General features: G+C 70.9%; 42 protein-coding genes, 1 pseudogene and 1 riboswitch (2 of these 44 only partly in view). Of the genes and pseudogenes, 6 read left to right on the top strand and 37 right to left on the bottom strand.

All coding sequences use genetic code 11. The features are described 5' to 3' along the window. The 9 genes from ribH to GGR71_RS09815 form a co-directional block, all read right to left on the bottom strand. Positions 1-376, bottom strand: the 5' portion of a protein-coding gene (gene ribH, locus GGR71_RS09855) for a 6,7-dimethyl-8-ribityllumazine synthase (protein WP_017917653.1). Its footprint begins 92 nt before the window's first position; only the first 376 of its 468 coding nucleotides appear in the window; the start codon lies at positions 374-376; its stop codon lies off the left edge, out of view. A 90-nt stretch (positions 377-466) separates the two neighbouring features. Further along, a complete protein-coding gene (ribB, locus tag GGR71_RS09850; RefSeq protein ID WP_160957565.1) occupies positions 467-1,594 on the bottom strand; it encodes a 3,4-dihydroxy-2-butanone-4-phosphate synthase in 1,128 nt (375 codons plus the stop codon). A gap of 112 nt (positions 1,595-1,706) precedes the next feature. Further along, entirely contained in the window at positions 1,707-2,306 is a 600-nt protein-coding gene (locus GGR71_RS09845) for a riboflavin synthase (RefSeq protein ID WP_160957469.1), read from the bottom strand. 79 nt (positions 2,307-2,385) lie between these two features. Further along, a riboswitch (FMN riboswitch) is annotated at positions 2,386-2,549 on the bottom strand. Between the two features lie 140 nt (positions 2,550-2,689). After that, a complete protein-coding gene (gene ribD, locus GGR71_RS09840) occupies positions 2,690-3,823 on the bottom strand; it encodes a bifunctional diaminohydroxyphosphoribosylaminopyrimidine deaminase/5-amino-6-(5-phosphoribosylamino)uracil reductase RibD (RefSeq protein WP_160957470.1) in 1,134 nt (377 codons plus the stop codon). Further along, the gene (locus GGR71_RS09835; RefSeq protein ID WP_048490541.1) at positions 3,820-4,296 is read right to left on the bottom strand and encodes a GNAT family N-acetyltransferase; all 477 of its coding nucleotides are present in this window, start codon (positions 4,294-4,296) and stop codon (positions 3,820-3,822) included. The genes ribD and GGR71_RS09835 overlap by 4 nt, the downstream gene beginning before the upstream one ends. 4 nt (positions 4,297-4,300) lie before the next feature. Further along, entirely contained in the window at positions 4,301-4,831 is a 531-nt protein-coding gene (gene nrdR, locus GGR71_RS09830; RefSeq protein WP_010340907.1) for a transcriptional regulator NrdR, read from the bottom strand. A 144-nt stretch (positions 4,832-4,975) separates the two neighbouring features. Continuing rightward, entirely contained in the window at positions 4,976-6,244 is a 1,269-nt protein-coding gene (gene glyA, locus GGR71_RS09825) for a serine hydroxymethyltransferase (RefSeq protein WP_160957471.1), read from the bottom strand. Positions 6,245-6,366: 122 nt separating this feature from the next. Next, a complete protein-coding gene (locus GGR71_RS09820; RefSeq protein WP_160957472.1) occupies positions 6,367-6,852 on the bottom strand; it encodes an RcnB family protein in 486 nt (161 codons plus the stop codon). Positions 6,853-6,962: 110 nt separating this feature from the next. Continuing rightward, positions 6,963-7,886: a helix-turn-helix transcriptional regulator gene (locus GGR71_RS09815; protein WP_160957473.1), complete on the bottom strand. Its 924-nt coding sequence runs from the start codon at positions 7,884-7,886 to the stop codon at positions 6,963-6,965. A gap of 226 nt (positions 7,887-8,112) precedes the next feature. Here GGR71_RS09815 and GGR71_RS09810 point away from each other — a divergent pair, with 226 nt between their 5' ends. Together GGR71_RS09810 and ettA are read left to right on the top strand one after the other, a co-directional pair. After that, positions 8,113-9,558, top strand: coding sequence for an MFS transporter (locus GGR71_RS09810; protein ID WP_160957474.1), 1,446 nt, complete (start codon positions 8,113-8,115; stop codon positions 9,556-9,558). A gap of 138 nt (positions 9,559-9,696) precedes the next feature. Continuing rightward, complete coding sequence (ettA, locus tag GGR71_RS09805; protein ID WP_048492413.1) at positions 9,697-11,358, top strand: energy-dependent translational throttle protein EttA; 1,662 nt, start codon at positions 9,697-9,699, stop codon at positions 11,356-11,358. A gap of 359 nt (positions 11,359-11,717) precedes the next feature. Here ettA and GGR71_RS09800 read toward each other — a convergent pair whose 3' ends face one another. From GGR71_RS09800 to GGR71_RS09740, 13 genes are all read right to left on the bottom strand, one after another. Continuing rightward, entirely contained in the window at positions 11,718-12,233 is a 516-nt protein-coding gene (locus GGR71_RS09800) for a peptide deformylase (protein WP_160957475.1), read from the bottom strand. 454 nt (positions 12,234-12,687) lie between these two features. Further along, entirely contained in the window at positions 12,688-17,172 is a 4,485-nt protein-coding gene (locus GGR71_RS09795) for a cellulose synthase subunit BcsC-related outer membrane protein (RefSeq protein ID WP_160957476.1), read from the bottom strand. After that, the gene (bcsZ, locus tag GGR71_RS09790) at positions 17,160-18,326 is read right to left on the bottom strand and encodes a cellulose synthase complex periplasmic endoglucanase BcsZ (RefSeq protein WP_160957477.1); all 1,167 of its coding nucleotides are present in this window, start codon (positions 18,324-18,326) and stop codon (positions 17,160-17,162) included. Before bcsZ ends, GGR71_RS09795 begins: the two co-directional genes overlap by 13 nt. After that, positions 18,323-20,611, bottom strand: a complete 2,289-nt coding sequence (gene bcsB, locus GGR71_RS09785; protein ID WP_160957478.1) for a cellulose biosynthesis cyclic di-GMP-binding regulatory protein BcsB — start codon at positions 20,609-20,611, stop codon at positions 18,323-18,325. The genes bcsZ and bcsB overlap by 4 nt, the downstream gene beginning before the upstream one ends. A gap of 59 nt (positions 20,612-20,670) precedes the next feature. Beyond that, positions 20,671-22,821, bottom strand: coding sequence for a UDP-forming cellulose synthase catalytic subunit (gene bcsA / locus GGR71_RS09780; RefSeq protein ID WP_160957479.1), 2,151 nt, complete (start codon positions 22,819-22,821; stop codon positions 20,671-20,673). Positions 22,822-22,912: 91 nt separating this feature from the next. Next, positions 22,913-23,311, bottom strand: coding sequence for a hypothetical protein (locus GGR71_RS09775; protein ID WP_160957480.1), 399 nt, complete (start codon positions 23,309-23,311; stop codon positions 22,913-22,915). Between the two features lie 48 nt (positions 23,312-23,359). After that, the gene (gene bcsD / locus GGR71_RS09770; protein ID WP_184451888.1) at positions 23,360-23,818 is read right to left on the bottom strand and encodes a cellulose biosynthesis protein BcsD; all 459 of its coding nucleotides are present in this window, start codon (positions 23,816-23,818) and stop codon (positions 23,360-23,362) included. Positions 23,819-24,041: 223 nt separating this feature from the next. Further along, complete coding sequence (gene pncB / locus GGR71_RS09765) at positions 24,042-25,226, bottom strand: nicotinate phosphoribosyltransferase (protein ID WP_160957481.1); 1,185 nt, start codon at positions 25,224-25,226, stop codon at positions 24,042-24,044. Positions 25,227-25,874: 648 nt separating this feature from the next. Continuing rightward, positions 25,875-26,849 (bottom strand): glycoside hydrolase family 113, encoded by a 975-nt coding sequence (locus GGR71_RS09760; RefSeq protein WP_202404725.1) that lies wholly within the window; start codon positions 26,847-26,849, stop codon positions 25,875-25,877. Continuing rightward, complete coding sequence (locus tag GGR71_RS09755) at positions 26,831-28,345, bottom strand: hypothetical protein (protein WP_160957482.1); 1,515 nt, start codon at positions 28,343-28,345, stop codon at positions 26,831-26,833. Before GGR71_RS09755 ends, GGR71_RS09760 begins: the two co-directional genes overlap by 19 nt. Continuing rightward, positions 28,293-30,224 (bottom strand): glycosyltransferase family 2 protein, encoded by a 1,932-nt coding sequence (locus GGR71_RS09750; protein WP_160957567.1) that lies wholly within the window; start codon positions 30,222-30,224, stop codon positions 28,293-28,295. The genes GGR71_RS09755 and GGR71_RS09750 overlap by 53 nt, the downstream gene beginning before the upstream one ends. A 2-nt stretch (positions 30,225-30,226) precedes the next feature. Next, a complete protein-coding gene (locus tag GGR71_RS09745) occupies positions 30,227-31,177 on the bottom strand; it encodes a hypothetical protein (protein WP_160957483.1) in 951 nt (316 codons plus the stop codon). Positions 31,178-31,327: 150 nt separating this feature from the next. After that, positions 31,328-32,173: a glycosyltransferase family 2 protein gene (locus GGR71_RS09740; RefSeq protein WP_160957484.1), complete on the bottom strand. Its 846-nt coding sequence runs from the start codon at positions 32,171-32,173 to the stop codon at positions 31,328-31,330. Between the two features lie 438 nt (positions 32,174-32,611). Here GGR71_RS09740 and GGR71_RS09735 point away from each other — a divergent pair, with 438 nt between their 5' ends. From GGR71_RS09735 to GGR71_RS09720, 4 genes are all read left to right on the top strand, one after another. Then, positions 32,612-33,775, top strand: coding sequence for a phosphotransferase enzyme family protein (locus tag GGR71_RS09735; RefSeq protein WP_160957485.1), 1,164 nt, complete (start codon positions 32,612-32,614; stop codon positions 33,773-33,775). Positions 33,776-33,879: 104 nt separating this feature from the next. Next, positions 33,880-36,060, top strand: a complete 2,181-nt coding sequence (locus GGR71_RS09730) for a TonB-dependent siderophore receptor (protein WP_160957486.1) — start codon at positions 33,880-33,882, stop codon at positions 36,058-36,060. Between the two features lie 516 nt (positions 36,061-36,576). After that, entirely contained in the window at positions 36,577-37,149 is a 573-nt protein-coding gene (pnuC, locus tag GGR71_RS09725; RefSeq protein ID WP_160957487.1) for a nicotinamide riboside transporter PnuC, read from the top strand. 172 nt (positions 37,150-37,321) lie between these two features. Further along, positions 37,322-38,053: a UTRA domain-containing protein gene (locus tag GGR71_RS09720; protein WP_160957488.1), complete on the top strand. Its 732-nt coding sequence runs from the start codon at positions 37,322-37,324 to the stop codon at positions 38,051-38,053. A gap of 191 nt (positions 38,054-38,244) precedes the next feature. Here GGR71_RS09720 and GGR71_RS09715 read toward each other — a convergent pair whose 3' ends face one another. The 15 genes and pseudogenes from GGR71_RS09715 to GGR71_RS09645 all read right to left on the bottom strand — a co-directional run. Beyond that, complete coding sequence (locus GGR71_RS09715; RefSeq protein WP_160957489.1) at positions 38,245-38,703, bottom strand: hypothetical protein; 459 nt, start codon at positions 38,701-38,703, stop codon at positions 38,245-38,247. After that, a complete protein-coding gene (locus tag GGR71_RS09710; RefSeq protein WP_160957490.1) occupies positions 38,696-39,529 on the bottom strand; it encodes a glycosyltransferase in 834 nt (277 codons plus the stop codon). Before GGR71_RS09710 ends, GGR71_RS09715 begins: the two co-directional genes overlap by 8 nt. 4 nt (positions 39,530-39,533) lie before the next feature. Beyond that, positions 39,534-41,822, bottom strand: coding sequence for a type II secretion system secretin GspD (gspD, locus tag GGR71_RS09705; RefSeq protein WP_160957491.1), 2,289 nt, complete (start codon positions 41,820-41,822; stop codon positions 39,534-39,536). A gap of 11 nt (positions 41,823-41,833) precedes the next feature. Further along, positions 41,834-42,610 carry a type II secretion system protein XpsN gene (xpsN, locus tag GGR71_RS09700; protein ID WP_184451886.1) on the bottom strand — a complete coding sequence of 259 codons (777 nt, stop codon included), beginning with the start codon at positions 42,608-42,610 and terminating at the stop codon, positions 41,834-41,836. Positions 42,611-42,818: 208 nt separating this feature from the next. Continuing rightward, positions 42,819-43,466, bottom strand: a pseudogene (gene gspM, locus GGR71_RS09695) (type II secretion system protein GspM); the annotation flags it as partial. Continuing rightward, positions 43,447-44,571 carry a PilN domain-containing protein gene (locus tag GGR71_RS09690; protein WP_160957493.1) on the bottom strand — a complete coding sequence of 375 codons (1,125 nt, stop codon included), beginning with the start codon at positions 44,569-44,571 and terminating at the stop codon, positions 43,447-43,449. The gene GGR71_RS09690 and the pseudogene gspM, both read right to left, overlap by 20 nt. Further along, complete coding sequence (locus GGR71_RS09685) at positions 44,568-45,425, bottom strand: type II secretion system protein GspK (RefSeq protein WP_160957494.1); 858 nt, start codon at positions 45,423-45,425, stop codon at positions 44,568-44,570. The genes GGR71_RS09690 and GGR71_RS09685 overlap by 4 nt, the downstream gene beginning before the upstream one ends. Beyond that, a complete protein-coding gene (locus GGR71_RS09680; protein WP_048492277.1) occupies positions 45,422-46,075 on the bottom strand; it encodes a type II secretion system protein J in 654 nt (217 codons plus the stop codon). The genes GGR71_RS09685 and GGR71_RS09680 overlap by 4 nt, the downstream gene beginning before the upstream one ends. Then, entirely contained in the window at positions 46,072-46,488 is a 417-nt protein-coding gene (gene xpsI, locus GGR71_RS09675) for a type II secretion system protein XpsI (RefSeq protein WP_160957495.1), read from the bottom strand. The genes GGR71_RS09680 and xpsI overlap by 4 nt, the downstream gene beginning before the upstream one ends. After that, the gene (gene xpsH / locus GGR71_RS09670; protein WP_237474242.1) at positions 46,485-46,934 is read right to left on the bottom strand and encodes a type II secretion system protein XpsH; all 450 of its coding nucleotides are present in this window, start codon (positions 46,932-46,934) and stop codon (positions 46,485-46,487) included. Before xpsH ends, xpsI begins: the two co-directional genes overlap by 4 nt. A gap of 78 nt (positions 46,935-47,012) precedes the next feature. Next, the gene (gene gspG / locus GGR71_RS09665; RefSeq protein ID WP_048492274.1) at positions 47,013-47,450 is read right to left on the bottom strand and encodes a type II secretion system major pseudopilin GspG; all 438 of its coding nucleotides are present in this window, start codon (positions 47,448-47,450) and stop codon (positions 47,013-47,015) included. A 935-nt stretch (positions 47,451-48,385) separates the two neighbouring features. Next, on the bottom strand, positions 48,386-49,600 hold the full coding sequence (xpsF, locus tag GGR71_RS09660; protein ID WP_160957497.1) for a type II secretion system protein XpsF: 1,215 nt from the start codon (positions 49,598-49,600) through the stop codon (positions 48,386-48,388). A gap of 121 nt (positions 49,601-49,721) precedes the next feature. Next, entirely contained in the window at positions 49,722-51,452 is a 1,731-nt protein-coding gene (gene gspE, locus GGR71_RS09655; protein ID WP_160957498.1) for a type II secretion system ATPase GspE, read from the bottom strand. A 279-nt stretch (positions 51,453-51,731) separates the two neighbouring features. Continuing rightward, positions 51,732-53,627 carry a S8 family serine peptidase gene (locus tag GGR71_RS09650; protein ID WP_160957499.1) on the bottom strand — a complete coding sequence of 632 codons (1,896 nt, stop codon included), beginning with the start codon at positions 53,625-53,627 and terminating at the stop codon, positions 51,732-51,734. A gap of 157 nt (positions 53,628-53,784) precedes the next feature. Further along, positions 53,785-57,671, bottom strand: the end of a protein-coding gene (locus tag GGR71_RS09645) for an ESPR-type extended signal peptide-containing protein (protein ID WP_456362606.1). The gene runs 4,336 nt beyond the window's last position; 3,887 of the gene's 8,223 nt are visible here — the last part of the coding sequence; its start codon lies beyond the right edge, outside the window — the gene reads right to left on this strand; its stop codon occupies positions 53,785-53,787.

The following is a 57,671-nucleotide window of genomic DNA, read 5'->3' as shown; positions in this document are numbered from 1 at the left end:
CGGCATCCTCGACCTGCTCCACGGCGAGCACGCCATTGAGCACCGGGATGCGGAAGTCCAGCGACACCCGCAGCAGGCCCTGGGCGCAGCCGTCGGCGACGTGTTCGTAGTGGCGGGTGTCGCCACGGATCACGCAGCCCAGCGCGATGATCGCGGCATGCTTGCCGGCCGCGGCCAGGCGTGCGGCGACCAGCGGCAGTTCCCACGCGCCCGGGACCCGGATCACGTCCACCGCGTCCTCGGCGATGCCGTTGCCGGCCAGGCTCTGCCGCGCGCCGGCGACCAGCACGTCGGTGATGCGGGCGTTCCAGCGGCTGGCGATGATCGCGAAACGCGCCGACTCGGGAGTGCGGAGGTCGCCTTCGTAATGGGACATGGCGGTGGCAGCTTGAGGGGGTGAGAGAGTTTAACAGCCGGGACCCGGGACCCGGGGTCCGGGAGAAGCAAACGAGGTCGCGCGCCGGGATCAGGCTTTTCCGGGCCCCGGGTCCCGGGTCCCGATTCCCGGCTCTACGTGCTCCACCACCTCCAGCCCAAACCCGGCCAGGCCAATCTGCCGGCGCGGGGTGCCGAGCACGCGCAGCTTGCCCAGGCCCAGGTCGGCGAGGATCTGGCTGCCGGCGCCGTTACGCCGCCATTGGCCCACGTCCTTGCCATGCGCCGCCTCCGGCTGCGCGCGCAGCCGCGCCAGCAGCGCCTCGCTGTCGCGCGGCGCCGACAGCACCACCATCACCCCGCGCTCGGCGGCGGCGATCGCGCGCAGCGCATCGCTGGCGGCCACGCCGAAGTCCTCGCGGCGCCAGTGCAGCAGGTCGGCCAGCGGATTCTCCACCTGCACCCGTACCAGGGTCGGGGTGTCCGCATCCGGGGTGCCACGAACCAGCGCGAAGTGCAGGTCGTGGGCGATACGGTCGCGGTAGGTGACCAGGGTGAAACCGCCGAACTCGGTGTCGATGGGTCGCTCGTCGATGCGCTCGACGGTGTGTTCGGTGGCCAGGCGGTAGGCGATCAGGTCGGCGATCGACCCCATCTTCAGGCCATGGGTGCGGGCGAACTCCTCCAGTTGCGGACGCCGCGCCATGCTGCCGTCGGGATTGAGCACTTCCACCAGCACGCCGGCCGGCTCCAGCCCCGCCAGCATCGGCAGGTCGCCGGCGGCCTCGGTGTGGCCGGCGCGGGTCAGCACCCCGCCCGGCTGGGCGATCAGCGGGAAGATGTGGCCCGGCTGGCTGAGGTCGTGCGGCTTGGCATCCGGCTTGACCGCGGTGCGCACGGTGTGTGCCCGGTCGTAGGCGGAGATGCCGGTGGTGACACCTTCGGCGGCCTCGATGCTGACGGTGAAGTTGGTATGGAACTGCGCGGTGTTGCGCTGGACCATCGGCGCCAGGCCCAGCTGCGTGCAGCGCTCGCGGGTCAGCGACAGGCACACCAGGCCGCGCGCATGGGTGACCATGAAGTTGATGTCCGAGGGCTTGACCAGTTCGGCGGCCATGATCAGGTCGCCCTCGTTCTCGCGGTCCTCGTCGTCGACGATGACCACCATGCGGCCGGCGCGCAGTTCTTCCAGCAGCTCGGGGACGGAGGCGAAATTCAGGCTCGGGGTGACGGAAGGCGACATTGTGGGACTCGCGGAAAGACGGAAGGTGCCGCGCGCGCCGCAGGCAGCGGCGCAGCGTGGCGGACAGGCGAAACGGACGCGGCCAGGATCAGTCCTGGCGGCCCTGCAGCAGGCGTTCGACGTAGCGCGCGACCAGGTCGATCTCCAGGTTCACCGCCGCGCCGACGGCGGTCTGCGCGAACGCGGTGTGCGCCACGGTGTGCGGGATCAGCGCGACCTCGAAGCCTTCGGCATCGACCGCGTTGACGGTGAGGCTGACCCCGTCCACGCAGATCGAGCCCTTCTTGGCGATGTAGCGCAGCAGCGCCGCCGGCGCGGCGAAACGCCAGCGCTGCGCGCGCGCGTCGTCGTGGATCGACAGCACCTCACCGAGTCCATCGACGTGGCCGCTGACCAGGTGCCCGCCGAGGCGGTCGCTGGGGCGCATCGCCCGCTCCAGGTTCAGCACCGCGCCCTCGGCCAGGCGGCCGAGCGTGGTCAGCGCCAGGGTCTCGGTGGAGGCGTCGGCCTGGAACGAGGCGGCGTCGAAGGCGATCACGGTCAGGCACACGCCGTTGACCGCGATGCTCTCGCCCAGGCGCACGTCGGCGAACGGCAGGCTGCCGGTGGCGAAGGTGAAACGGATATCGCCGCCCTGCGGCTGGCGTGCGGCGAGATGGCCGACGCCTTCGATGATTCCGGTGAACATAGCTACGTTTCTCGCAATGGGGTGAGCGAAAAACGCCACAAGGCAAACAGGCGCGCGCACAGCCGCAAGGCTGCGCGAAGGCCGTCTTCTTTCATCCGGACTATACCGTCGGCTCCGGCATCGCACCGGATCTGCTGACCTTCCCGATTCGGCGGGTCGCGCCTGCGCCGGGAAGCGCTCGCGGGCTCGTGCGCGAACGCACCTACCGCCGGTGGGGAATCGCACCCCGCCCTGAAGACGTTTGTGGTCGCCGGCGAACCGGCCTGGGCATTCTAGCAGGCGCGGCCGTGGCGGCCGCCCGGTACAGCGCGCCACCGGTGGGACAAAGCGTCGCGAGGCACACGGCAACCTTGCGCGCGGCGGCGCGCATCACCGGCGATCGCTCAGGGCGAGGCCGCATCCGCGCTGGCGCCGGCTGCCGGCCGTAGCAGCAGGCGCAGGTCCTCGCCGAGCTGGCGCACGTTCTGCAACTGCAGCGGTACGCGCTGCGCCATGGTCTCGATGCCCAGCCCGGCCAGCAGCGGGCGGGCGGTATCGCCCAGCAGCAGCGGCGCCATGTACACCAGCACCTCGTCGACCAGGCCGGCGCGCAGCAGGGCGCCGCTCAGCGTCGCGCCGGCCTCGACCTGCACCTCGTTGATGCCGTGTTCGGCGAGCAGGCGCAGCGCCGCGTGCAGGTCGCTGCGGCCGTCGTGCAGCGGCACCGCGGCGAACGCGGCGTGCTCCAGCGCCGGCGGCACGCAGTCCGGCGCGTGCAGGTAGAGGGTCGGCGCGCTGCCGTCGCGGACCTTGGCCTGGGCCAGGCTGCGCAGTTGCGCATCCAGCACCACGCGCAACGGCGGCATCACTTCGGTCGCCGCGTCCAGGCGCACGGTCAACGCGGGATCGTCGGCCAGCACGGTGCCGGCGCCGGTCAGGATGGCGCCGGCGCGGGCGCGCCAGTGCTGCACGTCCTGCCGCGCGGCAGGACCGGTGATCCACTTCGATTCGCCGCTGGCCAGCGCGGTGCGCCCGTCCAGGCTGGCGCCGAGCTTGATCCGCAACCACGGCCGGCCACGCTCCACCCGCGACAGGAAACCGCGGTTGAGTGCGCGCGCCTGCGCTTCCATCAGGCCCGCCTGCACCGCGATGCCGGCGTCGCGCAGCAGCGCGAAGCCGCCGCCATTGACCTGCGGGAACGGATCGGCCATCGCCGCCACCACCCGCGTCACCCCGGCCTCGATCAGCGCCAGCGCGCACGGCGGGGTGCGGCCGTAGTGCGCGCACGGCTCCAGGGTCACGTAGGCGGTGGCGCCGCGGGCGCGTTCGCCGGCGGCGCGCAGCGCGAAGACCTCGGCGTGCGGTCCGCCGGCGCGCTGGTGGAAGCCCTCGCCGACCACCGCACCATCGCGCACGATCACGCAGCCGACCATCGGGTTCGGCCGCGTGGTGTAGGCGCCACGCTCGGCCAGGCGCAGGGCCTGCGCCATCCAGCGATGATCGTCGGCGGAAAAGTTGGAGACGACGTCGGTGCTCATGCGGCAGCAGTGCCGACGTCGCGACGCATCACCACGATCTGCAGCAGCCCTAGCGGCAGGTCGGCGTGACGCTGCCAGCCCAGGCGCTCGTAGAACGGCACCAGCACCGGCTCGCAGTACAGGTACAACCACTGCACACCGAAGCGCGCGGCAGCCTGCGCGCAGTGCGCGACCAAAGCAGCGCCGACGCCGGCACCGCGTGCCTGCGGCCGCACGTACAGCGTGGCCAGCCATGGCGAGAACTGGCGAATGCGCGCATCGTCGTTCTGCAGCAGACTCACCGACCCCAGCCAATCCTCGCCGTCCAGGGCGATCCAGCTGGTGGGGATGCGACGGTCGTCGCGATGACTGCGCAGGTCGGCCTCGGCCTCCACCACGTTCCACTCCGGCAGCAGCGGACCGAACGCCTGCAGATGTTCCTGTGCCAGCGCCGGGATGTGCTGCGCGGCCTCGGCCAGACAGACGATGCGCATGCGCTCAGCGCTTGCCGGTCTTGTCGCCCGGCTTGGCCGCGCGCACCAGGTCCAGCAGCGGCAACTGCTCGCTGCCGACAGGCAACTCGCGCTCGAGCTTCTCGATCTCCTCGCGGAAATCGGCCACGTCCTGGAAGCTGCGGTACACCGAAGCGAACCGCACATAGCCGACGTGGTCGAGCTTGCGCAGCTCGGCCATCACGTACTCGCCGACCCGGATCGAGGGCAGTTCGCGTTCGCCGGACATGCGCAACTGATGCACCACCGCGCGCACCGCCGCCTCGATCTGCTCCTCGGCCACCGGCCGCTTCTGCAGCGCGCGGTCGAAGCTGGTGCGCAGCTTGCGCGCATCGAACGCCTCGCGGCCGCCGTCGCTCTTGATCACCGTCGGCAGCTTGAGCTCGATCGTCTCCAACGTGCTGAAGCGCTCACCGCAGGCCTCGCACTCGCGACGCCGGCGGATCGTCGCGCCGTCCTCGGACACGCGCGAATCGATCACCCGGGTATCGGTGTGCTGGCAGAAAGGGCAGTGCATCAGGAGAGCCGGGACTCGGGACCCGGGACCGGGGACCCGGGGAAAAGCGAAAAGCGCCCGCCACCTGGCCGCAAGGCCAGGCGCACGACCACCGGGACCGCCGCTCTCGCGGGTCCCGGGTTCCGGGTCCCGGGTCCCGGCGTCTTACCCATACACCGGATACTTGCGGCACTGCGCGGTCACCGCGTCGCGCACGCGCGCAAGCACGGTGTCGTCGGCCGGGGCGTCGAGCACGTCGGCGATCCAGTTGGCCAGGTCGACGCAATCCTGTTCCTGGTAGCCGCGGGTGGTGATCGCCGGGGTGCCCAGGCGCAGGCCCGAGGTCACGAACGGCGAGCGCGGGTCGTTGGGCACCGAGTTCTTGTTGACGGTGATGTGGGCCTTGCCCAGCGCGGCCTCGGCGTCCTTGCCGGACACCTCGCGGCCGATCATGTCCACCAGCATCAGGTGGTTCTCGGTGCCACCGGAAACGATCTTGTAGCCGCGCGCGATCAGGGTCTTGGCCATGGCCTGCGCGTTCTTCACCACCTGCTGCTGGTAGCTGGTGAACTCCGGCTCAAGCGCTTCCTTGAACGCCACCGCCTTGGCCGCGATCACGTGCATCAGCGGGCCGCCCTGGATGCCCGGGAACACGATCGACTGCAGCTTCTTGGACAGGTCCTCGAGCTTGTCGCCGGCGCCGGCAGCACTGGCCACGATGATGCCGCCACGCGGGCCGCGCAGGGTCTTGTGGGTGGTGGAAGTGACCACGTGCGCGTGCGGCAGCGGGGTCGGGTACACGCCGGCGGCGACCAGGCCGGCCACGTGCGCCATGTCCACGAAGAAGTAGGCACCGACCTTGTCGGCGATGGCGCGGAAGCGCGCCCAGTCGATCACCTGCGAGTAGGCGGAGAAGCCCGCCACCACCATCTTCGGCTTGTGCTCCACGGCCAGGCGCTCGACTTCGTCGTAGTCGATCAGGCCCTGGTCGTTGACGCCGTACTGCACGGCGTTGAACAACTTGCCGGAGGCGTTGACTTTGGCACCGTGGGTCAGGTGGCCGCCATGCGCCAGCGACATGCCGAGGATGGTGTCGCCCGGCTGCAGCAGCGCGAAGTACACCGCTTGGTTGGCCTGCGAGCCGCTGTGCGGCTGCACGTTGGCGTAGTCGGCGCCGAACAGTTGCTTGACCCGGTCGATGGCCAGCTGCTCGGCGACGTCGACGAATTCGCAACCGCCGTAGTAGCGCTTGCCCGGATAGCCTTCGGCGTACTTGTTGGTCAGCTGGCTGCCTTGCGCTTCCATGACCAGCGGGCTGCAGTAATTCTCGCTGGCGATCAGCTCGACGTGGTCTTCCTGGCGGCCGGCTTCGGCGGCGATGGCGCGGGCCAGGTCGGGATCGTAGGTTTCGATGCGGGCGTCGCGCGGGAACATCGGGTCTCCGGGGGCATGGACAGAAGGCAGACCGCTAGTTTAAGCCCCGCGCAGCGCCCAGGGCGAACCAAAACGCAGACGGCCTCCCGAAGGAGGCCGTCTGGTGGTGCTGCAGCAGGGGTTCAGCGGCCGCTGAGCACCAGGTCGGCGATGATGCCGCTGGCGATGGCGACCAGCAGCAGGTTGCCGGTGTCGTCGCGCACCCAGCGGTAGCCGTGGGGCGGGCGCCGGACCTGGTAGCGGTCGTAGTCGTAGACCACGTAGTTCGGGCCGTAGTAGCGCTGGCCGCGCGCCCAGCGCGGCGGGCCCGGGCGGTAGTAGACGACGTCGGGGCCGTTGCGATAGCCGTCGCGGTAGCCGCGGTCGTAGGCGTGGCGGGCGTCACGGCGGTCGCGCTCGCGGTCGCGCCAGTAGCGCTCGCGATCGGCATCGCGGTAGCCGCGGTCGTACCAGCCATGGTCGCGCGGCCCCGGTCCCGGCGGCGGGGGCGGCGGCCCCGGGGGACCCGGCGGGCCCCAGCCCGGGCCCCAGGCGAATGCGGATGGCGCCATGAAACCCAGCGCCAGCGCGGACGAGAGGGCAATTGTGGCAATGCGTTTCATGTTCATGGCAACTCCGTCACGTTGTGTGGCGGTTGCATTTAGACCCTTGCCGTCTGAACCGCCTCCTGCTGGAATCGGTTACGTATTCAGCTTTGCGGATCGGACTAGGAAAGCGTTCATCCATCGGTACTTGCGGCCTGTGCGTGCAGGCGCAACAGCGCCGCCTGCGCCGTGTCATCGGCTGGCAAATAGACCACCAGGCGGTTGCCGTTGCGCGGCGCCGACCACCAGTTGACCTGCTGCAGGCGCAGCTCGCCTTCCTGCGGATGGCGGAAGCGCTTGAGCTGGTTCTCCACGCCGCGCACCTCGCGCCGCTGCCGCCACAGCGCATCGAACTCGGGCGAGGCAGCACGGTAGCGCGCCAGCAACGCCTCCCATTCCGGCTCGCCCAAGTGCTCGGCCATCGCCGCGCGCAGCAATGCCACCATGTGCTGCAGCACGTCCTGCCGATCGAGCAGTGCGTCACGCCAGCGCGGATTGGTGAAAGCCTGATAGACGCAGTTGCGGTCCGCGTCCGCCAGGTCGGCCAGGGTCACGCCCATCAGCCGCTCGAAAGCCGGGTTGGCGCCGAGGATGTCGAAGCGCGGAGTCTGCAGCATCGCCGGCCACGGCCCGAGCTGGTCCAGCAGCATGCGCGCGGTGCCGGTCAGCCGTTCGCACGGCGGCGCCGCCAGAGCGGTCGTGCCGCCCACACCTGCCAGTGCCAGCACGTGCGCGGTTTCGACCTCCGAACACTGCAGAGCGCGGGCGATGGCGGTCAGCACGCGCGCCGAGGCGCGGACCGGGCGCCCCTGTTCCAGCCACGTGTACCAGGTCACGCCGACATCGGCGAGCAAGGCCACTTCCTCGCGGCGTAGGCCGGGGGTGCGACGCCTGCCGCCGCGCGGCAGCGCCAGGCGCGCCGGGTCCAGGCTCTCGCGGCGGGCACGCAGGAAGGCGCCCAGCGCCCGGGCGCGCTCGCTGGCCAGGGCCGGGCCCGACGCGGCGGGCGCGGCCACGCGCTCCGGTTTGGAGGTGGAAGGGGCGAGGTCCAGTTGCATCGTCTTCTCCGCTTCGCTGTTCGCCAGTGCCGAACGATGCCGTGCGCGTGCACGGCGCTCGCTGCGCCGTCGTGTCCCATCACGCCGCGGGGGATGTCGCCCCGCAACGCGCCGGCCCGAGACGCCAGGGAGGCACCATCAGTACCAGGATAAATGAGTCCTTGTACCAGTTTATCGGCTCACCATACTGCGCGCCATGACCACGCCCGCCTCCCCCGCTTCCGCCATGTCCGCCACCGTCCCCACCCTGAGCCGCCGCGGCCTGGGCATCCTGCTGATCGGGCAGATGCTGCCGCTGATCGATTTCTCCATCCTCAATGTCGCGCTCAGCTCGATCGCGCACACGCTGCATGCGTCGGCGACCCAGTTGGAGCTGATCGTGGCGGTCTACGGCGTCGCCTTCGCGGTGGGCCTGGCGGCGGGCGGCCGGCTCGGCGACAACGTCGGCCGGCGTCGCATGTTCGGCGCCGGCGTGCTGCTGTTCGGCCTGGCCTCGTTGCTGTGCGGGGTGGCCGGTTCGGTCCCGGCCCTGCTGGCCGGCCGCATCCTGCAGGGACTGGGCGCGGCGCTGGCGGTGCCGCAGATCCTCGCCACCATCCACGTCAGCCTGCACGGCAAGGCGCACGCCCGGGCGCTGGCGCTGTACGGCTCGCTGGGCGGCATCGCCTTCGTCATCGGCCAGGTGCTGGGCGGATCGCTGGTCAGCGCCAACATCGCCGGCTCCGGCTGGCGCAGCGTGTTCCTGATCAACCTGCCGTTCTGCCTGCTGGCGATGGCCTGCCTGCGCACCGTGCCGGAGACCCGCGCGGCGCGGCGGATGCCGCCCGACCTGGCCGGCGCCGGGCTGCTGGGGCTGTTCCTGGCCTGCCTGCTGCTGCCGTTGGCGCTGGGCCCTTCCCTGCACTGGCCACCGGCATGCCTGGCGGTGCTGGCCGCGTGCCTGCCGTTGCTGGCGGCACTGACCCGGGTCGAACTGTGGCAGGAACGCCGCGGGCGCACGCCGCTGCTGCCGCCGGCCTTGCTGCGGCTGCCCAGCGTGCGCTTCGCGCTGCTGGTGGGTGGGGTGTTCTTCACCTGCTGGAGCGGCTTCATGTTCGTGCTGGCGCTGACCCTGCAGACCGGCGCCGGCCTGTCGCCGCTGCACTCCGGCAATGCCTTCCTTGTGATGGGCGTGGCCTACTTCGCTTCCGCGCTGGTCAGCGCCCGCGTGGCGGTGCGCTGTGGCCCGGTACCGACGCTGCTGCTGGGCTGCCTGGTGCAGATGCTGGGCCTGCTGGCGCTGGGCTGGACCCTGCACGCGGTGTGGCCGCATCCCGGCGCACTCAACCTGGCCCCGGCGACGGCGCTGATCGGCGCCGGCCAGGCCTGGATCGTGGCCAGCTTCTACCGCATCGGCCTGTCGCAGGTGCCCACCGACCATGCCGGCGCCGGCAGCGCCATGCTCTCCACCATCCTGCAGGCGGCCATGGGCCTGGGCCCGGCGGCACTGGGCGCGATCTATGCCCACGCCCGCGACGGCGGCAGCCTGGCCGCGATGCAGGCGGCGCTGACCAGCGAGTGGCTGGCGATGCTGGTGTTGGTGCTCTGCGCACTGCTCTATCTGCGCCGGCAGGGTCGTGCCGGCGCATCGGCAACGGTACCGAGCGCAGCGCTGCCGCCGATCGCCGAGTAGGCCGCGCGGCAACGCCCACGCCTCTGCTGCCGCCACCGCGCGGCAACGAATGCCGGCGGCCGTCCGGCTATAATCCGCCATCCCTTTCGACGCCCTCCGGCCGCCGGCCGGCGGGCGCCCTGCGCCTTTGGAGCCGCCATGTCGCAATACATCTACACCATGAACCGGGTCAGCAAGACCGTGCCGCCCAAGCGCCAGATCATCAAGGACATCTCGCTGTCGTTCTTCCCCGGCGCCAAGATCGGCCTGCTCGGCCTCAACGGCGCCGGCAAGTCCACCGTGCTGAAGATCATGGCCGGCGTGGACACCGATTTCGAAGGCGAGGCGCGTCCGCAGCCCGGCACCAAGGTCGGCTACCTGGCGCAGGAGCCGGAGCTGGACCCGAACAAGACCGTGCGCGAGTCGGTCGAGGAAGGCGTGGGCGAAGTGCTGCAGGCGCAGGCCGCGCTGGAAGCGGTGTACGCCGCCTATGCCGAGGAAGGCGCCGACTTCGACGCGCTGGCCAAGGAACAGGAGCGCCTGGAGGCCATCCTGGCCGCCGGTGATGCGCACACCCTGGAGAACCAGCTCGACGTGGCCGCCGACGCGCTGCGGCTGCCGCCGTGGGACGCCAAGATCGCCAACCTGTCCGGCGGCGAGAAGCGCCGCGTGGCGCTGTGCCGGCTGCTGCTGCAGAAGCCGGACATGCTGCTGCTCGACGAACCGACCAACCACCTCGACGCCGAGTCGGTGGAGTGGCTGGAGCAGTTCCTGGCGCGCTACACCGGCACCGTGGTGGCGGTCACCCACGATCGCTACTTCCTCGACAACGCCGCCGAGTGGATCCTGGAACTGGACCGCGGCCGCGGCATTCCGTGGAAGGGCAACTACACCGAGTGGCTGATGCAGAAGGACGAGCGCCTGAAGCAGGAAGAGAACCAGGAAAAGGCGCGGCAGAAGGCGATCCAGAAGGAACTGGAGTGGGCCCGGCAGAACGCCAAGGGCGGCCGCTCCAAGGGCAAGGCGCGTCTGGCGCGCCTGGACGAACTGCAGTCGGTGGACTACCAGAAGCGCAACGAGACCAACGAAATCTTCATCCCGCCGGGCGAGCGCCTGGGCAACTCGGTGATGGAGTTCAAGAACGTCTCCAAGAAGTTCGGCGACCGCCTGCTGATCGACAACCTGTCGATGATCATCCCGCCGGGCGCCATCGTCGGCATCATCGGTCCCAACGGCGCCGGCAAGTCGACCCTGTTCAAGATGATCACCGGGCAGGAGAAGCCGGATTCGGGCGAGATCGTGGTCGGCCCGACCGTGCAGCTGTCGTACGTGGACCAGAGCCGCGACAAGCTGGAAGGCAACCACAACGTCTTCCAGGAAATCGCCGGCGGCCTGGACATCCTCAACATCAACGGCATCGAGATCCAGTCGCGCGCCTACATCGGCCGCTTCAACTTCAAGGGCCAGGACCAGCAGAAGATGGTCGGTTCGCTGTCCGGTGGTGAGCGCGGCCGCCTGCACATGGCCAAGACCCTGCTGCAGGGCGGCAACGTGCTGCTGCTCGACGAACCGTCCAACGACCTGGACATCGAAACCCTGCGCGCGCTGGAAGACGCGCTGCTGGAGTTCCCGGGCAACACCTTCGTGATCTCGCACGATCGCTGGTTCCTGGACCGCATCGCCACCCACATCCTCGCCTTCGAGGGCGACTCGCACGTGGAGTTCTTCCAGGGCAACTACCGCGAGTACGAGGAAGACAAGAAGCGTCGCCTGGGCGACGACGCCGGCCCCAAGCGCCTGCGTTTCAAGGCGCTGAAGTAAGCCGCGGTACGTTTTTCTGCAGCACCCGCCACGGCCCGCCTCGCGCGGGCCGTGTGCATTTTGGGTGCCTGCCGGGTAGGAACGCGCTCGGGCTCTGGAAGATCTGTGGGAGCCGACTGTCGTGCAGCGGCGATGCGCGAAGCGGCGCGCTTTCCGATGGCGCCATGCGTCGGGACTGAAGTCCCTCCCACAATGCACCCGGCGAGCTCGCCGCAAGCCCCTGTGGGAGCGACTTCAATCGCGACGGGCTTTACCGGCAGAGCCCGTCGCGACCGAAGTGGCTCCCACAAAGCGCGCTGCATCGCATGCATGCGGCGCGGACGGCCACGCTTGCGTCGGCCACGCCGCGCATCCCCGCGCTACAACTCGTACGACAGCACGTCCTCGAAGCCGAACTTGTCGAAGTCGCGGATGCGCGAGGGATACAGCCGGCCGATCAGGTGGTCGTGCTCGTGCTGGACCACGCGGGCGTGGAAGCCCTCGGCCTCGCGCTGCAGCGGGGTGCCGTCGGGCAGCACGCCGCGGTAGCGGATGTGCCGGTAGCGCGGAATCACCGCGCGCAGCCCGGGAATGGACAGGCAGCCTTCCCAGCCGTCTTCCAGCTCGTCGGACAGCGGTTCGATCACCATGTTGGCCAGGGCGGTGCGCGGCACCGGCGGTGCCTCCGGATAGCGCGCGCTGCGCTCGAAGCCGAACACCATCAACTGCAGATCCACCGCGATCTGCGGCGCGGCCAGGCCGACACCGCGCGCGGCGTCCATGGTCTCGAACATGTCGGCCACCAGCGCGTGCAGTTGCGCGCTGTCGAAGTCGGTGACCGGCGGCGCCTGACGCAGCAGGCGCGGGTCGCCCATGCGGATGATGTCGCGGATCATGGCGGACTCCTGGCAGCGGGGATGGCCGCGATTATCCGCCGTGGCGACGGCGCGTGCAGCGAGGGCGGCGTCCCTGCCCCAACTGCGGTGCAATCCCCGTGTTGCAGCAAAGCTGCTGGCGAAATTCTGCAGGAGCGAACTGTCATGCAGCCGCGACGCGCGACGTGGCGCGCTTCCCCATGGCGCAATGCGTCGGGACTGAAGTCCCTCCCACAGTGCACCCAGCCAGCGTATCGCGCGTTCCGTCACGCGTGGTTCCGCATCGCCGTGGGCCATCAGCCGAGACGGATTCCACACGTGACCCCGCCTGACGTCACTCCCACAGGGACGGGCTGGGCATCCTTGTGAGAGGGACTTCAGTCCCGACGACGGAGGGCGTCAGTCGGCTTTCGGCGTCGCTTGTCGCGGCCGCATGACCGTTGCCTCCTACGCCGGTGTTCGTGCGGCGCGCGCCCTACTCCGGCACGTACGGCGACGCCAGCACCTGCGGGCGGCGGCCGAGGCCGGCGCCGAGCCGGTCGAGCACGAAGCGCACGTAGAGGTTGGTGCTGAACTGGGTGTAGTCGCGGGCGTTGTTGAACAGCAGGCGGCCGCCCAGGAACAGCTGCGGGGCGATCTGCCATTCGGCCGCACCGGCGATGTTGTAGGACATGCCGGTTTTGCTCTGCCCGGCGTAGACCGGCGCGACGTAGCGGTCGGTCAGCCCCAACAGCGCGGCCAACGAGGCGGCGTCGTAGGCGGCCTGCTGCATCTGCGCGCTGGTCGGGAAGTACGGGCTATCGTCGCTGCGGAAGTGCTGCACGCCGACGCTGGCGTCCACGCTCCAGTTGACCGTGCGCCCGGACGTGCGCCCGCTCCAGTGCACCGGGAAGCCCAGGTCCACGTAGTCCTGCGGGCTGAAGTAGCCGCCCTGGCCGTAGGTGTAGCCGCCCAGGTTCTTGTCGTACTGCATCGCGGTCAGGTTGAGGCCGGCGGTCAGCGACTGGTTCTCGGTGTCCAGCGCGTGCACGTACACGCCCAGGTCGACCTGGCGGTGGTCGTTGCTGGCCACGTTGCGGCCGACCAGGCGGTCGGCGCCGACGCTGGCGTAGCCGCCGAGCAAGCCGTTGTCCAGGGTGGCCGACAGGCGCAGGCCGTTGCTGGTCACGCCGCCCCAGCCGAGTCCGGCGCGGCCGTCGTCGACGCCGCCGAAGGACAGCAGGCTGTCGCTGACCGCGCGGCGGAACACCTGGCCGGAATAGGTGAGGTTGTCGCCGGCCTGGCCGCGGTAGCCGACGCCACCGACGATGCGGCGCTCGGGGAAGCCGACCGGGGTGCTGCCCAGGTCGGCGCTGAAGCCGCCGTTCTTGTAGGTCACCGCCATGCCGACGCCGCGCGCGTCCTGGTCCATGCGCCGCGCGCCGTTGCCGTTGGCCGCCATGGTGTACAGCGCCTGGCTGAAGCCGGCCGGGGTCAGCGTCGCGGCAGTGGGGTTGGCGGCGAGGTTGCGGAAGCGGGCGATGTCGGCGGCGCTGAGGTCGGCGCTGCGCGAGGCATCGCCGAGGATGGCGCTGGCCAGCGTGCCGATCGCGGTGTCGGCGGCGGTGTTGCCGAGCAGGAACGCCGACAGCGGCTCGGCGTACAGCGCCTGCAGCGCCGCCGCCTCGCGCTGTGCGTTGGTCAGCGCCGGGTCGGTGTCGTTGAACAGCTTGTTGTACAGCCCGGTGTTGACCGCGTAAGTGCGCAGCGCGTTGCGGGTGGCGTTGCTGTTGCCCTCGGTGAGCAGCAGTTGGTACAGGTCGCTGCCGACCAGGCTGTCGATCGGGGTGCGGTCGGCGGCCAGGGCATCGCCCATCGCCGCGGCCGGGCCGGCGCCGAAACGGCTAGCGGTGGCGTAGCCGGTGCCGAGCGTGCCGGCGTCGAGCAGGGTCGGGGTGACATCGACCTGCAGCTTGCCCTCGCCCACCGCGAACTCGCCATGCAGCGGCACTTCCAGATCGCGCAGCCGGCCCAGGCCGGCTTCGCCGTCGCGGGCGCGATAGCTGGCGCCGGTGGCGAGGCTGTCGCTGTTCTCGGCCTGCACTTCGCGCAGTTCCTCGAGCACGCTGGAACCGCTGGTGGACGCGGCCGGTGCAGCCGGCTGGCGCAGGGACGCGCGCGGCGCGGCGGTCAGCAAGCCATCGTCGGACAGGTCGCGCGGCGCGGTGCGGGTGGTGGTGCTGCGCTGGCCCGGCACCGGCAACGCGGCCAGGGCCACGCCCACGGCGCTGGCGCTGGCCGGCGGCTGCAGGTCGTCGCCGGCGGTCATGGCCGGTGTAGATGCCGGCAACGCAGACGCCGCATAGGCCGGTGCCGGCACGCCGCCGCCAAGGCTGTCGGACACCACCGCGGCGCTGCGCGGCATGCGTCCGTTCATGCCGGCGAAAGGATTGAGCGGGCGTCCGGCGGCGGCGTAGGACGCCGGGCCGTTGGCGGCCGGCAGGCCGTTGTCGTACTGACCCGATTCGCGCGCCTGCGCCGCCAGTGCGGCACGGAAGTAGCTCTCGGCCTTGCGGTTCTTGCCGGCGCTGCGGTACACGCGGCCGGCCGCACCGAGCACCTGCGGCGAATCCGGCGCCTGCGCCAGCGCGCGCTGCAGGTAGTCCTCGGCGCTGTGCAGGTCGCGCAGCGCGGCGGCGGTGTTGGCCGCGGCGATCAGCGTGTCCAGGTCGTTGGGCGATTGCTGCAGTTGCTGCTGGTACAGCACCAGCGCCTGGCGCTGGTCGCCGGCAGCGGCGTACAGCCGCGCCAGCGCGGCCACCGCCTGCGGATCCTGGTTCTGCTGCGCCAGCAGCGGCGCCAGCGCGTCGTAGGCGGCTTCGAGGTTGCCGAGTTCGCGCAGGGCATCGACCTGGCGCAGCACGTAGCCGCTGCGCAACGCCTGGTAGCGGCGCTGCTGCTCGGCGCTCATCTCGCTGTCGCGCAGCTGGCGCAGGGTCGCTGCCAGTTCGGCGTCCTGGTGCGCGCGCAGCAGCACGCCGGCGTACTGCAGGCGCGCCTCGGTGGACGGGTTCTGCGCGACCAGGCGCTGCGCCAGGGTCAATGCACGCTGGTTGCTGCCGATGTCGGCATAGGCGCCGGCCATCGCCGCCAGCAGCGCCGGCTGCTCCAGCGCATCGCCCAGCGCGGCCTCGGTGCGGCCCAGCAGCAACTGCGCTTCGCCGCCACGGCCCTGTTGTTGCAGCAGGCGTGCCTGGGCCGCCTGCTGTTCCACCCAGGCGGTGTTGCGCAGCGCGCTCATCTCGGCGGTGCGCGCGTTGGCCGGGATGCGCTCCAGGCTGGCGTAGGCAGCGGCCCAGTCGCCGCGTTCCTGCGCCAGCAGCGCATTGGCGTACAACGCCTCGGGCATGTCGCCGTGCACCGCGAGCAGGCCGTCCATGACGCTGCGCGCCTGGTCCGGGCGCCCGGCCTGCTGGTACAGGCGCGCCAGGTCCAGGCGCACCCACGGATCGCCCGGGTTGTCGACCATCGCCTTCTCCAGCTCGCTCTGCGCGGTGACGGTGTCGCCGGCCTCCAGCGCCTGCTGCGCGCGGGCGCGCTGCAGGTTGGCTTTCAATGCGGACTCGCCACCGGCCTGCTGGCGCTGCGCCGGGCTGAGCCGGGCGAACAGCGCATTGGCCTCGGTGGCGCGACCCTGGCGGCTGTACAGGGCGATCAGGCCCTGCAGTGCGCCGGTATCGTCGGCATGCAGGCGCAGCGCCTCGCGGTAGCTCTTTTCGGCGGCGGCGGCATCGCTGGCCGACTGCAGGTCGCCCAGCAGCGCGTAGCCGGCGGCCTCCTCGGGCTTGAGCTTGACCGCCTGCTGGGCCAGGCGCAGCGCGGCGTCGTTGTCGCCGCGTGTGCGTGCGGCCTGCGCTTGCTGCAGCTGCAGCCAGTAGCGCGCGCTGTCCAGCGCGCCGCGCCACTTGCCGTTGGCGGCGGCGGCCGGGCGCAGCAGTTCCTGCGCTTCGCCGAAGCGCTGCTGGCGCAGCCGCACCGAACCCAGGCCGCCGAGCGCCTCGGCATCGCGCGGACGCGCGCGCAGCACCTGTGCGAAGCGCTGTTCGGCCAGCGCCAGGTTGCCGGCGTTGAGCGCCTTGAAGCCTTCGCCCAACTGTTCGCCGGCCGGGTCGCCAGCGCCTTGGGCACGGCGCTCCTGCAACTGCGCGGCCTTCTTGGCCACCTCGGCATCGTTGGGATTGGCCGCCAGGAACGCCTGGTACAGCGGCGCATCGGCAGGGCCGGCGTTGAGCCACAGCAGCGCTTGGCGCCAGCCGGCGCGGGCCGGGCCGGCGACATCGGCGCGCTTGCTCAGCGCGGCGAGCTGGGCGATGCCCTCGCGCCGCGACGGCTCGCGATAGGTCTGCACCTGCGCCAGCGCCAGCGCCGCGGCGGTATTGTCCGGCTGTGCGGCGGCCAGGCGGCGCAGGCCGTCGCGCGCGCCTTCCCAGCCCTGCGGGGTGCCGGCCAGCGCCTGGTAGTACTCCAGCGCCAGCGAGTCCGGCGGTGCCTTGCCGTCGAACAGCGCCTGGTAGGCGCGCACCGCGTCCACGTAGCGGCCGGCAGCGGCAGCGCGGCGCGCGTTGCGCAGGTCGACGTTGTCGCCGGTGCCGCCGATCGACATGGCCAAGCGCTGGGTCTGCGGCGCCTGCGGGTGCACCTTCTGCAGTTGCACCAAGCGCTTGCGCGCGTCGGTCTGGCGGCCTTGCGCCAGGTCGATCTGGGCCAGGCCGAGCAGCGCGTCGGGCTGGTTCGGATCGACCTGCAGCAACTTGCGCCAGGTGTCGGCGGCGAGATCGTCGCGGCCTTGGTCGTGCCAGTAGTTGCCCTGGCTGACCAACTGTTGGGTGGCGTCGGCGTTCTGCGCGTGGGCGCTGCCGGCGAGCAGGCACAGGTCGATCATGCCGGCCAGGTACAGGGTCTTGAGATTCATGCGGAGCATTGGGTTCTCCAGGCGGGCTGCAGCGCGCCGTCTGCGGAAAAGCGGTAGCGGTTGTCGAGCCAGGCGCGTCCGAACAGGATCAGCACCCGGTCGTAGTAGGGAAGCCGGGCCGCGGCGGCGTCGCCGGGCGCGGGAATGCGTTGCGCCTGCGCCTTGAGCAGCGCCGGTTCGCGCAGCGCGCTCAGGTATGGCAGCAGGGCGGCAGCGAAGCCGGGCGGCGCCTGGCCGCTGCCGACGCCCTGGCGGGTGTCGATCTTCTCGTCGAGGCGGCCTTGCGCGCGCAGTTGCTGCAGCGGGCCGGACAGATCCTCGAGCAGCGCCTTGCGCAGCGGATCGGCGGCGTCGAGCATGCCGGCCCACAGGTAGACACGGATCGCGTCGTAGCTGCCCAGCGCACCCTTGTCCGGATCGATGCCGAACGCGCGGCCGTCCCAGGCGATCCAGTCCGGCGCGAAGCCGACCGGCGCGCTGTCGCGCAGCATCCGCGCACTGCGCGTGGCCAGGCCCGCCCACGGCCCCTTCGGATCGACCGCGGCGAAGCGCCGCAGCAACTGCAGCGGCAGGTAGCTGGGGTTGAGCGTCCAGCGTTGCGGCCGGACGAAGCCCTTGGCCGCCGGCAACAGCAAGCCGCCGAACCCGGGCAGCTCGGCCAGCTCGGTGCGCCGCACCAGCGCCAGCATCTGCAGGCCGGCCTGGGTGTAGCCAGGCCGTTGCCACAGGCGCCCGGCCTCGAGCAGCACGTAGGCGATCCACAGGTCGGCGTCGCTGGCGCTGTTGCCGTCGAGCACGCGCCAGCTGCCGTCGCTGGCACGGCCCCACAGCCAGGCCGGCAGCACCTGCTGCGGGCGGCCACCGCACAGGTTGTGCCGGGTCCAGCCGAGCACGCGCTCGAACAGCACCTGGTCGTTGGCCACCAGCGCGAAGAACAGCGCATAGGACTGGCCTTCGGAGGTGCTGCGCTGGTCGGCGTGCTGGAAATCGATCACCCGTCCGCTGGCATCGACGTGCTTGGCGACGAACGCGGTCCACTCGCGCCACGGCGCGCAGGCCGGCGCCGACGCAAGCGCGGCGCGCGCCGGCGGCAACAGCGTCGCCGCACTGGCGGCGAGCAGGCCGCCGAGCAGGCGCCGGCGTTGGCCGATGTGGTCGTTCACCGCCCTTCCTGCAGCCGCGCCGCCGAATGCCGGCGCAGCACCACGCGTGCGGCCAGCGCCAGCAACACGCTCAGCAGCACCACCGCCAGGCCCAGCAGCAGCGGGTGCTGCGAGAAGTACCAGCGCGCCCAGGTCGGCAGCGGCAGGTGGCCGACGTAGTAGGTCTGGTTGCCGGCGAGGCTGCGCACCTTGCCCTTCTGCAGCAGCACCACGCTGCCCTGGAAGTCCTTCAGCGTGGCCGGCTCGAGCCAGGCGTCGAAGAAGTCCTCGACGCTGGCCGGGTCCTCGGCCAGCAGCGCGACCACGCTGCGCCCAGCCTTCAGCGGCGACTGGAAGCCCATCAGCACCACGTCGCCGGGCGCCGGCTTCACCGCCACTTCGGCGGTGGTCGGCAGGTCGGTGCGGCGCGCATCGAACGACAGGAAGCCGGGCAGCTTGTCCAGCACCCAGTCGCTCATCGAAAAACGCCGGCCGCTGGCGCCGTCGCCGATCGGCAGCGCCGCGCTCCAGCGCTGGAACAGCGGCTGCGAGCGCAGGCTGCCGAACACCAGCAGGTCGCTGTCGGCGTGCTTGTCGACCTCGGCGGCGTGGATCAGGGTCACCCGCAGCGCCGGGTAGCCGGTGGACCCGCCGAGCCGGCCGAGCAGGGTCAGCAGGTTGGCCATGTCCTGGTCGCCGATCTCGTCCGGCACCACCACCGTGGACTCGGACAGGTCGGCCAGGCGGGTGAACGGGAAGCCGGCATTGCCGAACGCGGCCAGGTTCGGCATCGCCATGTAGTGATGGAACGAGCGCAGGTCCACGCTGGAATCGGCGTCGATCGCGCCGGACACGTCCGGGAAGGTGTTCTTGCACGCTTCCGCCTGCGGGCGGTCGAAGAAGAAGTGGAAACGCAGCTGGCTGTTGGCCGAGAACGGCCCGGTCGGCAGCAGCAGTTTCTGCTCCACCGGCATCGCGCCCTTGGGCGAGAGTTCGTGCCACCAGCGCAGCGGCAACGACTCGGCATAGGCGTGGCCGTTGAGCGGCAGCGTGGTGACGAAGGCGTCGTTGATGCTGACGTTGAGCGCCGACTTGTTCTGCGTCTCCGGCACCGTGTAGCGATAACGCAGGTTGACCGGGATGCCGTCGCGCTGCCACACGAACAGGTCCGGCGGCAGTTGCAGGCCGACGCGGATCAGGTCGGGGTGGTAGCCGCTGACGTTCAACTGCGAGGTCTGCGCGACCAGGTCGCCGAAACGCACCGGCTTGTCGCCGGAGATCCAGTTGGGCGCGTCGTAGGGCTTGCGCGGCTGCGCCTGCTTGAGCTCGCCGATGCGCGCCACCGGGCCGTTGAACGGCGTGCCCAGGCTCAGCGCGGTGGCGGCCTGCTGCAGGTCGTTGTCGTCGCGGCCCAGCACCAGCAGCAGCTTGCCGGTGGCATCGCGCGGGTTGGTGATCATCGCCAGGGTCGGGCCGGCGATCTCGGCCAGGCCGGCCTGGGTCGCCGCCAGTTCCGCCGGCAGGGTCGCGGCGGTGGCGAACAGCACCGCGTTGCCGGTGGCCGGCACGTCGCCGATGGCCACGCCGAACGAGGCACCGCGGTAGCCGGCCTGCGCGCCGAACCAGGAGGCGACGATGCCGGCGCTGCGCAGCGTGGCCAGGTCCGGGCGCTGCGGGAACACGAACGGCAGCTCCAGGCGGCGCGTATCGCGCTTGTCGTAGAACGGCACCGGCAGCAGCGCCAGGTCGTTGCGCAGCACCAGCGGGGTGGCGGTCAGCGACAGCCGCGTGGACGGATCGATGTTGGCCCACAGGCTGGTGTGGTCCGGGTCCTCGCAGTCGCGGGTGTAGTGGCCGATCAGTTGCAGGTTGAGCCGGTTGTAGTCGCTGATCAGGCGCGGATCGATCGGCACGTCGCTCTGCTGCAGCTTGCCGGCGTTCTCGCGGCTGACCGGCAGCGCCGCCACGGTGACGCCGTTGACACTGACCTTCAGGTGCGACAGGTCCGGCAACAGCGCCGGCGAGTAGCTGTAGACCAAGTGCAGGTTCGCCGCCTGCACCACTTCGTCGGTGCGCGTGCTGAAGGGGATGCCGGCGCTGCCCTGGATGCCGCGCAGGGTCATCTCGTAGTCGATGCCGAGTTGCTTGAGCGTGGCCGAGCGTTCGCGTTCGGCCGGGGACGGCAGCGGCGTGGCGCTCGCGGCAGCGGCCGACGCCGGCGCGGTGGCGGGAAGGGTCGGCTCCTGGGCCAGCGCCAGGCCGGACAGGACCGTGAGACAACATGCAGCCAGGGCGGGTAGACGCATCGACGGCAACCGGAAAGAGGTGGAAGAGAGAAAGCAACGGAAGACGGTGGGACGACGACTCACGGCGCGGCCTCCTCGCCGGCGGCGCGGCCGCGCCAGCCGCTGCGCGCGCTGCTGGCGATGTGCTGGCCCAGGCGCTTGAAGCCGCGCATGCTGGCCGCGAACACGCGCCCCAGCGACACCCAGAAGCGGTCGCGGTCGTGGCGGCCCCACTGCGACACCCAGATGTCGGCGCGGGCGAAGGTGCAGGCCACCAGCCAGCGCTCCTGTTCGATCGACATCGGCCGGAACTGGATGCTGATTTCGCCGTCGCGGTCGTGGCGCACCATTGCCGGCAGGCGCTTGGCGCTGCCGCGCTGCGGCAGCGCGATCTCCACCGGAAGGTCCGGCTCCACCGGCACCGGCTCGAGCAGGCGCAGCGCCATGCCGCCAGTGGAGAAGTTGACGGTGCGGCAGACCAGTTCGCGGCCATCGGCCAGGTGCAGGGTGGCCGGGATGTCCAGCGGCACGCGGTGCGAACGGCGCACCTGGCGCATCTCGCTGGCGGTGGCGATGGTGGCGCCGAGCAGCAGTACGTTGTAGGCGGTCCAGGCCAGGTTGAACCAGATGGTCTGCGCCTCGCCGCCGGCCTGCACGCTGAGCAGGCGCATCACGCCCGCGACCACGCCGGCCAGGTTGAGCACCAGCAGGAACAGGTAGGGCTTGGCGATCTGCCCATCGAAGTAGCTGCGCGGCACAAGGCCACCCTTGGGAGTGACGTTGAACTTGCCGAGCTTGGGATTGAACAGCGCCACCAGCGTCGGGCGCAGGATGTACCAGGCCAGCGTGGTCTCGTAGACCTCGTTCCACAGCAGGTGACGGAACTTGCCCTGGGTACGCAGGTTGGTCAGGTTGGCCTGCAGGATGTGCGGCAACGCGTAGGCCAGGATCATCAGCGCCGAAGCGTGGATCACGTGCGCGCCGAAGAACAGGAAGGCCAGCGGCGCGGTGAGGTAGACGATGCGCGGCAGCCCGTAGAAGAAGTGCAGCATCGCGTTGGCGTAGCACAGCCGCTGCGACAGGCGCAGGCCCTTGCCCAGCAGCGGGTTGTCCAGCCGCGCGATCTGCGCCATGCCGCGCGCCCAGCGGATGCGCTGGGCGACGTGGCCGGACAGGCTCTCGGTGGCCAGGCCGGCCGCCTGCGGCACCGCGATGTAGGCGCTGCGGTAGCCGCGGCGGTGCAGCTTCAGCGCGGTGTGCGCGTCCTCGGTGACGGTCTCCACCGCCACCCCGCCCACTTCCTCCAGCGGCTTGCGCTTGATCACCGTGCACGAGCCGCAGAAGAAGGTGGCGTCCCACTGGTCGTTGCCGTCCTGCAGCAGGCCGTAGAACAGTTCGCCCTCGTTGGGCACCTTGCCGTGGTTGCCGAGATTGCGTTCGAACGGATCGGCCGAGAAGAAGTAGTGCGGCATCTGCACCACCGCCAGCTTGGCGTCGCGCAGGAACCAGCCCATCGCCACCTGCAGGAACGAGCGCGTGGGGATGTGGTCGCAGTCGAAGATCGCCACGTACTCGCCGCTGGACTTCTTCAGCGCGGCATTGATGTTGCCGGCCTTGGCGTGCAGGTTGTTGGTGCGGGTGATGTAGTGGATGCCGGCCTGCGCGCAGAACGCGCGGAACTCCTCGCGGCGGCCGTCGTCGAGCAGGTAGATGTTGAGCTTGTCGGCGGGCCAGTCCATCACGCTGGCGGCGAGGATGGTCGAGCGCACCACCGACAGCGGTTCGTTGTAGGTGGGGATGAACAGGTCGACGCTGGGCCATTCGCGCTGGTCGGCCGGCAGCGGCAGCGGCCGCCGGTTGAGCGGCCACAACACCTGGAAGTAGCCCAGCGCCAGGATCACGAACGCGTACAGCTCGGCCAGCAGCAGGCCCAGGCCCAGGCTGAGGTCGACCGGGCTGCTCATGCCCACGGTCTGGGTCAGGCGCCACCAGATGTAGCGCGAGGACACCGCCAGCGACAGCGCCATCATCACCAGGATGGCCAGGCGGCTGCCGCTGCGCCGCAGCAGCATGGCCGCGGCGAACACCACCAGCGAGAACAGCAACTGCTGCGGCACATCCATCGGGATGGCGACGACGAAGACCAGCAACACGGCGCCCAGCAGCCACAGCGACCAGTTGGCCAGGACATGCAGCGGGCGCGCGGCATGCGACGCGGAGGCAGCGCTCATCGGCGGTTCCTAAAGGGGAGGAGGTCGGCGCGGTCTTCCCCACCACGCGGCGACGGCAAACAAGTGCGGCGCCCGCAGGCGCCGCGCGGCATCAACGATTCAGAAAGCGCTTGAGCGGACCGCCCGGCGCCGGCACGGCGGCCTCGCGGCCGACCTCGAGCAGGCGCTGGAACAGCTGCTGCAGCGGCGTGCCGGTGGCAGCGCTGGCTGCGGTGACGGCCGGCACAGCCACGGCCGGTGCGGCAGGTGCCATCGGCAACAGCGCGGCCGGGGACAGCGCGGCCGGCTTGGGCTCGATCGCAGCACGTACCACCGACAGCACCGGCGCCGGCGCGGCAGGCGCCGGCGGCGCGGCGGCCGGCTCCGCGGCGTTGAGCCGCTCGGCGGAGAAATCCTGGTAGGCGGTGGCGCCGCTGCTGCCGAGCTTGGCGAACAGGCTGGAGACGTCATCGCCGGTTTCGGCACCCGTCTGCTTGGACTTCTTGGACATGACTCCCCTCATGACGATCTGAAAAATAGTCGGTCGCTGCCGCCGCGCTCAGCCGGTCCTGGCCAGGACGAAGCGGCGCAGGTCTTCGCTGCCAGACGACAACGCACGCACGCCCAATCCGGCCGACATGCCGACCTGCACGAACCATGCCTGATACACGCCTTCCAAGAAGCCGTCGGCGCCGGAGGCCTGCCCGGCCAGGCCGATATGCAGCGGCGAGCCAGCGTGCAGCAGTTCGACGCGGTCGGCATGCTCCTCGAACCGCGCATAGCCCCATTCCAGCCGGTCCCAGATGCGGTTGGCCGCCTCCTGCAGGTCCTGCAGGGTGGCGCAGGCGCCAACCGGATGTTCGGCGGCGAAGCGGCGGCCGATGCGTGCCATCAGCAGGGCCAGGTCCTCGGCGCCCAGTTCCGCTGCGAACTCCTCGGCCAGCGCGCGCAGGAAGCCACGCCACTGCCGCGAACAGGCATGGGTGCGGTAATGGGTCTGCAAGGCGGGCGCGCTCATCGAGGAAGTCTCTGGGGCAGGGACGGAACGACAACGGCGTAGCGGCTGTAGCGCCTGGCGGCGGCCGTTGTCGACCACCACTATTGCGACACAGTTCTCATTTTATGGCGCAGTGTATCTCACTCCTTCTTCACCGCAAAGCCCCGATGCGCCGAACTGCGACCCCTGCCCGGCCACTGTGGGACCACCGCCTCCACGCACGTCGGCGCGACCGTCGCAGCCGTCAGCGCGGCACCTCGGCCGGTACCTCGAACACCTGGCGCAGGTAGGCCAGATAGGCCGGGTCGTCGCACAGGGTCTTGCCGGGCGAGTCGCTGAGCTTGGCCACCGGCTGGCCGTTGCAGCGGACCATCTTGATCACGATCTGCAGCGGCACCAGGCCCAGATCGTTGGTCAGATGCGTGCCGACGCCGAACGCCAGCATGCAGCGATCGCGGAAATGCGCGTACAGCCGCATCACCTTGTCGATGTCCAAGCCATCGCTGAACACCAGGATCTTGCTGCGCGGATCCACCCGATGCCGCTGCAGGTGCGCCAGTATCCGCTCGCCCCACTCGAACGGATCGCCGGAATCGTGGCGCATGCCGTCGAACAGCTTGCAGAAGTACAGATCGAAATCGCGCAGGAACGCATCCAGGCCGACCACGTCCGACAGCGCGATGCCGAGATCGCCGCGGTACTCGCGCGCCCACGATTCCAGCGCGGCCGCCTGCGAGTCGCGCAAGCGCGGCCCCAGTGCCTGGAACGCCTGCAGGTATTCGTGGGCCATGGTGCCCAGCGGGGTCAGGCCGTAACGGCGGGCGAAGTGCACGTTGCTGGTGCCGACGAACTGCTTGCCCAAGGTCCGCTGCAGCACCGGCAGCAGTTCGCCGTGCCAGGCCCGCGAATAGCGGCGGCGGGTGCCGTAGTCGGCGATGGCGCAGTTGTCGTAGCCCGGGGTATCGCGCAGCAGCGCGATCTTGGTCTGCAGGCGGCGCAGGCCTTCGGCATGGTCGGCACCGCCGGCATTGCGGAACCACACCTCGTTGACGATCGCCAGCAGCGGCACTTCGAACAGGATGGTATGCAGCCACGGCCCGCGGATATGCAGCTCGATCTCGCCGGGCACGCTGGCCGAGGCCTGCAACTGCAGATACTTGCGGTCCAGGTGGAACAGCGCCAGGAAATCGACGAAGTCCGGCTTGATGAAGCGCATCGCGCGCAGGTAATCCAACTCGTCCGCACGGAAGCGCAGCGCACACAGCGCATCGATCTCCGCCGAGATCTGCGGCAGGTACTGCGCCAGATCGATGCCGGGGGTGCGGCACTTGAAGCGGTATTCCACCTGCGCACCGGGATGCTGATGCAGCACTGCCTGCATCATGGTGAACTTGTAGAGGTCGGTATCCAGCAACGAATCGATGATCATCGGCCGATTATGCGCTCAGTGCGTTGCAAGCTCCGTCTTCGTGTTTTTCTGTGGGAGCGTCAGCCGCGACCTGGCGTTTCCGATAAGGTGCGGCCGCGGCTGAAGCCGCACAATTCAGCCATGGTGACAACAAGTGCAAGAGCAAAGCTTTCGCCTTGCGGCGAGTTACTTTGATCAGCCTTCGGCTGCTGAGAAGCGCTTCTTTGCTTGTGCAAAGAAAAGTAACCAAAAGAAGCGCTTTACCACAGCCGAAGGCTGGTCAAGCACACCCTGCCTCGCGCCCTCCGCGCTAACGCGCTCCGGGTCCGCGTCCATCCCGGGGATCCGCGGAAGGGGCATCCTGCCCCTGCCGCGGACGGCGCACATCCCTGTGCGCCGCCCTTCGGGTGTTTCCCCGCGATGGCCGCCGCTTCGGAAGGGAACCCGGTAAGTCAAAAGCAAGGGCAACAGCCAAAGCCAAGCGACTGCGACTCCCAAAAGGACTCGCGGTGATCGGTGTCCGGGCGCGATGCGGGAGGGACTTTCGTCCCCTTTTGTGGGATCAGTCCCGACGGCTTCCGAGGTCCAATCGTCCGCCTACTCCGTTCGTCGTGGTTGCATGACAGTTGACTCCTGCCAGGGGCGAAGCGCGCCCCTGATCCCTGACCCTCACCGCTTGAGCACCGCCTGCGCCGGCTTGTGCTGCACGGTGAAATCGCTGTCGCGGGCGCCGCCGGCGTCCGGATCGGTGTACCAGCACCACAGCGCGATGCCGGCGATGCGCGGCTGCGCATCGAGCACCTCGCGCCACTCGCGCAGCACCTGCGCCTGCAAGGCGGTGTCGACCTCGGCGCTGCGCTGCTCCGGGCTTTCCCAGGGCGCGGCGAGGCTGCCGCGCGCCGAGCGCAGGCCCAGCTCGGCCACCCACACCGGGCGCCCACTGCGTTCGCCCAGCGCCTGCACCCGCGCCGCCGCCGCGCGCATCTGCGCTAGCCGTTGCTCGGGCGCGGCCGCCAGCGCCGGGTACAGGCTGGTACCGACGAAATCGAAACGCGCCCAATAGCCGAAGCGCTCGGCCTGCTCCAGGCCATCGGCGACATAGCCGATCGGGCCGCGATAGACCTGGCGCACCGCCGCCAGCAGCACCGGCCACTGCGGCGCGTCCTGCAACTGGCGCAATTCGGTGCCGACGATCAGCGCGCTGGCGCGCTCGTCGGCGGCGACCTTTGCGAGTTGCAGCAGCGCGCGCTGGTAGGCGGCGAACCAGGCGTCGCGATCGGCCGGCGCGGCCTCGCCGGCCCAGTGTCCGGGAATCCACAGATGCACCTTCAGTACCGGCTGCAGGCCGGCTGCGCGCATCTGCCGCAACCCGGCGCGGATCAGTGCCGGGCTGCTGTCGCTGCCCAGCACCGGCGCCGAGGACTGCGGTGTGGCCTGCCAGACGAAGGCGACCAGCAACGCGCGCGAGGCGCCAGCATCGGCCAGTTGCCGCAGCGACTGCTGCGCCGCCGCGCTGCCCCACGGCGCGTTGGGCGACACCTTGACGTTGGCGCCCATCCACGGCGGCGCCGGCGCCGCACTGCAGCCGCCGGCGCTCAGCGCCAGCAGCAGTGCGGCCAGCAATCTCACGGCAATCGGCGCCATACCCGGTAGATGCCCTGGTGGTAGACCAGACTGTAGCCCGGCAGGCCCTGCTGCCACAGCTGCGGGAAGCGCCGGTTGAGGCTGTCCAGGGCGCCGGTCTGGCTGGCCGGGTCGCTGACCACCACTTGCGCCGGCATCTGCCGCGGATCGACCAGCGCCTGCTTGAAGCGCGGGTCGAACGGCAGGATCAGTTGTTTGGCATCGCCGCGGGCGACGATCACCGGATAGCTGGCGCGGTCGTCGAGCAGGGTCGGCAGCCGTGCCTCGGCCAGCCACGTCCCCAGTTGCGCAGCGTCGGCGTGGCGCGGTGGCGCCGGCGCCTGCAGCGCGGCGATCCAGTCGCGGGTGGTGGAGGTGGCGGTGCGGGCGATCACCCAGCCGCTGGACACCGCCCCGGCCAGCAGCAGCGCCAGGCCCAGCCAGCGCAGGTTGCGGCGCAGGTCGCCCAGCACCAGCGCCACCGGCACCAGCAGCAGGGCCAGGAAGTCCAGCGGCTGCGCAGTGAACCGCGCCCAGGTGGCCAGCGTGCCGGCGCCGATCACCGTGGCGGTGGCGGCCAGCACACTGCGCCAGGTGTCGCTGTCGCGGGTGTGGCGCAGCAGCAGCAACAACGGCGCGCTGGCCACCCCGGCCAGCAGCAGCCACAGCGGCGGCCACCACGGCTGCGCCGCGGCCTGCTGCAGCCACGGCTGCAGCGCGGCCTGCGCATAGATGCCGCGGAAGGCGGAGTTGGCGTCGCGCACGAACAGCAGCGGATCGCCGAAGAACATGTAGTTGAGGTACATCCACGCCGCCACCGCGAACAGGAACGGCAGGTAGCACACCAGGTAGAAGGCCAGCGGCGCCTGCCGCATCAGGCGCGGCGGCGCGATCAGGAACAGCCACGGCGCCAGCGCCACCGCCAGGAAGCAGGCGCGTTCGTCGACGAAGAACAGCAGGCACAGGCTCGCGGCCAGGCGCAGGTAGGCGAAGGCTTCCGGATCGTCGCGGAAGTGGCGCAACGCGCGCGCGGCCACGTAGAACACCAGCAGGCCCAGGCCCTGGTTGTTGCCGGACAGCGTCGGCCACAGGAAGAACGGCTGGATCACCAGCCCGGCGCACAGCGCCCAGGCCCAGCCGCGGCCCAGGCCGGCGGCGATGTCGCGCCACAGCAGGGTCACCAGGGTCGCCCCAGCCAGCACGTCGACCAGGTACGGCAGCAGCGGCGTGGACAGGCCCGGCAGGCCGCCGATCAGCACGCCCAGGTACAGCGAGGCCTGCGCGTACAGGAACCCCAGGTACTCGATGCGGAAGCCGGCCGCATCGCGCAACAGCAGCAGCTTGGCGTACTGCGCCATCGCGTCGTCGCTCATGTAGCCGTGCGCGAGCAGCCGGTGGCACAGCAGCGCCAACAGCGCCGCGGTACACACGAACACCGCCGTGCCGCGCGCGCGCGGCGGCGCGTCAGTCGTCGAGCGCGGCGCGGCGCTCTTCGGCCATGTGCTTGCTGATGCCATGGGTGGTCTTTTCCCAGTAGAACGGGTTGCGGATGAGCTGCCACAGGCCCTTGTAGGCGGCGATGGACTGCAGCAGCCAGTACAGCGGCACGGTCAGCGCGTAGGGCGCCAGGCGGAAGTAGTCGCGCTTGAACGCCGCCACCAGGGTCATGTAGATCAAGAAGCCGTTGCCGAGCAGCAGATTGAGCAGGCTCAGGTACAGCAGCGCCGGCGGGAAGAACGGATCGAAGAACTTCGACCCGACCGCCAGCCACAGCCCGTAGCTCAGCCACATCAGCGGCGCGGCCAGCGCGGTGAAGAAGGTGCCGCCGACGAACAGCTGGAAGCCCCAGAACCCGCGCACGCCGGTGGAGCGGTACAGCTGCACCGGGTTGCGCATGTGCACCAGCCAGGTCTGCATGTAGCCCTTGAGCCAGCGCGAGCGCTGCCGGATCCAGTTGGGGATGCTGACGTTGGCTTCCTCGAACGTAGTCGAATTGACCACGCTGACCCGGTAGCCCTGCTGGGTCAGGCGCACGCCCAGGTCGGCGTCCTCGGTGACGTTGTACGGATCCCAGGCGTGGACCTTGCGCAGGATGTCCAGGCGGAAATGGTTGGACGTGCCGCCGAGCGGAATCGGGATGCGCAGGGTCTCCAGCGCCGGCAGGTAGAAGTCGAACCACAACGTGTATTCCAGCGTGAACATGCGCGTGAGCCAGTTCTCGTCGGCGTTGTAGTAGTTCAGCCGCGCCTGGATGCAGGCCACGTCGGCCGGCGACTTGCGGAACGCGGCGACCACGCGCTTGAGCTGGTCCGGCTCCGGCTTGTCCTCGGCGTCGTAGATGGTGAGCATCTGCCCGCGGGCGAAGCGCAGCGCGTAGTTGCACGCCTTGGGCTTGGTCTTGGGCTGCGACGGCGGCACCCGGATGATCTCGAAGAACGCCTCCAGGCCCAGCGCCTTGGCCGCCTCGATGGTCTCGGTGTCGTCGGCCTCCAGCACCAGCTTCACGTCCAGCTTGGAGGTGGGGTAGTCGAGCCGGCGCAGCGCGTTGGCCAGGATCGGCAGCACGTCCGGTTCCTTGTACATCGGCACCAGCACCGTGTAGACCGGCAGGTCCTCGTCGCCGAGCGCGGCCACTTCCTCGTCGCTGACCTTGATGTCGATGCGCCGCCGCGCGCCGCGCCAGGCCAGCACCAGCTTCAGCCCGAAGGTGGCCAGGAACGCCACCGCGATCAGCGTGTTCAGCGCGATCAGCGTATACAGCGGCCACAGTGCCAGGGCCGCGGCCAGTACCACGGTGAGCGCCACCAGGAACACCGACTGCGCGCGGGTGATCACCTGTCGCGCCGAATGCTCCGGCGCATGTTCGGCCAGCAGGTTCAGCGCGTCGTGGGTGAGCTGCGCGTCGGCGTGTTGCTGCAGGCTCCACACGATGTCGAACTTGGAGGTACCGACGAAGCGCACCTGCTCGCCGTAGGTGGCGCGCGCCCAGGCGAAGATCTCCGGTCCGGGATCGGCCACCGCCAGCACCAGCTGGCCGTCCTCCTGGCGCCACGGCAGCACCAGGCGCTGCGCGTAGTCGGCCAGCCGCTCCGGCTGGAACAGCGCCGGGTCGATCGGCTGCTTGAGCAGATTGACGAAGTGCAGCCCGAAGTGCTGCGCCAGGACCGTGTAGAAGCGCAGCGCCGCGACGCCGCGCTGGGCCAGCACCACGTCGCCCAGCCGCGAGCGCCAGCGCGCCTGCAGGGCCAGCGCGTTCTGCAGTTGCGGCGGGTCGATCACCCCCGCGGCGACCAGTGCCTCGCCGATCGGCGCCTGCAGGCCACCCTCGTTGGGCAGCCGCCCGAGCCGGCCGGGGACGCTCGCCTCGGCGGCGACGCTCTCGTGTTCGCCGGACACGGCTAGAACCGCCACCAGGCGGCGACGAACGGGCCGCCCGCGCCGCCGGTGTTGCGCCCGGCCACCGGCTGCTGGTAGCCGAGCTGCAGTTGCGTGCCGCCGGGCAGCGTGTACAGCACCGAGGCCTGCAGCTTGCTGAAATCGAAGTTGTTGCCGCGGATCGGCGTGTTGTCGCCGGGCGCGTAGATCCGGTTCGGCCCCTTGCCGTTGCCTAGGCTCTGGATCACGTTGAACTCGCCGATCAGCATCCAGCGCGGCGCCAGCGCCACGCCGCTGGACACGTCCAGCCGCGCCTCGTCGGAGGCGTCGCCGCCGCGCAGGCGCACCGCCGTGCCCAGATCGACATAGCCATCGTGCTCGCCCAGGCGATAGCCGCGGCCGACGCTGTAGCGCAGCTCGGCGCCGTAGTCGCCCTGGCCCAGCGCCGGCCGCTCGCCGTCGCGCTGGCGCGCGTAGCCGGGCACCAAGGCCAGCACCTGCAGCGCGCCCTGCCAGGGACCGTCGGCACCGTCCGGGTCGAGCCGGTAGCGCAGGCCGATCTCCTGGTCCGACCAACCGCTGCTGTGACGGTCGCCATAGCCGCTGTCGTTGCGGTAGCCGACCTTGCTGAAATAGAAGTTGCCGACCAGGGTCAGGTCCGAGGTCAGCGCGTATTCGCCGTAGAGATTGAGCTGGTCCTGGCGGCTGCGCCCGGCATCGGGGAAGTTGCCCGACTGGCCATGGCTGTCGAACACCGCGCCGCCATCGGTATGGCTGGCCTTGAGGATCACCAGCCCGTGGCCGGCGTCGTCGACCCAGGCGCTGGCGGCGCAGGGACCGGCCGCCAGCGCGAGCAGCGCCAGCGCCAGCCGCGCGCGGCGCGCAGGTGTGGCGCGGCCGGCAGCGGGCATGGGCACAGCGGACGCGCAGGCGCGCGCGTGGGCGCGCGGACGCACGCCGTCGAAATCATGCATGGATGAGTTCCTGGTGGGGTCCCCCGAACCGGAAAGCAGGCGCGGTCCAGGGGAGATCGGCGGAACACGCCGTTTGTTAAGTGACGTACTTCCCAATATAGCGAATTTATGTTGCCATGCCGCACGCGCGCGCATCGCGCCCGATTCCGTTCAGCCTGGGCGGCGCCAGCACAGCCGGGCGAAGGTGACCCAGGCATGCAGCCAGATCACCGCCCACACCGCCGCCTGCACCGGCCAGGCCCGGGTCGGCGCCTCGAACTTGCGGAAGTAGCGCCACAGCCCGCGGTGCTTGTGCCATTCGACGAACCACGGCCGCTTGCGGCTGGACACCCCGCGCACGTGCAGCACGCGCAGGCGGTTCAGCACCGCCACCGTGGCCCCGGCCTGGCGCACCCGGCGGCACAGGTCCAGGTCCTCGGCGTGCAGCCGGTAGCCGGCGTCCCAGCCGCCGATGCGCACGAACAGCCTGCGCGGCAACAGCATCAGCGCGCCGGACAGCGCCGGCACCGGCTGCAGCGGCTGCGCCGGGTCGGCGGCCAGCGCCAGCCGCGAGCCGGCCAGCGGATGCCGCAGCATCGCCGCGAAGTCGGGATCGCGGCGGCGGACCGCGGCGTCGGCACGGCCGTGTTCGTCGACCTGCTCCACGCCCAGCAGCGCCTCGCCGAGCGCGGCGGCCTGCGCGCGCAGCTGCGCCAGGGTATCGGGCTCGACCATCAGGTCGGGATTGACGAAGGCCAGCCACGGCGCGTCGCTGGCCGCGGCGCCCTGGTTGCAGGCGGTGGCGAAGCCGGGGTTGTCGGGGTTGGCGATGAAGCGCACCCGCGCATCGTCCAGCGCATGCCGCTGCACCACTGCCAGGGTGTCGTCGCGCGAGGCGTTGTCGACCACCCGGATCTGCGCCACCTCGGCCGCCGCGCGCAACCGCTGCAGACAGGCATCGATGGTGCTGCCGCTCTCGTAGGTCACCACCACCACGGCTATCTGCTGTTCGCTCATCCGCCGATTATCCCGTATGTGTCCCGCATGCGCCGCCCGCCACGCGCACGGCAGACACGGTGGGCATGGCGGCGGCGGCGATTGCCGCGCATACTCTGCGCCCCGTGCGTTGCGCGGCCGCTCGCGGCCCCGTGCGTGCGGGAGACGGAGCGATCCGTGTCCTCTCCTTCGCCCAGTGCAGATGCCGGTCAGCGTTGTTTCCTGTCCCAGGCTGCCGCCCCACCCCGCAGACCGCGCGCGCCGCCTGAGCCCGCGCGCATGCCGAGACGCCGGCGGCGCCACCGTCCCCGCTCCCGATCGTGCGACCGGGCCCTGCCCCAGGCCTCCCCGCCCCTGGTCTAGACCAAAACCGCGCGAAAGCCGCGCGGCGCATGGCGCCCCCGGGCGGCGGCCGCCGACATGCCGCGCCGGATCGTGGCTGCCCAGCGAGGCGCGCGCATGAGCGTCCACCACCAGATGCACGGCATGGGCACGCAGACCGTGGCCGCCGACTGGCCGCCCCTGTCCGACGGCGAGGTGGAGGCGGTGCTGCAGCAGTACCCCTTGCCCGGCCGCCTGCGCGCCCTGCGCTGGCACAGCCCGCGCCCGTTCTCCGCGGCGGCAGAGGTCGAGACCGCCGCCGGCACCCTGTTCGTCAAGCGTCACCACCGCCACGTGCGCGACCTGCACGCGCTGGGCGAGGAACACGCCTTCATCGCCCACCTGCGCGCGCACGGCGTGCCGGTGCCGGAAGTGCTGCGCGATGGCGACGGCGCCAGCGCGGTGCGGCGCGGCCACTGGACCTACGAAGTGATGCGCGCCGGCGACGGCGAGGACCGCTACCGCGAGGCGATGTCGTGGACGCCGTTCGCCGATACCGCCCATGCCACCGCCGCCGGCCGCGCGTTGGCGGCGCTGCACCGCGCCGCCGCCGGCTACGCTGCACCGCCGCGCAGCGCCACCGTGCTGGTCGCCAATCTGCGTCTGTTCGCCCAGCCGCAGCCGTTGCAGGCGCTGGAACAGGACCTGGCACGGCGCCCGGCGCTGGCCGCGTGGCTGCAGCAGCGCGATTGGCGGAGCGACCTGCGCGCGCACCTGCTGCGCTGGCACGCGCAGGCCTGGCCGCTGTTGCAGACACCGCCGCCGGCGCTGTGGACGCACGGCGACTGGCACGCGTCCAATCTGCTGTGGCGTGGTCACGGCGCCGCCAGCACGGTCAGCGCGGTGTTCGATTTCGGCCTGGCCGATCGGACCTTCGCCCTGTTCGACCTGGCCACCGCGATCGAACGCAACCTGATCCCGTGGCTGCAGTTGGACGACGGCGGCAGCGCGGCCGCCGATCTCGACCAGCTCGACGCGCTGCTGCACGGCTACGCCACGCTGTTGCCGCTGGACGCAGCGCAACTGCGCCTGCTGAGCGCACTACTGCCACTGGTGCATGCCGATTTCGCGCTCAGCGAGATCGAGTACTTCGCCGGCATCACCGGCTCGGACGCGCACGCCGAGATCGCCTACCGCCGCTACCTGCTCGGCCACGCCGCCTGGTTTGGCGAGGGCGAGGGCCAGCGCCTGCTGCGGCATCTGCAGCGGCATCTGCAGCGGCACGCCGCTGCTGTGCCATGAACCGCCGCATCCACACCGACACGCCCGCAGTCACACCTGCCGTTCGCGCACCGCGCGGCGATGCCGCTTCTTTCTTTCGTTTCGTTTCCCCGAGGTCGTTCCGTATGCTTCCCACCCGCCGCTTCCCCGCCCCGCACGCCCTCGCCCTGGCCCTGTCCATCGCCCTGCCGCTGCCGGCCCTGGCCGCCGACGCTGCGCCGGCGCCCGCCGCGACGCAGACCCCGGTCGAACTGGACGCGGTCAACGTGCAGGGCCGCCAGCCGCAGAACCGCAGCAGCCTGAGCGGCTATGGCGATGCACCGCTGCTGGACACGCCGATGGCGATCGACACCATCGACCGCAGCCAATTGTCCGACCGCCAGGTGCGCGTGCTCAGCGAGGTACTGCGCGCGGACGCCGCGGTGGGCGACAGCTACGCGCCGATCGGCTACTACGAGAACTTCCTGGTGCGCGGCTATTTGCTCGATGCGGCCAACAGCTACCGCATCAACGGCCTGACCATCGCCGGCGAACAGAACGTGGCGCTGGAGAACAAGGAGCAGGTGCAGGTGCTCAAGGGCCTGTCCGGGGTGCTGTCGGGCATCACCACCCCGGCCGGGGTGATCGACTACCAGACCAAGCGCCCACAGCACGTGCGCAGCCTGGTGCTGAGCGGCGATGACGACGGCAGCCGCGGCGCGGCGGTGGACCTGGGCGACTGGTTCGGCAGCGAGCGCCAGTTCGGCCTGCGCGTGAACGCCGCACACGAGACCCTGCGCAGCTATGTCGATCACGCCGACGGCCACCGCAACTTCCTGTCGCTGGCCGCGGACTGGAAGATCGATCCGCAATCGACCCTGCAACTGGACGTGGAATACCAGGACCGCCAGCAGCGCTCGGTGCCGGGCTACCAGCTGCTCGGCGGCACGCAGTTGCCGAGCGGGGTGTCCGTGCATCGCCTGCTCGCCTACCAGCCGTGGTCCAAGCCGGTCGGCATCGAGGCGCTGAACGCGCAGATGCGCTACGAGTACCGCTTCAGCGACGCCTGGAATGTGCATGTGGCCGCGTCGCACAGCCGCGCACTGATCGACGATTACTCCAGCTTCGCCTGGGGCTGCTACGGCGCCGCCAGCTGCGCCGGCGATGCGGTGCCCAACCACTTCAGCCGCGAAGGTGACTACGACATCTACGACTACCGCAGCCCTGCCGACAGCCGCCGCAACGACGAACTGCAGGCGATCACCAGTGGCAGCGCCAGCACCGGCGTGCTGCAGCACCAATTCCAGGTCGGAGTCGACTACCTCCATCGCACCATCGACCGGCACGGCTCGATCAACGAAATGATCGGCAGCGGCAACATCGACGCCGATCCGCCGCTGCTCGCGCCGGCCGACGCCGTGCTCGGCCCCAAGCACCGGCGCCTGGACAGCGAACAGACCTCGCTGCTGGCCAACGACCGCATCGGCATCGGCGATGCCTGGCAGCTGCTGCTGGGCGCACGCCAGGTGCGCTACGACGAACGTACCTGGGACCGCGACGGCACCCTGACCCGGCGCACGCGCCGCTCGGTGTTTCTGCCGCAGGCGGCGCTGCTGTTCAAGCTGCAGCCGTCGCTGTCGCTGTACGCCAGCTTCGCCAAGGGCCTGGCCCCGGGCGGCACCGCGCCGTGGTTCGCCAGCAATGCCGACAACATCCTCGCCCCCACCAGCGCCTACCAGCGCGAGGCCGGCATGAAGTACGAGCGCGATGGCGTGACCCTGGGCGCGGCGGTGTTCGACATGCGCCAGGCGAACCAGTTCGCGCAGCCGCAGGCCGACGGCAGTTTCCTGTTCGTGCAGCAGGGACGCCTGCACAACCGAGGCATCGAACTCTCCGCCGCCGGCACGCTGGGCGCCGGGCTGCACGTGCAGGCCAGCGTCGCCGGCATCCGCGCGCGCGCCGAGGACACCGGCACGCCGGGCGACGAAGGCCACCAGGCACTGAACGTGCCACGGCTGCGCGCCAGCGCCCAGGCCACCTGGGACGTGCCCGGCGTGAGCGGCCTGGCGCTGCTGGGCGGCGCACAGTACAGCGGCGCCAAGTACGCCGACCGCAGCGGCCAGGTCGCCGTCGGCGGCTACAGCGTCTACACCCTGGGCGCCCGCTACGCCACCCGACTGGGCACGGTGCCGACCACGCTGCGGCTGAGCGTGGACAACCTCACCGACAAGCGCTACTGGCGCGACGTCGGCGCCTACGAAGGCGACGACTATCTGTTCCTCGGCGCGCCGCGGACCGCGCGGCTGGCGTTGCAGTTCGATTTTTGAGGAGCTGGGAATGGGGAATCGGGATTCGGGATTGGTAAAAGCCAAAAGCGGAACATGGCGCGTCACCTGTGTAGGAGCGGCTTCAGCCGCGACGCGCTATTGCCGACGGGTTGCGGCTGATTCCCACAGACGAGCGCTGCTCCTTCAAGGAACACTGTCTTCTTCGCTTGCAAAAACGCCTGACCCTGTTCTCCGGACCCACCATGGCTTCATCCACTCGTGCCCCCTCTCGAACACCAGCCGCGCCGATGACCACTGTGGCAATCAACTGTCATGCAGCCGAAACGCGCGAAGTGGCGTGCTTTCCGATGCCGCAATGCGTCGGGACTGAAGTCCCTCCCACAGTGCACCCGGCAGACTCGCCGCGAGCCCCTGTGGGAGCGGCTTCAGCCGCGACGGGCTTTCCCGGTGATGCCTGTCGCGGCTGAAGCCGCTCCTACAAAAAAGCGCGCAATGCTGCGCACTCGCGAACCGTCCCATCCCGAATCCCCACTCCCCAATCCCGGCCTCCCCACCATGTCTCCTCTCGAACTGCTCGCCGTGTTGGTCAACGTCCTGGGTGTGTGGCTGACCGCGCGGCGGGTGCGCTGGTGCTGGCCGGTCAACGTGGTGGCGGTGTTGCTGTACGCGTGGCTGTTCTATCAGTGGAAGCTGTACTCGGACATGCTGCTGCAAGGCCTATACGTGGTCCTGCAGGGCTATGGCTGGTGGCGCTGGAGCAAAGGACTGGGCGACGACGGCAAGGTTCAGGTCGGGCCGCTGCCGTGGGGCGAAGGCGTACGCTCGCTGCTCGCCGGTGCCGCCGGCGCGGTGCTGCTGGGCTGGTGGATGCACCGGCACACCGATGCGGCGTTGCCGTGGCTGGACGCGGCGCTGTCGGCCTTCAGCGTGGTCGCCAGCGTCTGGGCCGCGCGCAAGCGCATCGCCAACTGGGTCCTGTGGATCGTGCTGGACTGCGTCTACGTCGGCGTGTTCGTGTACAAGGGGCTGTACCCCACCGCGGCGCTGTACGCCGGATTCGTGGCGTTGGCGGTGTACGGACTGCGGCTGTGGCAGGCCGACCTGCGCCGTGCGCGATCCGTCAGCTGACATGCCAGTCTCTCTTTGCTGACTGGAGGCGCAGCGCGCCGTCGTCAGCTTGATGCGAACGGCGCGCAGGAGCCGCGCAGACATCACGCGACCATCAGAGACCACGCGTCGTCCGCATGCCTGCCGGCAGCGTAGTCTTGTCAGCCACGCTTCGCCACGCCCTGGACTTCGCATGAGCTTCGCCACCGCCGCCGGCTTCGGCCAACGCATCGCCGATGCGCTGCTGGCACGCATCGCCGCCGGCGAATGGCGCGCCGACCAGCGCCTGCCGGTGGAGCGCGAACTCGCCGCGTTGTTCGGCTGCACCCGCATCACCTTGCGCGAGGCCCTGCAACAACTCGAATCGGACGGGCACATCTACCGCGAGAACCGCCGCGGCTGGTTCGTCAGTGCACCGCGGGTGCGCCACGACCCCAACAGCATCGCCGGCTTCATGCAGTACGTGGCCGCACAGGGCGGCGTGCCGCGCACCGAACTGCTCGCCGCGCAGCGGCAGCCGGCCGGCCCGGCGCTCGCCCGGCACCTGCACCTGGACGATCCGGATGCCGAGGTGTTCGTGCTGCGGCGCCGGCGCTGGATCGGGCGGCGCGCGGTGCTGCTGGAAACCAATGCGATCCTGGCCGCGTGGGCGCCACGCCTGCTCGACCACGACCTGGCCGGCTCGCTGAGCGCCGTGCTGACCCAACGCCTGGGATTGCGACAGGCGCGCAGCCGGCTGTCGATGTATCCAGCCACGCTCGATGCCGAGCAGGCCGTGCTGCTGCAATCCACCGCCGGCACGCCCTGTTTCCGCCTGCAACGCGTCAGCTACGATCCCGATGGACGTGCCGTGGAATTCGACATCGAATCCTGGCGCCACGACGTGCTGGAAGTGTCGGTAGATGTCTACGCGCCACCGGAGTGAGTCTGGCCTTGTTCGCTATCGCGACACGAGGCGGAGACGCAGCGGGCCGCACCCGCTCCTACCCAGGACCCAGCAGCGACGCCGCTGGGTCTGATCGCGATATCAGCCGTGACGGGCTGCCACGCCAGCCGAGGGGTCGGGGAGCAACGCACAAACAACCCTAGAACAGGCGCACGTCGGCAATTTCCGCCTCACCACCAGAACCATAGACGATGGTTGCCTTTGCCGATGGCGTAGTCGCCCCGCCCCTTCGCAATGCCGGCGATGCCTTCCCGCAGCGCCGCAAGCCATCCCGAGCCGATCTCAAGTGCAGCCGGCTCCGCGTCTACGGGAAAAGACCAGTGATCGTCGGTCGTGGACAGCGTGAGGCGCAGCTTCTCCGGCGCCACCCAAGCGGCAAGACCCCGCCGATTGTTCGGCACGCCCAGTTCGGCCTTGCTGGGTGCAGTGATGAGAAGCGTGCGGGAACCGACGCCGTCGGCAGCCAATGCGTCCAGCAACGTCAGCAGTGACTGGCATCCAGCCGAATCTGCGTTGAGATGCCAGCCGGGATAATTGCGCTCGTTCTCCAGATAGCGCCATAGCGAGATGCGGCCGGATTGGGTCCAGCGATGCGCGAGTTGCAGGTCGGGGGACGACGCACTAGGCATCGAACAACGCACGTTGCGGATCCGGTGGCGGCAGCGTGTCGTACAGGCGCTGCAACTCCTCGCGGCAGGCGCGCAGCGGATCGTGCATCAGGAACCCGGCCAGGCGCGCGTGCCAGGCCGGCCAGCGCGTGGCCAGCGCGTCCATGTCGCCGTCGGCGGCGCGGCCTTCGCCGCTGCACGCGACATGCGCGGTCTCGCACAGCACGTTGCGCCAGCCGAGCCCGGCCATGCGTAGCGACAGGTCGGTCAGCGCCGCATACCAGGAGCCGTAGCTGCTGGCATCCAGCCCGCCGGCGCGCTGCCGCGCCACCCCGCGCAGGATCACCGCATGGCACACCGCCGACGGCAGTTCCGGATGCAGCGGCGGCAGCGCCGCGCACGCCCGTGCCAGGCGCTCGGGGTCCTCGGGCAGCGGGTTGATCTCGCCCAGCCGCGGCCACGCGCAGGCTTCGCCGGCATTGCTCCACGGCGTGGCGCTGGCGATGGCCGCATCCCGCGCCAGGCAAGCGCTCAACTGCAGCAACCAGCCCGGCCCGGGCTGCGCATCGGCGGCCAGCACCGCCACGTCGGCGTCGCCGCAGGCACGCAGCATCTCGTCCACATGCGCGACCTCGCCGAGCATGCGCGGCCGCCGCGTGTAGTCGGCCTGCAGGCGCGTGCGCGCCAGCCAGGCCTCGATCACCCGGATGCCGCGCGGGCCGGCCTGTGCATCGTCCGCCAGCCACACGCGGGTGCCGGCCGGGGTGTTCGCTTCCAACGCGCCCAGGCAGGCGTCCAGCGCGACGTCGTCGACGCCGACCGCCAGCAGCACGATGGGCAGGCTCACCCGCTTACTTCTTGCCGCGTGCCGGCAGCGGCTCCATGGCCTTGAACTTCTGCCCGTACTCGTCGGTGAGATTGCGCGCTTCCTGCGGGTTGCGCACGATCGATGGCGTGATCAGCACGATCACTTCCTGCCGGGTCTTGTCCTGGGTCTTCTGCCCGAACAGCGCGCCGACCACCGGCAGCTTGCTCAGGTACGGCACACCGTTGCTGCCGTCGGTGGTGCTGTCGCTGATCAGGCCGGCCAGCATGATCGTGTCGCCGCTCTGCACCGCCGCCTCGGTCTTGACCCGGCGGGTGTTGATCGGCACGTTGCAGGCGGTGCTGGTGCCGGCGTTGGTGCTGCAGTTGGTCGGCGCCGCGCCGGGCGAGCTGACTTCCTGCACGATGTCCAGGAACACCATGCCGTCCTTGGTCACGCGCGGACGCACCTTCAGGATCACGCCGGTATCGATGTAGTTCACCGACGAGTAGGTGGTGCCGGTGCCCAGACCGGTGTCGACGCTGACCGAATTGATCGGGATGCGCGTGCCCACGTTGAGCGTGGCTTCGGCGTTGTTGCGCACGAACACCGACGGCGTCTGCAGCAGCTTGACGTCGGTGACCTTGTCCAGCGCAGTGATCACCGCCGCGGCGTTCCTGCCGAGGAAGGTCCAGCCCAACCCGCTGCTGCCGGTGATGGCACCGGCGATATCGCCCCAGATCTTGCGACCCGCCGCGCTAGGCAAATTGGCGCCACCGCCGCTGAAGCCGATATTGTTGGCAGTGGACGATGCATTCACCGCCTGCTCGAAGTACCAGTTGACGCCGTACTGCAAATCGCCGCTCAGATTGACCTCCGCCACCTGCGCCTCGATATGCACCTGCATCGGCATCACGTCGAGCTTCTCGACCACGTCGCGGATCGAACGCCAGGCCTGCGGGGTGGAGCGCACCAGCAAGGTGTTGGTTTCCTCCACCGCCGACACGCCGACCTTGTCGCCCTGCACTTCCAGGGTCACGCTGCCGTTGCCGGACGTGCGCGGGGACAGTTGCAGGCTGCCATTGCCGAGGCCGCCGCTGCTGCTGCCGGAAGAACTGCTGCCGCCCGACAGGCTGTCGCTGCTGCCCAGGCTGCCACCGGAGCTGCCGCCACCCAGGCTGCTGTCGCTACCGTTGAAGCCGCCCAGGCCGCCACCGTTCAACTGGCTCATCTGCGAGCCCGGCATCAGCGAGGCGTTGGAGTCGCCGCGGTTGCCGCCGCCGGCGCCGAACACTTCGGCCAGACGATCGGCCAGGTCCTTGGCCTTGATGTACTTGAGTTCGTAGGAGAACAGCCGCGCGCCGCCGCCGGCGCTGTCGATGCGGTCCAGCCACTCCTGGATCTGGTCCAGGTAGCGCGCCTGCGGGGTGATCACCAGCACCGCGTTGGCGTTCTCCAGCGGCATGAAGCGGAACATGCCGGCGCTGGGGGTCTTGCTGTTCTCGCCGAACACCTTCTCCAGGTCGGCCGCCACCTGCTCGGCCTTGCCCGACTGGATCGGGAACACGCCCACCGACATGCCCGACAGCCAGTCGACGTCGAAGATCTGCACGGTGCGCAGGTAGTTCTCCAACTCGGCGCGGGTGCCGCCCAGGGTGATGACGTTGCGCGAGCCGTCGATGCCGACGATGGCGTTCGGCCGCGCGTACGGCTCCAGCACCTTCTTCATCTCGCTGGCGGAGATGTACTTCAGCGGCACCACGCGCACTTCGAAGCCGCGCGCGTTGGCCGGCGAGGCGGTGCTCGGCGCCACCGTGCCGGCCAGGGCCTGGTCGGCGGGGACGATGTTGTAGCGGCCGCCGCTGTAGACCATGCGCGCGTTGTTCCAGCCCAGCACCATCTCCAGCAGGTTCAGCGCCTGCGCCGGCGACACCGGCTTGGGCGTGGCCAGGGTGACCGTGCCCTGCACGCCCGGCGCGATCACGTAGTTCTGCCCGAGCATGTCGCCGAGGATGGCCTTGACCACCGCCTGCAGCGATTCGCCCTCGAAGTTGAAGGTGGCGCTGCCGCTACTGGCGTTGCCCAGCGACGGTGCCGGCGCGGCGGCGGCCGCAGAATTGATCATGGTGCCGCTGCCGCGGCGGATCACCGGGGTGGCGCGCTCGGGCAAGGCGTTGGGATCGGCCGGGCCGCCCTGGCCGTCGGTCTGGGTGCTGCCGGCCGCGCCGACCTGGGGATTGATCGCGGCGCCGCGGCGGACGTCCGGCGAGGGCGTGGTGGCGCAGCCGGCCACCAGGCCGATGGCGAGGAACAGGGAAAACAGACGCGGCGTCATGCGATCACTCTTCAAGGGTTCTGACCTGAGGGGTTGTTCTGGCGCTGTTGCTGCAATTGCCGGCGGCGCGCTTCGATCCGCTCGCGGATGGCCTGCAGTTGCTCCGACGACGGGGCCGGCGACGACGGCTGGGGCGCGCTCGGGGTCGGCGCCTGGTTCGGCACCGGGTTGGCGGGCTGGTTCGGCGGGCGCGGCGCGGTGGCGTTGGCCTGGCCGTTGGGCGCGGACGCCGGCGGCGGCATCTGCCCCTGCCCGGCGGCCGCACGCCCGGCCTGGCCGAGCACGGTCGGCGGTTGCCCGCCCTTGCCGTCGAACACCTTCAATTCCAGGGTCTGGGTACCGCCGCTGCCGCTGACCGTGGCCTGGCGCGGCGCCAGCGACAGCAGCCGCCAGCCTTGCACGGCGTCACCGCCTTCCTGCAGGCGCAGCGACTCGCCCTGCTCGGTGGTCAGCGTGGCCATCTTGAAGCCGTCGGTGAGCAGCACGCCGGTCAGGCGCACGTTGGGCGCGGCGGATTGGCCGCTATCGGCGCTGAGGAAGAACGGATGCGGGCGGCGGTCCTCGGCGAACACCGGGCGCGCGGCGATCTCGCCGTACTGCGAGAAATCGCCCAGGCGATGCGCGGTGGCCGCGGGCAGGCTCGGCAACCGCTGCAGCATCGACGGATCGTCGGGCAGCGGCGCCACCCGCTCGCCGAGCCCGCCCAGGCCCAGCGCCCAGATCAGCAGGCCCCACAGCGCCAGCGTGCCCAGCCACACGGTGCGCAGGCCCATCGCTTCAATTCGCATGGCGGCCCTCCACCTGCTGCGGCAGCCCGTTGGGCGCATTCGGCGCCGATGGCGCATCCGCGGCATTGGGCGTGCCCGGCGTCGCGGGCAGGTTCGTCGCGCTGGGCGCCGCAGGCGACGACGGCGTGGAAGCCGGCTCGCTCGGCCCGGCGCCGGCGGACCCGCCGGCGTTCATGACCGGCGTGTCGGAGGGCGCGGGCGTGGCGGCGGGGGGGGCCGTCCCTGCGGACGGGTCGGCCGCGGCGGACGCCGCCGGTGGCGCCGGCATCGCGTTCGGACGCAGGTAGCCGGCCAGTTCGAAGGCCACGTCCAGGCCGTTGCCGCTCTCGCCCGGCGAGAGCTGGTAGCGCTGCGCCATCACGTTGAGGTTGTCGATGAACAACGCCGGCGTGCCGCTTTCCAGCGCATGCAGCACCGCGGCCAGTTCCGGCGTGCCGCAGCGCAGGCGCACCTGCACCGCGACGCGGGTGAAGCGGTCGCTGCGGTTGTCGGCGGCCAGCGGCGAGCGGTTGCTGATCGCGCAACTGCGGTTGCCGGGGCTGGCCGTGGCCACCGCGCTTTCCAGGCGCTGCACCAGGCCGGCCGAGGCCAGCTCGGCCGAGGTCTCGCGCAGGAAACCCGGGCGCGTGGCCAGCTCGCGCTGCGCCTGCTGCAGCCGTTGCGCCACCTGCGGCGCCTGCTGCAACTGCATGCGCACACGCAGTTCGCGCTGCTGCAGTTCCTGGATCTGCGTATCGACCTCGCGCATCGGCACGGTCCACCACGGATGCACCAGCACCAGGTAGCCCAGCGCCAGCGCCGCCAGCAGCAGGCCCAGCGCCAGCCAGCGGTCGCGCTTATCGACCTGCACCGGCATCGGCGGCCTCCTTGCGCTTGGTCCCGGCCAGCTCGGCGGTGAGGGTGAAGCGGTCGCGGTGGCTGCCCGGGTCGGCCTGCAGCACGCCGGTCAGCGACGGCGTGCGCCACAGCGGCGAGCCTTCCAGCCGCCCGACCAGCGACGAGGCTTCGCTGCTGAGGCCGATCAACTGCAACTGATTGCCCTCGATCGAGAACTTCTCCAGATAGGTGCCCTCCGGCAGGCGCTTGCTCAGTTCGTTCCAGACCTCCACCGAGGCCGGGCGCTCGGCACGCAACTGGTCGAAGAACGCGGCGCCTTCGACCAGGTCGACCAGTTGCTGGCGCTGCGCGGCGACCGCGCGCGCGCGCTGCGCGCCGCTGTCCACCTGCGTGCGCAGGTGCTCCAGCGCGTCGCGGCGGTTGTCCAGCAACTGCCAGCCGGCCGCGCACAGCGCCAGCACCGCGGTGGCGGCGAGGATCGCGTTCCAGCGCCGCATCGGGTCGGCACGGCGGTGGCGCTGTTCCTGCGGCAGCAGGTTCACCCCCAGCGGTGCGCCAGTGCTGCCGGCGACGTCGATGCCGGCAAGGGTCGGGCGCAGCGCGCCGGCGCTGGCCTGCAGGTCGTCCAGCACGCGGCGCGGGGCCACCACCAGTTCGGCGTCGAGCTGGGCGTCGTCGCGGCGGCCGTCGACGCGCACGTCGTAGATCACCTGGTCGGCCTGGAATGGGGTCTGCCGGTCGATCTCGAACTTCACCACCTCGCGCAGGTGCTCGGCCGCCGCCGCCGGCAGGCGCAGCCGGCGTTGCAGCGCCGCCTCGGCCGGCAGCAGCCAGACCCGCGGCAGCGCCGCCAGGCGCGGCCCCAGCAGCGCCTCCAGTTCGGCGGGCAGCAGCGGCCACGGCAGCGCCAGCGGCGCGCCCAGTTCGGACTCGACCTGCCGCGCCAGCATCAGCTGCTCGCCCTCGCGCCACAGCAGCAGCCGCGCCTGCGACCAGCCCAACTGCAGCTGCCAGCGCGGCGGCAGCCACGCCATCAGCGAGCGCTGCCACCAGGCCAGCAGCCCGCCCGCACCGGGGGCGATGCGTACGCCAAGTTTGTCCATCGTGTCGCGCCACGCCGTCATCGCACCGTCGTTCCTTCTTGCCAACGCAACACAGTGTAGGCGGAGCCCGGCAGCGCCGACGAGCCTGGGCGCACCACCGCGCGCAACACGCCCTCGCGGCCATTGCCCAGCCGCGCCCGGCTTTCGATGCTATAGGTGCCGCCACCGCCCATGCCGACCATGCCGAGCTGGGTCTGGTCGGTGCGTTCGCGCTGCGCCAGCACCTGCTGTGCGTCCAGGCCGAGCGCGGTCAGCACCGGCCCCGGCGCGAAGTCCGGCGTCGGCCGCGACACGCCGCCGTACAGGGTCAGGTTGGGCAGCAGCTTGGCGTACAGCTCCGGGTCCATCCCCAACACCAGTTGCAGCTCGGCCAGGCTCTCGAACGGCGCATCCTTGGCGCCGTAGGGCAGGCCCGCGGCGGCATAGTCCGGATCCTCGGCGCCGTTGGGCTGGGTCAGGTTGTCCGGGTCGCGCCAGTCCACGATCGCCGCGGCGATGCGCTCGGCGCGCTGCGGATCCTCGCCGACCGCGCGCACCAGCGCCGCCAGCAGCGGCGCGTCGGCCATGTTCAGATCGACCTTGCCGCTCTCGTCGGTGACCCGCAGGTCGACCGTGGCGCCTTCGTACTGCCAGCGGTAGCGGCGCCCGTCGGCACGCCAGCCCGGCTGGGTGGGGGTGCCGGCGAGCCGGGTCAGCGCGTATTCCAGGCCGGCGCGGGCGCGCTCCTGCGCCTCGGCACCGTCGCCCAGCACCTTGCCCTGCAGGTTCTCGGTACGCGCGGTCAGCGCGAAGGCGCCGATCAGCGCAGTCAGCAGCGCGATCAGCCACAGCACCAGCACCAGCGCGGCGCCGCGGTGGCGATACGCCGCGCTCACTGCCGCATCTCCGCGCCGCCGGCCTGGCGCAGCGCCACCACCAGCGGCGGCCACGCCGTGCCATCGCCGCTGCGCAACTCGATCGAGACCAGCAGCGGCAGCGTGTCGGTGCGCTCCCAGCGCTCCTGCCAGGGGCCGATGGTGCCGCGCTCCGGGTCCAGGCCACGGTAGCGGAAGCGCACCTCGCGCAGGTCGCGCGCCAGCGGCTCGGGGGGACGCGGCGGGGTCTCGGCCAGTTGCTTGCCGGCCTGCACCTGCACCAGCGCGATCGCCAGTTGCCGATGGTCGCCCTCGCCGCTGACCCGCAGATCGTGCAGATAGGGGCCACCGCGGCCGAGGTACTCGGGCAGATCGGCGACGAACTGCATGCGCTGCGGTTCGCCGACGAAGCGCACCGGCTGCAAGGTGTGCGTGTCGATGTCCAGCGGCAGCGACTGTGCGCCGCTCAGGCGCCGGCGCAGGAAACCCTCGACCGCGCGCATGCGTTCGCTGCGTCCGGCGATCGCCTCGCCGCGGCCGCTGATCGCCATCGCCGAGCGCAGCGTGGCGAAGGCCAGGGTCAGACCGCCGACCAGCAGCACCGTGGCCAGCAGCACTTCGATCAGGGTGAAGCCGCGCGCGGTGGCGCGGTGCGGCGCACGCGTGTTCATTGCGGCACCCCGTTGCCTTGCGGGGCGACCAGGCGCAGGGTCTTCCACTGCAGCGCCTGCGCCGGCGTATCGCCCCAGCGCACCTGCAGGGTCAATTGCAGCAAGCTCGGCGCACCGGGCGTCACCGCGGCGTCGGGCGGCCGCCGCGGGTCGGCGTAGGGCGCCACGTCCAGGGTCCAGCGGTAGCGGCCCTCGTCCAGCGTGCCCTGGCTGCGTCCCGGCTGCAGCGGTTGCTCCACGCCCTGCGCGGCCAGCAGCGATTGCGCATACAGGGTGGCGCGGCTCAGTTGGTCGGCGCGCTGCACCTGGCGTGCGGCGCCGGACAGCGAGCCCAACAGCAGCGTCAGCGCCAGCGCCAACAGCGCGAACGCCACGATCACCTCGATCAGGGTGTAGCCGCGCTGGCGGTTCATGGGCCCGCCTGGTCCGGCGCACGCCCGACAGTGACCTCGCCGGTCAGCCAGGTCACGTCGATGCGCCAGCGCGCCTGGCGCGCCTGCAGCTCGATGCGCCCGCCGGTGGAGGCGCCGTCCTCGAAGAACTGGATCGCGCCCTCGCCGTCGCGGCGCTGCGCCTGGCGCGCGCCGGTGAAGCGGATCGTCAGCGACGGCGGGATCTCGCCGTGGCGGCCGTTGGGCGCCTGCCAGCGGTGCGCCTGCGGATCGATCAGGAAGCGTTGCGGCTGGCCGCTGGCGATCGCCTGGGTGCGGGTGTAGCGCAGTTGCGAGGCGATCTCCTTGGCCGCCGAGCGCAGGCGCATGCCGTCGATGCCGCCGGTCAGCACCGAGGCCGCCAGCAGCGCGGCGATCGCGATCAGGCCCACCACCAGCAGCATCTCCAGCAGCGACACGCCGCGCATGCGCGCACGCGCCTCCGGCGCGCACGCCGGCGCGCCGAAGCGCAGCGCGCCGGCAGGGGCCCGGATCACGGCGCCGGATCACTCGTACTTGATGTCGGCGTCGTAACTGCTGCCGCCGGGCTGGCCGTCCTTGCCCAGGCTGATCAGGTCGAACGGACGGCCTTCGCCGGGCACCTTGTACTCGATCGGGTGGCCCCAGGGGTCGTTCAGCTCGGCGGGCTTGGCGTACGGACCGAGCCAGCCGCTGACGCCGCCCGGCGCGGTGACCAGGTCGTCGAGCTTGGACGGCAGCTTGCCGGTGTCGAGCTGGTAGTTGTCGATCTTGCCGGCCATGGTCTGGATCTGCGACTTGGCCAGATTGGCCTTGCCGCGGTCGGCGCCGCCGAGCACGCGGCTGCCGACCAGGGTCAGCACCGCACCGATCAGCACGATGACGATGATGATTTCCAGCAGGCTCATGCCCGCCTGGCGTGCGGCGGACGGGGAACGGGTGAGGGAGCGGCGGAGAGTGCGCATTGCATGGATCCTTGCGGTGGAAGACCTATGTAGCCGAACACGGTGACGATGGCAGCCGGTGCCGGACGGCGGTACAGCGGCGCGTCACGCACGCCGTCACACAGGCCGACGGAGGATCCGTGCCGCGCGCACGCACGGCCGCGGCCGGCACGCGCGGCGCCGCAGGCAATGGGACAGGGGCGGCGGCGGAAGGTTCCCGCGCGGGAACGCGCGGCGTCACAGTCCGCGAGGGCCGCCGCCAGCGGCCCGGCCGAGGCCGGGCGTTCGGCGCCACAGGCGCCATGGCGCAGCGCGCGGACGCAGCAAGCAAGGCCGCTGCCGTCCATGGCGTCGCATTGCCGGCTCCGGATGGACCGGCCCGGCCCTCCATGGCCGGGCGTTCGGCCATGCGCGAACCGATGGTTCGCAAGCGCATGGCCTCTTTCGACTCGTTCGTCCGCTGCGCGACGCGCCTGCGCGGCCATCCATGGCGCAGCATCACGAGCGCCGGAACCACCGGCTCGGCCAGCCCTGGCCGGGCGTTCGGCGCCACAGGCGCCATGGCGCACCGCGCGGACGCACCAGGCAAGGCCGCTGCCGTCCATGGCGTCGCATTGCCGGCTCCGGACAGACCGGCCCGGCCATCCATGGCCGGGCGTTCGGCCATGCGCGAACCTGCGGTTCGCACGCGCATGGCCTCTTTCGATTCGTTCGTCCGCTGCGCGACGCGCCTGCGCGGCCATCCATGGCGCAGCATCACGAGCGCCGGAACCACCGGCCCGGCCATCCCTGGCCGGGCGTTCGGCGCCACATGCGCCATGGCGCACCGTGCGGACGCATCAGGCACGGCCGCTGCCGTCCATGGCGTCGCATTGCCGGCTCCGGACAGACCGGCCCGGCCATCCATGGCCGGGCGTTCGGCCATGCGCGAACCTGCGGTTCGCAAGCGCATGGCCTCACCCAATCGCATTGGTGAGGTCGTAGAGCGGGACGAGGACAGAGATGATCACCAGGCCGACCACCGAGGCCAGGACCAGGGTGATCGCCGGCACCATCGCGGCCAGCAGGCGGTCGATGGCCTGGGCGGTCTCCTGTTCGAAGGTGTCGGCGGTCTTCAGCAGCATGATGTCGAGCGCGCCCGATTCCTCGCCGACCTGGATCATCTGCAGCGCCAGGCGCGGAAAGCGCTTGCCCTTGGACAGCGACGCCGACAGGCCGTGGCCGTTCTTGACGTCGTCGGCCGCGGCGGCGACGTCGGCGGTCAGCGCCAGGTTCGACAGCACGTTGCGGGAGATGCCCAGCGCCGCCAGCAACGGCACGCCGTTGCGCAGCAGGGTGCCGAGGGTGCGGGTCAGGCGTGCGGTCTCCAGTCGCGAAATCAGCACGCCAACGAAGCGCTGGCGCAGCAGCCAGGCATCGAAACTGGCGCGGAACGCGGGATCGCGGCGCTTGCGGTCCACCGCCAGGAGGGTCACGCCCGGCACCACCAGCAGCAAGATCCACCAGTCGCGCACGAACAGGCCCACGCTCAGCACCGCCTGGGTGAACCACGGCAGCGCCACATCCAGGCTCTCGTACATCTGCGCGAACTGCGGCACCACGTAGCCGAGCAGGAACAGCAGCGCGCAGCCGACCACGCTGACCAGGATCGCCGGGTAGATCAGCGCGTTGATCACCCGCCCGCGCAGTTCGCGGCTGCGCTCCAGGTACTCGGCCAGGCGCTGCAGCGTGTCGTGCAGGCTGCCGCCGGCCTCGCCGGCGCGCACCATGTTGATGTACAGGCGCGAGAACAGCCCGTGCTGGCGCTCCAGCGCAGTGGACAGCGGCGCGCCGCCGCGCACCGCGTCGCGGATATCGCCGACGGTGCGCTTGGAGCGTTCGTCCTCGGGCAGTTCGAGCAGGATCGACAGCGCGCGGTCCAGCGGCTGGCCGGCGCCGAGCAGGGTCGCCAGCTGCTGGGTGAACTGCACCAGCGCCGCACCGTCGAACGGCTTGGGCCGGAACAACCCGCGCAGCGAGGTGCCACCGCCCTCGGCGGCGAGCTTGGCCTGCATCGGCATGTGCCCCTGCTCCTGCAGGCGCAGCGCCACGTCCGCCTCGCTGGCGGCTTCCATCTGCCCTTCCAGGACCTCGCCGTGCGAGTCCAGGGCTTTGTAGCGATAGAGCGGCATCAGGTGCGGGACCCGGGACCCGGGACTCGGGACCCGGAAAACAACAATGACGCATTGCGTGCGCACAGACGCAAAGCGGCGAGCGAGCGGGTGGGTGCGACGGACCTGCGCGACAACAGCATCAGGTTTCCTCCGTCACGCGCAGGACTTCCTCGATCGTGGTCTGGCCGCTGAGCGCCTTGGCCAGGCCGTCCTCGTACATGGTGCGCATGCCGGCCTCGCGCGCGAGTTGCTCGATCTCGCCCATGCCGGCATGGCGCATCACCGCACGCCGCAGCACGTCGTTCATCACCAGAAATTCCATGATCGTGGTGCGGCCGACGTAGCCGGTCGGCGCGATCGCCGAGGGCCGCGGGCGGTACAGGAAGATCTCGCCTTCCGGCTGCAGCCGGCGCAGTTCGAACTTCTCGATCTCCTCCGGCGAGGCGGCATAGCGCTCGGCGTGGGTCGGCTCCAGCCGCCGCACCAGGCGCTGGGCGAGGATGCCGTTGATGGTGGAGGTCAGCAGGTAGTCCTCCACGCCCATGTCGAGCAGGCGGGTGATGCCGCCGGCGGCGTTGTTGGTGTGCAGGGTGGACAGCACCAGGTGGCCGGTCAGCGCGGACTGGATGGCGATGCGCGCCGTTTCCAGGTCGCGCATTTCGCCGATCATGATGATGTCCGGGTCCTGGCGCACGATGCTGCGCAGCGCGTGCGAGAAATCCAGGCCGATCTGCGGCTTGGCCTGGATCTGGTTGATGCCCTCGATCTGGTATTCCACCGGGTCCTCGACGGTGATGATCTTGACGTCGGCGGTGTTGAGCTGGCTCAGCGCGGTGTACAGCGTGGTGGTCTTGCCCGAGCCGGTGGGGCCGGTGACCAGCAGGATGCCGTGCGGCTGCTCCAGCACCTTGCGGAACTGCGGCAGGAACGCGTCGGTGAAGCCGAGCCGGTGGAAGTCGAACACCACGGTCTCGCGGTCGAGCAGGCGCATCACCACGCTCTCGCCGTGCGCGGTGGGCACGGTGCTCACGCGCAGGTCCAGTTCCTTGCCCTGCACCCGCAGCATGATGCGGCCGTCCTGCGGCAGGCGGCGCTCGGCGATGTTGAGCTTGGCCATGATCTTGACGCGGCTGATCACCGCCGCGGTCAGGTTGGCCGGCGGGCTCTCGCCGTCGATCAGCACGCCGTCGACGCGGTAGCGCACCTTCAGTCGGCTCTCGAACGGCTCGATGTGAATGTCCGAGGCGCGCAGTTCCACCGCGCGCTGGATCACCAGGTTGACCAGGCGGATCACCGGTGCCTCGGAGGCCAGGTCGCGCAGGTGTTCGATGTCGTCGGCGGCGACGCTGTCGCCGTCGGCGGTTTCCACGATCGCGCCCATCGCGCTGCGGCCCTGGCCGAACCAACGCTCGATCAGGTCGTCGATCTCCGAGCGCAGGCCGACCCGCGGCAGCACCTGCAGGCCGGTGGCCAGGCGCACCGCGTCGGCGGCATAGGCGTCGTGCGGATCGGCCATCCACAGTTCCAGCACGCCGTCGCGCTCGCCCAGCGGGCACACATGGAACTGCTTGAGGAAGCGCAGCGACAGCGGTTGCGCCTCGGGCAGGCTCTCCGGCGCGGTGGCCGGCAACTGTTTGGCGTCGAGCAGCGGCAGGCCCAGGACCTCGGCGCTGAGCTCGGCATGGTCGCGCTCGGAGACCAGGCCCAGGCGTGCCAGCAGCGCCAGCAGGCTGCCGCCGGACTCGCGCTGCAACTGCCGCGCGCGCGCAAGGTCGCCGTCCTTGAGCCGGCCCTTGGCCAGCAACGCCGCGATGATGCGGCTTTCGGGCGTCTCCACGACAACGGCAGTGTCCTTCACGAGCGCGTTCACGCTATCCCTCCCAGATGACCGTGCGACTTTAGCAGTTCGGCATGACCCGACGCCGAATCCGGCGCGCGCCCCTGCCGCTGTCTACGGGAGGCAGGGACACCGGCATCGGCATGCCCATGGCGGTCATCGGCCTGACATCCTCGCAGGACATGGTGGACGGTTGCGCCGCGCCCGGTGCCAGCCGCACAGCGGCGACACGGCACCATCCCCCAGACGCAGGAAACCCGGCCGGAGCCGGGGTTCCTGGAACCGCATGGCGCTTCCCTGCGCCGTGTGCGCTTACTGGCGCGCGACCAGGCTGACGCCGTTGTAGGTGCTCTCGCCGACCAGCTTGATGTAGTAGGTGCCGGCCTGCGGCGCGGTGAAGCGCACCGTCTCGTTGTTGCCCGGACGGGTCGACTTGGCGTCGGCGTTGCCGGTGCCCGGCTCCTTGCCGAAGCTGACATACAGCGACACGTTGCCGCTGCCGCCGTAGGTGAGGAAGCTCAGCACTGCACCGGCCTTGGCCTCGAAGCTGTACAGCGCCTCGTTGCCAGCGGCTCCGGCCAGGCCCGCCACCGCCACCTTGTTGGTCAACGCGGTCGCCGGCGGCGCGCACTGTTCGGTGGCCGGATCGCACGGCTCTTCCAGCGCCTTGGCCAGGGCAGCCTTGGCGTCGACGATGCCGGTGCCGATCGGGGTGCTGGACGGGATCGACACCGGGAACGGACGCGCGGTCTGCTTGAGCAGGGTCTCCAGCGCCGCCGGGGTCAGCGGCGCCTTGCCCGCGGCGATCAGCGCGCTCTGCACCAGTGCGGCCACCGCGGCCACGTGCGGCGAAGCCATGGAGGTACCACCCAGGCCGAGGTAGTAGTAGTCGCCGGAGGTCGGCGTGGTCTTGCCGCTGTAGCTGGTCTGCCAGATGTAGCCGCCCGGATTGCCATCGACGCTGCCACCGCCGCCTGGACCGGACAGGTCCACCTTGGCGCCGAAGTTGGAGTAGTAGGTGATGCCACCGGTGATGCGGGTGGCGCCGACCGCGACCACGTTGTCGCAGCTGGCCGGGCTGAAGTTGGCGGCATTGGCGGTGTTGTTGCCGGCGGCCACCACCACGGTGGTGCCACGCGACACCGCACCGTTGATCGCCTCCTGCGTCGCGCTGTCGCAGGCGCCACCGCCGCCCAGGCTCATGTTGATGATCTCGGCCGGGTTCTGGTTGGCTGGCACGCCGGACACGGTGCCGCCCGAGGCCCAGATGATGGCGTCGGCGATGTCGGAGGTGTAGCCGCCGCACTTGCCGAGCACGCGCACCGGCAGCACGGTGGCGTTGGGCGCCACGCCGGCCATGCCGATGCCGTTGTTGGTGGCCTCGGCGACGGTGCCGGCGACGTGGGTGCCGTGCCAGGAACTGTCGTCGGCGAGGGAACCGGCGTAGCACTCGTTGTCGTTCTCGACCCAGTCGCCGTAGTCCAGCGCGCCCGGCACGCGGGCGTCGGTCGGACGCCGCGAGGTCGCCGCGTCGGAGATGAAGTCGTAGCCCTGCAGCAGGTTCACCGCCACGTCCGGGTGGTTCGGCAGGATGCCGGTATCGAGCACCGCGACCACCACACCGTCGCCCTTGGACACGTCCCACGCGGCCGGCGCGTTGATGCCGCCGGTGGCGTTGCTGTAGTGCCACTGGTACTGCGCATACAGCGGGTCGTTGGGCACGAACTGCGGCTGCACCTGCGCCTTGGCCCGCAGCACCTCGACCGGGCGCAGCTTGGCGTCGACCTGCGCGTACTTCACCGTCGGGTCGGCGGCGATCTCCGCCACCACCTTGTCCAGATCGGCCTTGCTCAGCTTGCCGGTCAGGCGGATCAGGTCCGCGCCGATGCCCAGGGTGCGTACGTACTCGGCGCGCACGCTGGCCGCGGCCGCGCGCGAAATGCCGTTGCCACCGCCGAGGCTGGCGCGGCCCACCGCCGACTGCACCGCCGACAGCTTGGCGCTGCGGTCGCTGGCCGCGGCGGTGCCGGCGTTGTAGCGCACCAGGATGCGGTTGGAGGTCACCGCATCGGCCGGCGCGGACCTGCCCGGTTCCTTGACCGGCAGCGGCGCCGAGGCGCTGGCCGCGATCGCGCTCGAGGCTCCCAGCGACATCGCCAGCATGGCGGCGGCGATGGCATTGATACGAAGGTTTTGCTTGTCGATCACGTTGACGTCCTCTTCAAAGTTTCGTGGATCAGGCGACAGTTGCGGCCGTAAAAACTCCCTTTTCCGAATCCGTTGGCCGGCCCAGCCAAGGTCCTGTGGTCTGCCCCCTCAGGCCATTGCGTGGCGGACGGCGGCACGCGCCGCCGTCCGCGATGGATCACCAGCCGAAACCGGCACCGATGCCGATGGAGCTGTCGTCGCTGCTGAAGGCACCGCCGATGGTCACGGTGGCGCGATCGCTGAAGGCACGCTGGTAGCCCACCGACAGCGCCGACTCGCCGTTCTGGAAGCCGATGCCGGCGCCGACCCGGTTCTGGGTGCGGATGCCGGCGGCGCTGGTGGCCATGTTGAGCATGGCTGCGCTCATCGCCCCCTGGCGGTCGATGCGGCGGTCCTGGTCGCGCAACCGCGCATCGACGTCGCCGCGCAGCACCTCGAAGCTGTCGGCCATGGTGCCGAAGCGCGCATCGGTGTACGACTTGGCGGTGGCCACGCCGTTGTCGAGCTGGCTCTTGTTGACCGCATCGGTGGCCTGGGTGCCGGCGGCGACGTTGGCGAGCTGGCGCTCGTTGCCGGCGCTGCCGATCGAGACCGTCTGCGCGCGATCGGCCACCGCGCCCTGCCCCAGTGCGACCGCGCCCTGCGCGGTGGCGCTGGCCCCCTGGCCGAGCGCGGTGCCCGAGGCCGCGCTGACGCTGGCGCCCTCGCCCATCGCCACCGCGTTGGTCGCCACCGCCGCGATGTGGCTGTTGGCGCCCACCGCGGTGCTGCCGTCGGCATTGACCTTGGCGTTGCTGCCGATCGCGGTGTCGTTGGGGCCATGCGCATACGCGCTGCCGCCGATGGCGGTACCGGTGACGTCGTTGGCGCGCGCGGCGGTCCCCACCGCCGTGGCACTGGAGGCCACCGCCACGTTTTCGCCGACCTGCGCAGTGCCGATGCTGCCGGACACCGGCGTCTCCGCCGCCGCGGTTGCAGCCGTGGCGGCCGACGCCGCAGGCGCCGCCTCGGTGGCCTGCGCGGCCACCGCACTGGTGCCGACCATGCGCGCGCTGCGTGCCGCGGTGGCGCTGCCGCCGCCGGTGCGCGCATCCAGTTCGCTGACCTTGCCGTCCAGCGCCGCCAGCGCCGCGCCGACGTTGGTGTAGCTGGCGCCCTGGATCACGTAGGTCGGCGCCACGAACAGGCCCTGCGCGCCGAGTCCGGCACCACCGCCCAGGAACGTGGCCATGTTGCTCAGCGACTGGTACAGCTGGCCGCCGTTGATCGCCTCGGTGCTGCCGGCGGCGACGCTGCCGGCGGTCAGGTTGACGATGCGCCGGGTGGCCGGGCCGCCGCGGCCGTTGCCGCTGCCCAGCGACACGGTGTCGGCCTCGTACACGCGCGAGCCGGCGCCGAGCGCGACCGCGTTGTCCGCCGAGACGCCGGCATTGGCACCGAGCGCGACGCCGTTGCTGCCGCTGTTGCGGACGAAGCTGTTGTAGCCCATCGCCACGCCGTTCTCGCCGATCGCATTGGTCTGCAGGCCGATCGCGGTGCTGCGCGCGCCGGTCGCCGAGCTGCCGGCACCGTTGGCGGTGGCACCGGCGCCGGCGGCGACGCTACCCACGCCCAGCGCGGAACTGCGCAGGCCGCTGGCGGTGGCGCCGGCACCGGCCGCGGTGCTGTCCACGCCGCTGGCGCTGGCCACCGCGGTGCCGGAACTCTGGAAGCGCGCACTGGTGTCGCCAGCGGCCGTGGCCACCGCATCCAGCTGCGCCTTGTTCACCGCATCGTTGGCGTTGACTGCGGCACCCACATTGGTGATGCGGCGCGTGGCCGGTGCAGTGACGCCGTTGCCACCGCCCACCGACACCACGTTGGCTTCGCTGGTGCGCGCGCCCGAGCCCAGGGCGACGCTGCCGGCGCCGCTGGCAGAAGCGTTGATGCCCAGCGCCGTGGCATTGGTGCCGCCGAAGGCGAAGGCGTTCTGGCCGATCGCGGTGCCGCCTTGCGCCGTGGCCCAGGCGAACTGGCCGACCGAGGTCGTCTGCGCCGCCGTGGCCCAGGCCGAGGCACCGAGCGCGGTCGCATCCTCGCCGGTGGCGCGGGCGCTGTAGCCCAGCGCCGCGGCATACGCGCCGGACGCGGTGCTGCCCCAGCCCAGCGCCGAGGCGTAGTTGCCCGCCGCTGCCGCACCGTAGCCGAACGCGCTGGTGCGGGTACCGCTGGCCGCGCTGAAGGCACCGACCGCGGTGCTGTAGTCGCTGCCGGCCGTGGCCTTGTAGCCGTCGGCAGTGGCCTGCAGTCCGCTGGCGATGGCACCGGCGCCGCTGGCGCTGCTGAACGTGCCGCTGGCCTGCGCACCCGCGCCCAGCGCGGTGGCGCCGGCGGCGCTGGCGGTGGTGGTGCCGTCGAGCAGCACGTTGCCGGACGCATCGGTGTAGTACAGCGAGCCGCCGATCGCGGTGCTGGATTCGCCGGTGGCGGTGGCGTTGTAGCCGGACGCGGTGGCGTAGCGAGCACCGGCCAGCGCGCCGCTGCCGAACGCCGAGGCGCCGGTGCCGTAGGCGTTGCTGGCCTCGCCGGCGGCGGTGGCGTAATTGCCTTCCACGTAGCTGCCGACATCGTCGGCCGGATCGCTGCCGCCGCTGGCCTTGAACTGCTTGCCGGTGGCATCGGCGGACTGCTTGACCGCGTCGAGCTGGGCGACGTTGACCGCGTCGGTGGCCTCGGTACCGGCGGCGACACTGGTGATCTGCCGCTCCTTGCCGGCGCTCCCCACCGAGACGGTGTTGTCGCGCGCCGCCTCGGAGTTCGCGCCCAGGGCCACGCTGTTGACGCCGGACGCATAGGCGCCGTAGCCGAAGGCGCTGGCGCTGTCGGCGCTGGCGTAGCTGAGGCTGCCCAACGCGCTGCTGAAGTCCGCGGTGGCGCCGGCGCCGGCACCGAACGCCGCGCTGTTGGCGCCCGAGGCCTCGGCCGGGATCAGGCCGAAGAACGAGGTGCCGCCGACCGCCACGCTCTCCGCGCCCGAGGCCACGCTGTACTCGCCTACCGCCACGCTGCCGCTGCCAGAGGCGGTGGAAGACACGCCGACCGCGGTGCCGTAGCTGCCGGAGGCCAATGCGCCGTAGCCCAGCGCCGAGGACAGGTAGCCGGTGGCCTCGCTGTAGCCGCCGAGCGCAGTGGCGCCGGTGCCCGAGGCGGTGCTGCGGAAGCCGGTCGCCGTGGCCTGGTTGTCCGAGGCCACCGCTTCGTTGCCGGTAGCGGTGGCATAGGTGCCGCTGGCCTGCGCGCCGGCACCGCTGGCGGTGGCGCCGATCTCGCTGGCCTGGGCGTTGCTGCCGATGGCGATGCTGTTCTCGCCCGACGCCTGGCTGGTGTTGCCCAGCGCGACCGCGTCGACGCCACTGGAGACGGCATTGAAGCCGATCGCGGTCGCCCCGGCGGCCACGGCATTGGCGCCGCCGCCGAGCGCGGTGGCGCCGTCGGCGGTGGCGTTGGCGGCTTCGCCAGCGGCCAGCGCGTTGTCGCCGTCGACCAGCGCGCCGGCATCGCTGTCGGTGCTGCCGCTGGCCTGGAAGTACTTGCTGGTGGTCGCCGCCGCCTGCTTCACCGCATCCAGCTGGGCGACGTTGACCGCATCGGTGGCCTCGGTACCGGCGGCGACGTTGGTGATCTGCCGCTCCTGCCCGGCGCTGCCCACCGACACGCTGTAGGCACGGTCGGCAACCGCCCCGGCGCCCAGCGCCACCGCATTGGCGGCGGTGGCCTCGCTGCCGGCACCGAGGCTGATCGCGCTTTCCGCATCGGCCACGGTATTGGTGCCAATGGCGATGGTGTTGACCTGGTTGCCCAGCGCCTGGAAGCCCAGCGCCACGCTGTAGTTGCCGTAGCCGAAGGCGCCGCGGCCGACCGCAGTGGCGCTCAGCCCCGGCGCCCAGCTGTTGAAGCCGATCGAGGTGGCGCCGCTGCCGCTGGCCCACGCACCGGTGCCGAACGCCGAGGCGTTGGCGCCGGTGGCCCAGGCCGAGGTGCCGAACGCCGACGCGCCATCGGCCG

It is taken from the genome of Xanthomonas sp. F1 (genome assembly GCF_014199855.1).
This window is presented reverse-complemented; position numbering and strand designations above follow the sequence as displayed.

Excerpts from the sequence above, each read along its gene's own strand:
- GGR71_RS09845 (WP_160957469.1), bottom strand. The coding sequence starts at position 2,306 with ATGTTCACCGGAATCATCGAAGGCGTCGGCCATCTCGCCGCACGCCAG.
- ribD (WP_160957470.1), bottom strand. The coding sequence starts at position 3,823 with ATGAGCACCGACGTCGTCTCCAACTTTTCCGCCGACGATCATCGCTGG.
- GGR71_RS09835 (WP_048490541.1), bottom strand. The coding sequence starts at position 4,296 with ATGCGCATCGTCTGTCTGGCCGAGGCCGCGCAGCACATCCCGGCGCTG.
- nrdR (WP_010340907.1), bottom strand. The coding sequence starts at position 4,831 with ATGCACTGCCCTTTCTGCCAGCACACCGATACCCGGGTGATCGATTCG.
- glyA (WP_160957471.1), bottom strand. The coding sequence starts at position 6,244 with ATGTTCCCGCGCGACGCCCGCATCGAAACCTACGATCCCGACCTGGCC.
- GGR71_RS09820 (WP_160957472.1), bottom strand. The coding sequence starts at position 6,852 with ATGAACATGAAACGCATTGCCACAATTGCCCTCTCGTCCGCGCTGGCG.
- GGR71_RS09815 (WP_160957473.1), bottom strand. The coding sequence starts at position 7,886 with ATGCAACTGGACCTCGCCCCTTCCACCTCCAAACCGGAGCGCGTGGCC.
- GGR71_RS09810 (WP_160957474.1), top strand. The coding sequence starts at position 8,113 with ATGTCCGCCACCGTCCCCACCCTGAGCCGCCGCGGCCTGGGCATCCTG.
- ettA (WP_048492413.1), top strand. The coding sequence starts at position 9,697 with ATGTCGCAATACATCTACACCATGAACCGGGTCAGCAAGACCGTGCCG.
- GGR71_RS09800 (WP_160957475.1), bottom strand. The coding sequence starts at position 12,233 with ATGATCCGCGACATCATCCGCATGGGCGACCCGCGCCTGCTGCGTCAG.
- GGR71_RS09795 (WP_160957476.1), bottom strand. The coding sequence starts at position 17,172 with ATGCTCCGCATGAATCTCAAGACCCTGTACCTGGCCGGCATGATCGAC.
- bcsB (WP_160957478.1), bottom strand. The coding sequence starts at position 20,611 with ATGCGTCTACCCGCCCTGGCTGCATGTTGTCTCACGGTCCTGTCCGGC.
- bcsA (WP_160957479.1), bottom strand. The coding sequence starts at position 22,821 with ATGAGCGCTGCCTCCGCGTCGCATGCCGCGCGCCCGCTGCATGTCCTG.
- GGR71_RS09775 (WP_160957480.1), bottom strand. The coding sequence starts at position 23,311 with ATGTCCAAGAAGTCCAAGCAGACGGGTGCCGAAACCGGCGATGACGTC.
- bcsD (WP_184451888.1), bottom strand. The coding sequence starts at position 23,818 with ATGAGCGCGCCCGCCTTGCAGACCCATTACCGCACCCATGCCTGTTCG.
- pncB (WP_160957481.1), bottom strand. The coding sequence starts at position 25,226 with ATGATCATCGATTCGTTGCTGGATACCGACCTCTACAAGTTCACCATG.
- GGR71_RS09760 (WP_202404725.1), bottom strand. The coding sequence starts at position 26,849 with ATGGCGCCGATTGCCGTGAGATTGCTGGCCGCACTGCTGCTGGCGCTG.
- GGR71_RS09755 (WP_160957482.1), bottom strand. The coding sequence starts at position 28,345 with ATGGCATCAGCAAGCACATGGCCGAAGAGCGCCGCGCCGCGCTCGACG.
- GGR71_RS09745 (WP_160957483.1), bottom strand. The coding sequence starts at position 31,177 with ATGCATGATTTCGACGGCGTGCGTCCGCGCGCCCACGCGCGCGCCTGC.
- GGR71_RS09740 (WP_160957484.1), bottom strand. The coding sequence starts at position 32,173 with ATGAGCGAACAGCAGATAGCCGTGGTGGTGGTGACCTACGAGAGCGGC.
- GGR71_RS09735 (WP_160957485.1), top strand. The coding sequence starts at position 32,612 with ATGAGCGTCCACCACCAGATGCACGGCATGGGCACGCAGACCGTGGCC.
- GGR71_RS09730 (WP_160957486.1), top strand. The coding sequence starts at position 33,880 with ATGCTTCCCACCCGCCGCTTCCCCGCCCCGCACGCCCTCGCCCTGGCC.
- pnuC (WP_160957487.1), top strand. The coding sequence starts at position 36,577 with ATGTCTCCTCTCGAACTGCTCGCCGTGTTGGTCAACGTCCTGGGTGTG.
- GGR71_RS09720 (WP_160957488.1), top strand. The coding sequence starts at position 37,322 with ATGAGCTTCGCCACCGCCGCCGGCTTCGGCCAACGCATCGCCGATGCG.
- GGR71_RS09715 (WP_160957489.1), bottom strand. The coding sequence starts at position 38,703 with ATGCCTAGTGCGTCGTCCCCCGACCTGCAACTCGCGCATCGCTGGACC.
- gspD (WP_160957491.1), bottom strand. The coding sequence starts at position 41,822 with ATGACGCCGCGTCTGTTTTCCCTGTTCCTCGCCATCGGCCTGGTGGCC.
- xpsN (WP_184451886.1), bottom strand. The coding sequence starts at position 42,610 with ATGCGAATTGAAGCGATGGGCCTGCGCACCGTGTGGCTGGGCACGCTG.
- GGR71_RS09690 (WP_160957493.1), bottom strand. The coding sequence starts at position 44,571 with ATGACGGCGTGGCGCGACACGATGGACAAACTTGGCGTACGCATCGCC.
- GGR71_RS09680 (WP_048492277.1), bottom strand. The coding sequence starts at position 46,075 with ATGAACACGCGTGCGCCGCACCGCGCCACCGCGCGCGGCTTCACCCTG.
- xpsI (WP_160957495.1), bottom strand. The coding sequence starts at position 46,488 with ATGAACCGCCAGCGCGGCTACACCCTGATCGAGGTGATCGTGGCGTTC.
- xpsH (WP_237474242.1), bottom strand. The coding sequence starts at position 46,934 with ATGCGCGGCGTGTCGCTGCTGGAGATGCTGCTGGTGGTGGGCCTGATC.
- gspG (WP_048492274.1), bottom strand. The coding sequence starts at position 47,450 with ATGCGCACTCTCCGCCGCTCCCTCACCCGTTCCCCGTCCGCCGCACGC.
- xpsF (WP_160957497.1), bottom strand. The coding sequence starts at position 49,600 with ATGCCGCTCTATCGCTACAAAGCCCTGGACTCGCACGGCGAGGTCCTG.